This window comes from Rhizobium sp. PL01, from assembly GCF_033447125.1.
GTDB lineage: Bacteria > Pseudomonadota > Alphaproteobacteria > Rhizobiales > Rhizobiaceae > Pararhizobium.
The window spans coordinates 55796-112464 of record NZ_JAWQUM010000002.1 but is presented as its reverse complement, the minus strand read 5'-3'; the positions used below and the strand labels follow the sequence as shown (position 1 = coordinate 112464).

Below are 56669 nucleotides of genomic sequence, written 5' to 3'. Positions count from 1 at the left end.
CTCAAATGCCCGCTTCAGCACGACGACGCCCGGTCCTGTCGCGAAGGCATCGCAGATTTCGGCAAGCACCGCCCGGCGCCCTTCGCTGCTTTCGGCAGCCGTCAGCACGCTGGCGCTATCATAGATCAAAACGTTCTTCTCGATGGCCGCCGCATGAGGATAGTCCGCAAGCACTGTCGTGCGCTCCACCTCAGCGCGAAACTCCTCAAGATCGCAGGCGGCCTCAGTGAGCCAGACCCGGTCCGCGCGCTGCTTTAGACTATTGTCGGTTTTCATCCCATGTCCTCCTGCCGGATGTCCTTCGATGACCGCACTATACGCCGAGGAAAAAGCTGATATAGAGCAGAAACCCATCAAAAAACCATCAGAATGGAGCCGCGATGGCGCACGAGTTTCTGGTCAAGGACATCGCATTTCAGGCCGGGTTGAGCATCGCCACGGTCGATCGTGTCCTCAACGAACGACCGGGGGTGCGCAAACAAACCGAAAAGCGCGTCCGCGCCGCGATCGGCGAGTTGGAAAAGCAACAGGCGGGCGTCGAGATTCAAGGCAGGAAATTCGGCATCGACATCATCATGGAAGCGCCCGACCGCTTTACCCACACGGTACGCGATGCCTTCGAAAGCGAAAGCCTGACATTTCTGCCGACAGTCTTCCGGTCCCGCTTCCATTTCGCCGAATCCATGCGGCCGCAGGAGATCGTGCAACGGCTCGACCGGGTGCGCCTTCGCGGCACCGATGGCGTTGTCCTGAAGGCGCCTGATGTCCCGGAGATCAGCGCCGCCGTCACACGCCTCGAACAATCCGGCATTGCCGTTGTGACGCTGGTCACCGACCTGCCGAACGCACCGCGCACCGCCTATGCCGGCGCGGACAACAGGGCCGCCGGTGAAACCGCAGCCTACCTGATCGGTGAGCGTTTTGCCGGCCAGCCGGCGACGGTGCTGGCAACATTGTCGAGCAGCCGGTTCCGAGGGGAGGAAGAGCGCGAAATAGGCTTTCGCCGCACATTGCGCGACCGGTATCCGTCTATCGGCATCGTTGAAATCAGCGAAGGCCTTGGCCGCGATGATGCAACGGGTGTTCTGGCTGCGGCCGCCCTTGCAAACAATCCGGACATCAACGCCGTCTATTCAATTGGTGGGGGAAACCGGGCGGTGCTGGCCGCTTTTTCTACAGCCGGACGCGCCTGTGCCATCTTCGTCGCACATGATCTCGACGCCGGAAACCTGGAGTTCCTGCGCAATGGGCAGATCCATTTCATCCTGCATCATGACCTAAAGGCCGACGTCCGGACCGCCTTTCGGGCCATTATGGGCCGAAGAAGCGCTCTGACCGGCCACGGTGTTGCACGCCTGTCGGTGGTAGAGGTCATCACGCCCTACAATATCCCACCATCCGATCACTGATCAGGCAGCCTGCACGGTATGTGGGAACTGCTTCGAGAGGACCAGATCATCCGCCGTCTGGACGCGGTTGCGGCCGCGATTCTTGGCCAGATACAGCGCCTGATCGGCGAGCGGTACGATTTCACGGGCGATCTTCCCATGGTCCGGTGCAAAAGCCACACCGATGCTACTGCCGACCCGCAGCAACTGCCCCTCGAACGGCACTGGAACCTGCGCCTCGACGATCAGTGCATCGGCAAGTGCCATCACGTCGGTGCGCGAAACGGTGTGGTTTACAATGATGATGAACTCATCACCACCGAGCCGCGCAACCACGCCACGATCGGCAACACGGTCGGAAAAGCGAGTAGCAAGCGCTTTCAGCACCGCATCGCCGGCCGGATGACCATAAGTATCGTTGACGGCCTTGAACCTGTCGAGATCGAGGCAAAGCAGCGAGAAAGGCCGCTCGTTGACCTTTGCAAGTGATGCATTCAGGACATCGTCAAAACCGCTGCGGTTCAAAAGGCCGGTCAGTCGGTCGTGCTTGGCCAGGTGACGATTTTCCGCCTCGCTGGTCTGGAGCGCGGAAAACACCGCGCCGAACCGGGCTGCGATGAAGGCCATGATCAAGGCGCCGAGCATCGCAATGACGATCACGCTCGGCAGCGTCTCCGAGCGGACAAAGCTGCCAGGAGTGCGCGGCGTCCAAGCCGAAACCATGCAGCCCGGCTGAGAGCAATCGCCGACCGCGACCTGAATGGAGCCCTTTGGCACCTCGCGCAACGGGGCAAATCCAAGGTTTGAAATACCGAGCCTGTCTTCCATGTCGCGGATCATGCGTTCGCTGAAAGGCTTGACGGTGATCATGAATACCGGCTTACGGCGGCCAGCCGGAATGTCCATTGTCTTTGGAACGACGGCCTGCACCACGACGATGCTCATCTTGCCATCGATCATCCGCAGGTCAGCGGCGTGGATGTTCGGCAACGGCGCTGCCAAGGAATCGGCGTCCTTCTCCGTCGATAGAAGCGCCCAGTCGCCCCCCTTGGCGACGAGGGCCACCTCATACAGATCGTTCGCCTTCTCAATGAGATCCTCGACCCATTTCAGGGTGCGCCCACCTATGTCAGCGTCGACCTTGCGGCCATTCTCCACAGCCAGCAACGTCCGGTCGGAAGCCTCGGCGAAGATCATCCAGGAAAAGCCGAAATCCTGCCAGAGCCAGTCGGTCAGCTCTTGCTTGACAAAAGCATCGGTGAAGGTGCGGTCCGCAAGCTGTGCGAAGCTCTTGTCCCAATAGGACAATCCTGCCTGGTACTGCACGACCGCATCGACCTGATGCCGCATCTCGCTTTCGACCAGTTTTCGCTCGGCGGTCAGGCCGAACCGGTCTGCCTCCGTGACGGAGCGGTTGAGCACAAAGGCAAGACTGGCGACGATCAGGAATGCGACCAGCGTGCAAGCAGCATGGATACCCAGCACCGCCCTGCTCGAATTTCGCTTTTTCGCCCCTGATGCCATGCCGCCTCACCGGTCCTTTTCACCAAACCTGCCCCCAGGTTTCATGCGTGATTGAGACGGAGCTTATCAAGGAAAGCGGAAGTTTCATTTAAACAAGCTGGTTGGAAATCCGTAAATTGCCAGGGACCGGTTGATAGCGCACGAAGGCAAATTCCTGGCCATCGGGAGACCAGTTGGGAACGTTGATCGTGCCCTGCCCGCCGAACAGCTCGAACAGGGTGCGGGCATTGCTGCCATCCGGATCCATCAACCGCAATCGGACATCGAGATCACGCGGATGATCGAAGATGTCGCCGTCATAGGAGATCACCAGCAGGTGTTTGCCGTCGGGCGATGGATGCGGAAACCAGTCGCCGTACGCGCTGTCGGTAATGCGCGTGACATCCGAACCATCGGGCCGGATACGCCAGATCTGCATCCGGCCTGTGCGGCTGGAGTTGAAATAGATCCATTCACCATCCGGGCTGTAGTCGGGGCCGTCATTGCGCCCCTCGCCGAAGGTCAGCCGGGTCTCTTCGCCGCCTTCGACCGGGATGGTATAGATATCGAAGACCTGATCGCGAATGCCGCAATAGGCAAGTGTCTTTCCATCCGGCGACCAGCCATGCCAGTAGGACGGACGGTTCTGCGTCACCTGACTCGGCAGCCCACCTGTAGCGGGTAATGTGTAGATCGTCGATGCGCCATGCTCGGTCTTGTCGCTGATGACGATGGTTTTGCCATCCGGTGAAATGCCGTGGTCGTTGTTGCAGGTCCGCGCAAAGCCGGTATCGATCAGCGCCGGTTTGCCCTCTGAAAGCGGCAAGCGATAGAGAAAGCCGTCGCCATTGATGACGAGCGACTGGCCGTCCGGCGACCAGTTCGGTGCCTCGACCAGCTGCTTCGTCTGCCAGACGACCCGGGTTTCTCCAGTTGCGATCGTGTAGATTTCGACGGAGCTGCGCATGATGTCTCCAGAACTAGCGGTCGCGGAACCGGTTGGTGATCGGATAGCGCCGGTCGCGGCCAAAGTTCTTCTTGGTGATCTTTACGCCCGGCGCCGACTGGCGGCGCTTGTATTCGGCGATATAGAGCAGATGCTCGATCCGGTGCACCGTCGCCTCGTCATGGCCACGCGCCACAATCTCCTCGGTGCCCATTTCCTTTTCGACCAGGCATTCGAGGATATCATCAAGCACCGGATAGGGCGGTAGCGAATCCTGGTCCGTCTGGTTCGGGCGCAACTCGGCAGACGGTGCCTTGTCGATGATATTCTTCGGGATCACCTCACCGGACGGTCCAAGCGCACCCGGCGGCACCGTGGTATTGCGCCAGCGCGACAGGCCATAGACCTGCATCTTGTAAAGGTCCTTGATCGGATTGAAGCCGCCGTTCATGTCACCGTAGAGCGTCGCGTAACCAACCGACATTTCCGACTTGTTGCCGGTGGTGACCACCATCGAACCGAACTTGTTCGACAGCGCCATCAGGATCGTGCCGCGCGTGCGGCTCTGCAGGTTTTCCTCGGTGATGCCGGATTCCGTCCCCTCGAACATGTCCGAGAGGGCGCTGAGGAACCCCTGCACCGGTTCCTCGATCGGCACGACATCGTAGCGGCAACCGAGCGCCTTGGCGCAGTCTTCGGCATCCTTGAACGAATCCTCTGACGTGTAGCGATAGGGCAGCATCACGGTGCGGACCCGCTCTTCGCCCAGCGCATCGACAGCGAGTGCTGCGCAAATCGCCGAATCGATGCCGCCGGAAAGGCCAAGCACGACATTTTTGAAGCCGTTCTTGTTGACGTAATCACGAAAGCCCAGCATGCAGGCCCGGTAGTCCGCTTCCTCATTCTCCGGCAGGCGCGACATCATTCCGCGCTGGCAGACCCAGCCACTGTCCTCTCTCCTCCACTCCGAGATCGACACGGCCTCCTCGAACTGGCTCATCTGGAAAGCCAGCTGCTTGTCCGTATTGACGGCAAAGCTGGCGCCATCAAACACCAGCTCGTCCTGGCCGCCGAGCTGGTTGGCATAGAGCAGTGGCAAACCGGTCTCGATCACCTGTTTGATGGCGACCTGATGACGAATGTCCATCTTGGCCCGATAGTAGGGCGATCCGTTCGGCACCAGCAGGATCTCGGCGCCGCTTTCGGCGAGCGTCTCGCAGACACCCAGTTCACCCCAGATATCCTCGCAGATCGGTATGCCGAGCCGTACGCCACGAAAGTTGACCGGTCCGGGCATGGGGCCTTGGTCGAATACCCGTTTCTCGTCAAACTCGCCGTAGTTCGGCAGGTCCACTTTATCGCGCACAGCGATGATCTGCCCGCCATCGATGACGGCGACGGCGTTGTAGCGTCCTGTCTCATCCTGGCGGGGGAAGCCGACGATGATGCCCGGCCCGCCATCGGCGGTGTCAGCTGCCAGTGCATCGACGGCCTTTTGGCACGCCTTGAGGAAGGCGGGTTTCACCACCAGATCCTCCGGCGGATAGCCGGAAATGAACAATTCGGTCAGCAGCAGCAGATCGGCGCCGTTGCGGGCCGCATCGGCGCGGGCTTCGCGTGCCTTGGCAAGATTGCCGCCGATATCGCCAACTGTGGGATTGAGCTGGGCTACAGCGATACGGAACGTCGTGGAAATGGTTTTTTGCGCGGTCATGAACAGGCCTGTACTTGATCTTGCTATCGGGGATGTGAGGCATCCGAGGAGCTGTTTATCGCATTCCGCACCAAAATACCCCGTGCTTGCGATCAAGCCAGAAAAAAATCCGCTCTACCCCTGAGATAGCTTTTCCCCTGCCGCTCACAACCCCGCCGTTCAGGCCATGTCCGATCGGCAACAAGCGCCGAAAAAGTCAGTGGAGAACACCACTTGAATTATTCATCCTCCGTTCAAGATGACGTCTGTATGACATTAGAACGACAGTTTTATGAAATTGGAGACGGCCTTGGCCAGTTTTGAATCGGCAGCAATCGCTGCCACCGCTTCTAGGGCCTATGGCCCGCAAATCGGTTTCGGCGCTCGCCATGCCAAGACGCTTTCGATTGCAAGACATCTCTCGCTGTCGTTGCTTCTGTCTATCGCATTGATTTTTTGCGTTGAATGGATTGCGCGCAATTCTGCAACGGAAGCAGCGCTGTTCTTCCTCGACCCGGCCCGCCCGGCATGGACGACCGCCGGCGTATTCTTTCTGCTCTTCCTGGCGTTCGACGCAATCTTCGCACGCGAAAATTTTGGCGTCATCCTGCTCGCGCCGCTGGCGCTCGTCCCGGCGCTCGTCAGCCGGCAGAAGCAGATTTTCCTGTCCGATCCGCTTTACCCGACAGATTTCCTGTTCGGCCGCCAGATCATGGAGCTGATGCCGGTTCTGGTCCGCGACCGTCCGTGGACGGCTGTCGGCATTGTCGTTGGCCTGATAGTCGCGATTGTTGCCCTTGCCTGGTTTGTCCGTTTCGCATGGCGCCGTTTTCCTGCGCTCGCCCGGCGTCAGCGTTTGGCGCGGTTCGTTGTCGCCCTGCCGTTGCTTGGCGCTTTCTACCATGTGATGGACTACAACACGTTCTCTTGGGTGCGCGACCGCCTGCAGGTCATCCCGATCATGTGGGACCAGACCGAAAACTACCGTCACAACGGTTTCACCATGGCATTTGCGCTCAACCTGCCTATGGCGAACGTCACAGCGCCTGCGGGCTACATGTCTGATGCGATCGACAAGATTCCGACCAAGCCGGTGCCGGCTGGCACGTCCCATCGTGGCAAGCCCGACGTCATCGTTCTGATGAGCGAATCCTTCTGGGATCCGACCCGCCTGCCCAACGTCAAGCTGTCGCCTGACCCGATGCCGACAATCCGCGAAATGCAGTCCGGCAACGTCTTCTCGCCTGAGTTCGGCGGTATGACCGCCAATGTCGAGTTCGAGGCCCTGACCGGCTTTTCGAATGCCTTCCTGCCCTATGGCAGCATTCCGTACCAGCAGTATATCCGCAACCCGATCCCATCGCTGGCCACCTTCTTCCGTGGCGAAGGCTATGTGTCGCGCGCCGTGCATCCGTTCCAAAAGTGGTTCTGGAACCGCAGCGCCGTCTACAAGGCGTTCGGCTTCGAGCAGTTCAAGTCGGAAGAGAACATGCCGGTCATGCAGAAGCGCGGTATCTTCGCCTCGGACGAATCGCTGACCAAGGAAATCATCCGCCAGGCTGACCAGCTGCGTGACCCGTTCTTCTTCTTCACGGTCACCTTGCAGGGACATGGGCCCTATGAGGCCAACCGCTATGCCAAGAACACCATCAAGGTCGAAGGCAATCTCCCCGCTGCCGACAAGCAGGTTCTTGAAACCTATGCACAGGGCATCAAGGAGGCCGACGACAGCTTGAAGATGCTGATGGACTGGGCCAAGGAGCGTGACCGCGAAACCATCATCGTGCTGTTCGGCGATCATCTGCCGCCGCTCAACACGGTCTATCCGAGCACCGGCTTCATGAACGATGTCACCGCATCGCGCAAAGGTTCGCTCGAACAGATGAAGGCGCAGCACGAAACGCCGCTGGTCGTCTGGTCGAACAAGACCGGTCCGGTGAAGGATATCGGCACGATCAGCCCGGCCTTCCTGTCCTACCAGATCCTCAAGCAGGGCGGCTTCGAGCACCCCTACTACACGGAGTTCCTCGGTAATATCTTCAACAAATACCGCATTATCGACCGCTACATGCTCGTTGATGCGGCCGGCAAGGAAACAGCCTCCTGGGGCCGCCAGAAGACGATCGCGCCGCTGATCCGCGACTATCGTTTCCTGCAGCATGACATGATGTTCGGCCAGCGCTTCGGAACCGACCGATTCTTCCAGTCGCACGCCGATCTGTTCGCGAACGCGATGTAAAAAGAAGCGGGGATGCCGGAGTTCGGCATTTCCGCAAATCACCGGCGTGGGCTAGAACAGGGCAACGTTTTCTGACGGAGCCAGCCCATGTCGCACCTTGACGAAATCTCCCATATCCTTTTCGGCAAACCCAGCAGCGAACTCGGCGCTGTCGAGCGCCGAGTCCTTCATCGCGCCAAAGAGCGCAAGATCGTCTCTGAGGACACCAACGCCGCCTTCGTTGCGGGACAGGGCGTCGGCGACCGGATGGCCGATAGCATTGCCCGTATCGGCGGCTCCTGGGGTTTCATCATCGCGTTCCTGGTCTTCCTTGTCGTATGGGCAATTGCCAATACGGTCCTGTTGACGCGCGACGCCTTCGACCCCTACCCCTTCATCTTCCTCAACCTTCTTCTGTCGATGATTGCCGCCATCCAGGCGCCGATCATCATGATGTCCCAAAACCGCCAGGCGACGAAAGACCGTTTCGACGCTTCGAAGGACTACGAGGTCAACCTGAAGTCAGAGGTGGAGCTGATCTCACTGCACAACAAGATCGACACGGTGCTGCTGCGCGAAATCGCTGAACTTCGTGCCGATGTCGGACGGTTGCAGGGACAACTCGCGCAATACACGGATGCCGGTAGCTCGCAATCCTGAATTTAGCTGTACCATTCCGGTGCGGTCGGCATAACCTTGAACGCAACCGACCAAGAATGACACAACTTAAAATAGGAAAAATGCGACATTTAGGAGTGAAAGCCTAAAAGACGATTTATTAGCGTAGAGGAAAATTAAGAAATGAAGCACACGATATAGGTGTAACAGGACCAATATATCGGCCAGATAAAAACCTGGGAGTGTGTTAGATGTCTCTCATATCGCGGATGCGCGGCGATACCGACGGTGCGGCCGCATTGGAATTTGCGATTATTGCACCCCTGTTCTTCCTGACGATTTTCACCATGATCGGCTATGGCATCTATCTCAGTGCCACACACGCAATCCAGCAGATCGCCGCCGATGCCGCGCGAACTGCCGTGGCCGGACTGTCCGAGACCGAACGAAAAAGTCTTGCCCAGTCATTCATCCAGACATCGACCCTGAATTACGCCTTCATCAACAGGGCAAAACTCACCGTCGACGTCGCGGATGACGTCAAGAACCTCAATCAATTCACCGTCACCATCGTCTACGATTCGAGCGAGTTGCCGATCTGGAAGCTGTTTTCCTTCGCACTACCCGACGAAGAAATCAAACGTTACGCAACCATCAGGCTGGGAGGTATTTGATATGATCCGCGAAGCGCTGAAACGCCGTAATATTCTAAAAAACACCTCCGGCAATATTGGCCTCTCCGCAGCCCTTGTTCTGCCTCTCGTCGTCCTGTCGGTCGGGCTGGGTGTCGACTACGGCTATCTCACACTGCAGAAGCAGGAGTTGCAAGGAGTCGCCGACCTGACCGCCATCGTCGCTGCCGCCGACCTCGCCAATGTCGAAAATGCGGCGCGCGATCATTTCAAGACAAATGGCCTTTCTATGGCAATCGCAACCAAGGATGGATTGATCAACCCTGACGGAAAGGTCATTCCGAAAGATATCGTCGCGATCAAGAACGGCATCGTCACCATCGTCAAGGGACGTTATGTCCCCGACCCGGCCCTCGCAACCGGTCAGCGTTTTATCCCCAATGCTACACCGGCGGACGCAGCCCAGGTCTCGATCGAGAAGGAGGGCGAACTTCATCTCGCGGCCATGTTCAGCGCACCGCCGACGATGAGCGCGGTCGGTATCGCAGCCAGCACCAAGCTGGCATCCTTCTCCGTAGGCTCACGGCTCGCAAGCCTCAATGGCGGGATTCTTAATCAGCTGCTGGGCCAGATGCTTGGTACGACGATCTCCCTGAAGGTGATGGACTATCAGGCGCTGGTGGATGCGGATATCAACGTCCAACCCTTTCTCAAGAGCGTTTCCACGCGCCTCAGCCTGACAGCAGCGAGCTATGAGGATGTGCTGAAGGCCAACCTGACCATGCCGCAGCTGCTTGCCTCCATGCAGGCAGTTCAAGGGATTTCCGCCACGGCGAATTCCGCTCTCAAGGCACTCGAAACGGCCACCAAACTTAACAAGAAGACCTTCACCTTGTCGCAGATCCTCAACATCGATCCTAAAAAGGGATTAAAAGTCGATGCAGGGTCAAACTGGGCAATGAAAATCAGTGCACTCGATATCGTCTCGGCAGCGGCGGCACTGGCCAATGGCACCAACCAGATATCGCTCGCTGCTGTGGCAGGCCTGCCCGGCATTGCCTCGGCCAGCGTCAAGCTCGCCATCGGTGAACCACCTGTTACAACACCGGCACACCGTTTGGGTGCTCCGGGTTCGGCAGTACGCACGGCGCAAACGCGGCTTGCCATCGAGGTCAATATCGATGGACTGGCGCTGCTTGCCGGCCTGCGGATCAAGCTGCCAATCTATGTCGAAGTTGCCTACGCCGAAGCCAAGCTCGCCGATATTCGCTGCTATGGTGGGTCGAACACCAATGCCAGCGTCATGATCGATGCAGTTCCGGGGGTCGCAGAGATTGCGATCGGCACGGTGAACCCTGCTGTTCTCTCAGATTTCAGCGATGACGCAAGGGTCGAAAAGGCAAGGATCCTCGACTCGCTTCTGGTCAGAATCGATGGCATTGCCCATGTCGAAGCCAAAAACCTGCAGCCGCAGAGGCTGACATTCAGCCCGTCCGAGGTCGCTGCAAATTCTATCAAAACTGTCTCGACCAAGGACATCCTGACTTCGGCAACGCAGACGCTGCTCAATAACTTGGATGTCGATATTCAGGTTCTGTTCCTGACACTCGGCAGCCCCAAGCTCGTTCAGGCAGCACTCGCCCAGACGCTGGGAGCGGTTACACCGGCGATCGACACCCTGATCTACAATCTGCTTCTGGCGGTCGGCGTCCGGGTCGGTGAAGCCGATATTCGCGTCACCGGTGTCAACTGCCTGCAGCCAGTCCTGGTTCAATAAATCTCACAACCAGCGGTCCCCTCACCGGACCGGACGGCACCCTTGCCGCCCGGTCTTTTTTTTCGAATAGATCGCAGGCCAGAACCGTCCTTTTATTTGCACCCTTTGGTGAAACAATTGATGGACTTATACCGTTTTGCAACAGACATGCCTTAACAATAGATCCTCAGCCGATTCCCGGCTCGATATCATACCCGTTTGGACTCTCGCCAAAAACATGACCGGCACACAGTCATCAGCGATAGACGTAACCGAAGCCGGCCTCTCGTCCGAGGTCGATCTGTTTGCGGCAAACCCTGCCCTGTTCCCTGTCCTGCAGCAGGGAGCCCGGCATATGATCGAGCTTTACGATCATTTTCCCCGGATCGCCCGCCTGGTCGCCGCCCAGCAGAAATGGCTGCTCACCCAAGCCGCCTACGCACTGCATCTGCAACGCGACCCCACTGATCCGCTCTCCGGCATAACTGCCGCAAGATTTCTCGACGTCATAGCCCAAGCCAACCTTGCAAGCCGCAACACCGCCACAGCATTTCTGGCCGAATTGCGTGCCTACAAGCTCGTCCGCGACGTCACGGGATCACCGAGCAAACGCAGCCGCCCGATGGAGCCGACAGAGACCAGCCACGAGGCGATGACCTTGTGGTTCCGTGGCCAGATGCGCAGCCTCGACCTCATCGACAAAGGGGACCGGGTTGCACGGCTGCAGGCGAATGCGGATATCTTTTTTCATGCCCAGCCGCTTGCTGCCAAATGGCTGATCGCAGAACAGGCATGGCGCGAACCGCCCGTCAGCATCTCCTGCTTCGTCTGGACCGAATATGGCGGGTTGATCCTGGATGATTTCATCTCACGGATTGCCAATGTCGAACCGGTGGATGGCCGTCACTGGGTAGAGGACCTGCGCTTTTCCGAACTCTCAAGCCACTACTCCCTCTCGCGCACCCATGTCCGCCGTCTTTTCGCCCGCGCCGAAGCGCAGGGCTCATTGGGCTGGCAGGATCGCAACGGCAGCAGGAACAGGATCTGGGCCACGGCGTCATTCGTTGAAGACTACAAGCGCTGGCAGTCCATCAAGTTTTGCGCGCTTGAGCGGGCCTACAACGCGGCAGTACAGTTGATCGGCACAAGCGCCTTTTGAGAAAAACAGGCGGTCAGCCGCCGTCATCAAGCGTTTGACTGCGCAAACTGCGGCAGATCATCATTGATCTCGTAGAAATCGCTTTTATCGGCACAGAAGATGTGGACGCCGAATGCCAGGCCGGTCGGCGTGTCGAAAGCTCCGGCCATGATCGACGTGTAATCGAGACTATCCATTTTCCAGAACAGTGCCGAACCGCAAATCTTGCAGAACCCGCGGCGGGCCTGCGGGCTGGAACGATACCAGGTGATATTCTCGCCGCCCTCAAGATCCAGATCGCCATCGAGAACGTTGGTCGCCGCATAATAAAGCCCGGTCTGTTTTCGGCATTGGGAACAATGGCAGGCAATCACCTCGCGCAATTCACCATGGGTGTGAAAACGGACTGCACCGCAATTGCACGATCCGGCGTTTTCTTTTGCCATTCTTTATTCCCCTGAACTGAAACCCCGGCGCGTCACCCGGGCAGTAAAAAACCGGGCCAGCTTCATCAGCTGGCCCGGTTCTGTCAATTTCAATTCGCTCAGACTGAGGATCAGCGGCGCTGATCAGCCGTTGACGACCATCCGCTTTTCATCGCGGCCGCCCTTCATGCGCTCGGCAAGAAGGAAAGCAAGTTCGAGCGCCTGGTCGGCGTTGAGACGCGGATCGCAATGGGTGTGGTAACGATCGCCAAGGTCAGCGCCGGACAGCGCGCGGGCACCACCGGTGCATTCCGTAACATCGTTGCCGGTCATCTCGATATGGATGCCGCCCGGATGCGTTCCTTCGGCGCGGTGGATCTGGAAGAAGCTTTCGACTTCCGACAGGATCCGCTCGAACGGACGTGTCTTGTAGTTGTTGAGCGTGATCGTGTTGCCGTGCATCGGATCGCAGGACCAAACGACCTTGCGGCCTTCCTTTTCGACGGCACGGATCAAGCGCGGCAGATTCTCGGCAACCTTGTCATGGCCGAAACGGCAGATCAGCGTCAGGCGGCCGGCCTCGTTCTGCGGGTTGAGCAGGTCGATCAGTTCGATCAGGCCATCGGCCGTCAGGGACGGGCCACACTTGAGACCGAGCGGGTTCTTGATGCCGCGGCAGTATTCGATATGCGCGTGGTCGGCCTGGCGTGTACGGTCGCCGATCCAGATCATGTGGCCAGACGTGGCATACCAGTCGCCCGAGGTCGAATCGACGCGGGTCAGCGCCTGCTCGTAACCGAGCAGCAGCGCCTCATGGCTGGTGAAGAAATCGGTCTCGCGCAGGTTCGGATTTGTCTCCGGCGTGATGCCGATCGCCTTCATGAAATCCATGGTTTCGGAAATCCGGTCGGCGAGCTTGCGGTAGCGCTCGGCCTGCGGGCTCTCCTTGACGAAACCGAGCATCCACTGGTGCACGTTGTCGAGATTGGCATAGCCGCCCATCGCGAAGGCGCGCAGCAGGTTCAGCGTTGCCGCCGACTGCCGGTAAGCCATGATCTGGCGCTCCGGATCCGGGATACGGGACTTTTCGTTGAATTCGATGCCGTTGATGATGTCACCGCGATAGCTGGGCAGCTCGATATCGCCCTGCTTCTCGATGTTGGAGGAGCGTGGCTTGGCGAACTGGCCGGCAATACGGCCGACCTTGACGACAGGCTGCTGGGCGCCGAACGTCAGGACGACGGCCATCTGCAGGAACGCGCGGAAGAAGTCGCGGATCGTGTCCGCGCCATGCTCGGCAAAGCTCTCGGCGCAATCGCCGCCCTGCAGGAGGAAACCCTTGCCCGCAGCGACATTCGCAAGCTGGCTCTTCAGACGGCGCGCTTCGCCGGCAAAAACCAGCGGCGGATAGGTCGAGAGCTGCGCTTCGGCGGCGGCGAGTGCTGCCATATCCGGAAAATCCGGCACCTGCTGGATGGGCTTCTGCCGCCAGCTGTTCGGGGTCCAATTCTGTACCATGTCGATCACCTGTTCTCTTGCGCAAGGTCCGCCGCAGCAGCAGTCGCATCGCCGGATCACGCCCGGGCAATGCCGCCTGAAACCGGTTTTGAACCGCGTATCAACGGCACAATTCCTGAACCGCAGCTTCCCTTGAGAGAAAACGGCGATTTTGCGGATGCGGGCTTATAAACGTTAACATGGGGATTGCAAAGCCATTGTGCCAGCAAAGTGCGCGCAGCCCCGGCGCGCCCTACCCTATGATGTCAAATGTTTGGTGCAACAGCCTATCGGCTCAACCCATTCGCTCGCCGTTCTTGATCCGGTAGCTCGGATTGTACATCGTCACCAGTTCTTCAGATGCCGTCGGATGTACCGCCATGGTACGGTCGAAATCATCCTTGGTGCAACCGGCTTTCAGCGTAATTCCAAGCAATTGCGCCATTTCGCCGGCCTCGTGACCGAGAATGTGGGCACCCAGAACCTTGCGATCGGCGGCATTGACGACCAGCTTCATGATGGTCTTTTCGCTGCGTCCGGACAGTGTCGCCTTCATCGGGCGGAACTCGGCCCGGTAGATTTCCAGGTCTTCGAATTTCTTGGCGGCATCGTCTTCCGACAGCCCGACTGTGCCGATTTCCGGCTGAGAGAAAACAGCGGTGGCAATCAGATCATGATCCGGGGATGTCGGGTTGCCCTTGTACTCCGTCTCGATGAAGCACATCGCCTCATGGATCGCCACCGGCGTCAGCTGGACGCGGTCGGTCACGTCACCCAGAGCATAGATGCCGGGCGCGCTGGTGCGCGAAAACGCGTCGATGGTGATGGCGCCACGCTCATTGACGGCAACACCAGCGGCCTCTAGGCCAAGCCCCCTGGTGTTCGGCACGCGCCCGAGCGCCAGCATGACCTGGTCGACGGTCAGCGCGCCATGTTTCTTCGTCTCCACCACCAGCCTGCCATCGGCATTTTTGGCGACGGATTGGATCAGGTCCTCGCAGAGGATACGGATACCCTTCTGTTCCATCGCCGCATGCAGCCCGCGCCGCATGTCCTGGTCGAAGCGCGACAGAATTTCCTTGCCGCGATAGATCAGCGTCGTTTCGACACCGAGACCATGGAAGACATTGGCGAATTCGACCGCGATGTACCCACCACCGGCGATCACGATCGCTTTCGGCAGTTCCGGCAGATCGAAGGCTTCGTTCGAGCTGATGCAGAACTCGTGGCCCGGCAGTGCATCGTGGGAGCTGGGGTGACCGCCAACGGCAATGACGATCCGCTCGGCCGTCACTGTCTTGCCGCTATCGAGTAGCTTGATCGTGTTCGGCCCGGTCAGCTCTGCTCTTGTGTGCAGGATTTCCGCCCCGGCATTGGCCAGCCCCTTCTGATAGAGCCCCTCCAGCCGGGTGATTTCCTTTTCCTTGGCCGCAACCAACTTTTTCCAGTCAAACGTGCTTTCGCCGACGGTCCATCCAAAACCTTCCGCATCCTCGAAATGCTCGGCAAACTGCGACGCATAGACGTAGAGCTTCTTTGGAACGCAACCGCGGATCACGCACGTGCCGCCATAGCGGAACTCTTCGGCAATCGCCACCTTCTTGCCCATCGCAGCTGCCAGCCGGCCGCTGCGCACGCCGCCGGAACCGCCACCAATAACGAAGAGGTCATAATCGAAAGAAGCCATGATGAAATACTCCCGGCCGGGTCATATGCGAAGGGAGGCGGGGCGCGGGGCAAGGCTGCGATCAAGAAGAGGATACAGCGTCTCACCGGCGATTCCGCCGTGTGCTGGTGATATAGGGTGGCAGGATACAAAATGAAAAGCCCGGAATGACCCGGGCTTAAGCAAATCCGCGTGAAGCTTGCTGCCTTGAACCGGCAGTGGCTCCCTATTGGGCGGGCGTTACAGGCGCCGCACCATCAATCGGCTGCTGACCGGCGGTCAGGGTGGCGCTGAGTTCCTTGGTCGCTGCCGCATTCAGGTCGCGGGAAATGCCGGAGGCCCAGATATCGGCTGCCTTGACCATTTCGCGCGAAGCGATAGGGCCGTCGTTCAAAAGCTTTTTGCCGGCGTCGGACGTGTAGAATGTCGCAATCGCATTCAGCTGTTCGACGGTGAAGGTCTTGGCGTAAATCGTTGCCGCTTCGCGCTCCAGGTCAGCGCGGCGGGCAGCCAGTTCCAGCGCCTTGCTGTCAACCGTCTTGGAAATCAGGTCTTCATAGTTCGGCGAAGACTGGATGAGTGTCGTCTTCAGGCGCTCGGCCAGGTTCGGCAGGATGTTGTCGAAGCCGTTGGTGGCGTTGATCGCGGCAATTGCAGCACGCGCAGCCTTGATTTGTTCGTCCGTGACTTCCTGTGCCCGCAGGGTCGGAACCATGACGGCGGAAAGGATGATAGCTGTTGCAGCCATTGTACGGCCGAGACCTGCGAATTTAATCATGTCTGTAACGCTCCTGTCAGTTGATGCCGGGTTGCGCGCGCGCCTTGCATCTGCGAACCCCTGCATAATCCAATTTCAAAGCTGTCGCCACAGCTTCGGGCAAACCCGACCGGCGGCAACGCTATAACAATCCGGCGCGACCATCTCGGCCGCAGCCGGTCAAGCCGTCATCACCCTCGCCCCCGCCGGACCGGCGATAATGGCAAGCGATGCAATGCCGATGAATAGTCCATGTTCGACCACGCCAGGAATGGCGTTCAGTTCGCGTGCAAGCGCATCTGCATCAGGAATACGGCCAAAAGATGCATCCAGAATCAGATGTCCACCATCGGTCATGAACGGTCCGTCGCCTGAAGCGCGCACCGCGATTTCGCCGGAAAGTCCGTGCCGCGCGGCAAGCTTTTCAATGGCAATACGCGTCGCGCCCAGCCCGAACGAATTGACTTCGATCGGCAGCTTGAAAGCGCCGAGTGTCTCGACGACTTTGGTTTCGTCGGCAATCACGATCATCCGCGCCGACGCGCAGGCGACGATCTTTTCCCGCAGCAGTGCGCCGCCTCCGCCCTTGATCAGGCGCAGCATTGGATCCACTTCGTCTGCACCATCAATGGTCAGATCGAGTTCGGGGAGTTCTTCGAGCGACTTCAACGGTACACCGAGTTCCAGGCAAAGCCGTGCGGTACGCTCGGATGTCGGCACGCCCTCGACCCGGAATCCGGACGCCACTTTCTCAGCCAGCAGACGGACGAACTCTTCCGCCGTCGAGCCTGTGCCGATACCAAGCCGCATGCCATCTTCGACATAGTCCAGTGCTGCAGCCGCAGCCTTGATCTTCATTTGACGGGCGTCCATGCGCCACAATCTCCTCAAAACTCACCATTTGACCGCCGAAAAGTACGGCGCCTATCATTCCGATGAGACGTTTACACGGCTGCAACGGCAAACAAAAGCCCCAATAGCGGCCTGAATGCAAAAGCAAACTGGCGCTGTCGCGTAAAGTTGCGATTGCTTTTCTTTGCTGCTTCCCCTACCCGGATGGCAACATTCCCTACAGACTTCATGAGGTTTCCATGTCCGCATCCGTTGTCGTGTTTGATCTTGATGGAACCCTCGTCGATACAGCACCCGATCTGGTCGCAAGCCTCAACCATGCGGTGACGCAGGCGGGCCTTACGCCGGTGACCTATGATGACCTGACACACCTGGTCGGGCATGGTGCCAAGGCCATGATCGAGCGTACGTTCACGCTGCGCGGTAAGACACTCTCCAGCACGGACCTCGATTGGCAGATGAAGGAATTCATCGACTTCTATCACGGCTCGATGCCGGGCGATTCCTTCCCTTATCCTGGCGTCATCACCGCGATGGACCGCCTGTCTGCCGCCGGCTACACCCTTGCCGTCTGCACCAACAAGCTGGAAATGCTGGCGAAGAGCCTGCTCGAGGGGCTTGGATTGACGTCCCGCTTTGCAGCCATCACCGGCGGCGATACGTTTCCCGTGCGCAAGCCTGATGCCGAGCATCTGCTGTCGACCATTCGTCTTGCCGGCGGTTCACCTGAAAAATCGGTGATGGTCGGCGACAGCCTCAACGACATCCTCGTTGCACGAAACGCTTCTGTGCGCTCGATCGGTGTACCGTTCGGCTATTCCGATGTCCCGGTCGAAAGCCTCAAGCCGGATATCATCGTCAACCACTTCGACGAACTGACCCCAGACCTGATCGAACGTTTAATCGCCCGGGCATAAAAAAGGCGGCTTGAAGCCGCCTTTTTTAATGGATTGATCCGGCGAACCGGTCTCAACCTTCGGCCCGGCGCGCAAGGCGCGTAGCTTCCAGCGCGCGGTCCATGTACATGTCGCGATCATAGACATCGTGGAAGTACTCGACCGTGCCGTCCTTGTTCGGCCATGCCGTGAAATAGGCGACATAGACCGGGATCTTCTGCGGCACGGACACGCCCTTGTTGCGGCCGCCGGCAATCTGCTTGCCGACATCCTCAACCGTCGTGCCGAGTACGGCAGCCGCCATCTTGCGCGGATCTGCCAGGCGCACGCAACCGTGGCTGAGCGCCCGGTCATCCTTCTTGAAGAAACTCTTCGACGGCGTGTCGTGCATGTAAATGGCATGCGCGTTCGGAAACAGAATTTTCAGTTCGCCCAGCGCATTGTCGCTGCTTGGCGGCTGGCGCACAGCGACACCGGCGGTGGAACCGTTCCAGTTGACATCATAGGACGACACCGGCCGTCCCTTCAGTTCGACCTGATAGCCGAGACGATCGAGATAGCCCGGATCGGCGCGCAGCTTGGGCAGCATTTCGTTGATGATGATCGACTGCGGCACGCCCCAATAGGGGTTGAACTCGACGGTCTGGATCTCGTCTTCGAAGAAGAATGTCTGGTGGGCCTTTGAACCGACAACCACCCGCATCGAAAACTGCTCGGCGCCCTGGTTGTGATAATAGACCATGAAGGCAGGCTGATTGATGAACACATAGCGGCTGCCAAGATCGGCGGGCAGCCAGCGCGCCTGCTCCATGGCGATCCGCACCTTTGCAGCCTTGCTTTCAGTCGTGTCCCCGCCTGTCAGGATGCGGATCGACGCCTTGCCGACGACGCCGTCCGGCGTCAGGCCGTGTTCCTTCTGGAAGCCTTCGACCAGCGCCACCAGTTCCGGGGTATAGTCCGGCGTGCCCTGGTAGGCGGACAGGGTCAGCGCATGCTCGACCTTCAGCGCATCCGATCCCTTAACGCGGATGGCCGCGACCACATTGGCCAGTTCCGGATTGCTGATGCCCGGCTTCAGAAGCGTGCCCGGCGCGATCGTGATCCGCGGTGCATCGCCGGTCTTTGCCTGGAGTGTTTCAAGCTCACGCTTCAGCGCCAGGAATTCGGTGCCGGTCGGCGTCTGCGAGTTGAGATAGGCGGCGACATCATGGCTTCTGGCGATATTGTCCAGTTTGCCGGTCAGGTTCACAGCCTTGCGTTTGAAATCGTGATAGCCGGAAATCTTGTTCGGATCGATGCGGCCACGCACCGTGTCGGTGATATAGGTCAGCGTTGCGGCGGACAGCTGGATCTCAAACTCGACCAGCGATTTTTCACGCGCAGCCATGTCGTTGCGGTCGAACGTGTCGGACGGCACGGCGACGGCATAGTCCTGCGGGTCGAGACCAACGTTGGCCGCCTCCCCCAACACGGTCAGAGCAGCCTTGGCAGCAGCGTTCGGCGCGTCGCCATCGATCCAGACAAATCCGTCACGGCCGGTATAAAATGTCTCGATTGCCTTGGCCACATCAGCCGGCGCATACGCCGTGACCTCGGGCAGGAACTGGCGGGCGTCGGAAAGTGCAGGGCGCGGCATTGCCGGCAGAGGCTCATTGTTGACGGAACCGGTCACCACCGGATCAACGAGCTTCGCCGTGGCGATCCGGCGCAGCGGTTCAGCCTTGTAAGTATAATATTGCGGCGAGGTCACCTTTGGCAGCGGACGAGCGGCCTGCTTCTGCACGGGCTGCATCTGTTCAACGCCAGGCAGCGGCTGAACCTCTTCAACAACCGGCTTTTTCTTGCGGAAAAGATCCAGCAGGTTCAGCGCTTCGGCGCGCTGGACACCGAGAGAGGCGAACGCGCACCCGGCCATCAGTGTCATGATTGCAGCAGTCTTCATCAACTTCATTTGGTTCACTCGTCCCCGTATCGCATTGCCGCCGTCAGCGGTTCGCGCCCGATACCCATCATGTCACCAGGCTTTCGTACTTATAAGAAAGGATGGTGAATGAAAAGGAAACGACCACCCCTGCGGACCTCCGCCGACCGTCACAAATGCGTGAAAAGCCCAGCATGAAGAAGACGGGTGGCGGCCCGCAAAAATTTGAATTTCCTGCATTATTTCTTCATGGCCCAAAAAAATCGTCGGATGGGGCGGAAATTGCCGCAAACACCACCAAAACTATCCGTCCGCTTGTGTCTGAAAAGGCACAGCATCATGGCCACCGGCAGGTTTGAACGATCACTGCCGCAGGCAATCACAGGAAACCAAGATCAGGATGGATTTTAAACGATTGTAGCGTGGCGCACGCCGCTGCAACCTCTTTACAAGCACCAGCCACCTGGGCCAGAGAGAACCGCATCACAGCTTCAGACCGTTGCGCTGCAACGGCCTCATCCACCCTCCGGCAACGACACCGCCCGGTCTCATTGCCGAATGACGAAAGCAGGGATTACCATGACATCAACGCGCACCGAAACAGATACGTTTGGCCCGATCGAAGTCGCAAGCGACCGCTATTGGGGCGCACAGGCGCAACGCTCGCTCGGCAACTTCAAGATCGGCTGGGAAAAACAGCCGCTTTCGATCGTGCGCGCGCTAGGCATCGTCAAGCAGGCCGCCGTCCGCGCCAACATGGAACTGCAGGGCCTCGACCCCGTCGTCGGCAACGCGATCATCGCGGCCGCCCAGGAGGTCATCGACGGCAAACTCAACGATCATTTCCCGCTCGTGGTGTGGCAGACCGGCTCCGGCACCCAGTCGAACATGAACGCCAACGAAGTCATCTCCAACCGGGCGATCGAAATGCTCGGCGGCATCATGGGCTCGAAGAAGCCGGTGCACCCGAACGATCACGTCAACATGAGCCAGTCGTCAAACGATACCTATCCGACGGCCATGCACATCGCCTGCGCCGAACGCGTCGTCCATGACCTGCTGCCAGCCTTGAAGCACCTGCATGTTGCCCTCGTCGCCAAAGTGAAGGCGTTCGACCACATCATCAAGATCGGCCGCACACACACGCAGGACGCAACCCCGCTGACGCTCGGCCAGGAATTTTCCGGTTATGCGGCACAGGTCGCCTCCTCGATCAAGCGCATCGAAATGACCCTGCCCGGCCTGTGCGAACTCGCCCAGGGCGGAACGGCGGTCGGAACCGGCCTCAATGCGCCGATCGGCTTTGCCGAAAAGGTCGCCGATGAGATTGCCAAGATTACCGGTATCGCCTTCGTCACCGCACCCAACAAGTTCGAGGCGCTGGCCGCCCATGATTCGATGGTCTTCAGCCACGGCGCGATCAACTCGGCCGCTGCAGCTCTGTTCAAGATCGCCAACGACATCCGCTTTCTCGGCTCCGGCCCGCGGTCCGGCCTTGGCGAATTGTCGCTGCCGGAAAACGAACCGGGCTCGTCGATCATGCCGGGCAAGGTCAACCCGACCCAGTGCGAAGCGCTGACGCAGGTCTGCGTGCAGGTGTTCGGCAACAACGCGGCGCTGACCTTTGCCGGCAGCCAGGGCCATTTCGAGCTCAACGTCTACAATCCGCTGATGGCTTACAACTTCCTGCAGTCGGTACAGCTCCTGTCCGACGCCGTGGTCTCCTTCACCGACAATTGCGTTGTCGGCATCGAGGCGCGCGAAGACAATATCAAGGCGGCACTCGACCGCTCGCTGATGCTGGTCACGGCACTGGCTCCGAAGATCGGCTATGACAATGCCGCCAAGATCGCCAAGACCGCGCATAAGAACGGCACGACCCTGCGCGAAGAAGCTGTCGGCGGCGGTTACGTCACCGACGCCGAATTCGACGCGGCAGTTCGCCCTGAAACGATGATTAGCCCTTCCTGATACACTATCGACGCAATCTCCGGTAGATCATTCGGGCAACCATCACGGTTGCCCGTTTTCGTTTGGCAGGACGGGAGGCTTTATCTTCATGCAATCTAATTGATCGGATTTGCCAAACGTTAAGCCTTCCAAAATCTTTAACCCCTAAAACTAGCGGCTGGAGACAACAAAACAGGAGCTTGCCATGCAAGCGGCTTCGACCAAGGCACAAATACCGGATATCGCAGCGCAGGTGACCTACGCGATGCGGATCATGGGTATCTCGCCGCTACCGCGCAACTATGAGCTTTATTACGAAGCCTATATAGGCTCCAATCCGAAATTGACCAAGGAGCTGGCGGCGCTTGGCAGCCGTGCGACCCAGGAAGAACTGGACGAGATCGGCGCCCGCTATTTCAGCCATTTCCACCATGCCGCCGGCATCGATCGAGCCCACAGCCATCTGACAAGCGAACTCGGCGATCTTCTCAAGCTGTTGAAGGATGAGCAGTTCGCGCTCGAGAACTACAACAAGCTGCTGGACGAGACCTATCAGAACATTACCGGCAAAAGCAGCTCCAGCGCCGAAATCCTGCGCCAATGCGTCAGCCTGCTGACAGAGGCAACGGCGGACACGATGAGCCAGGGCAAGGAGCGCGCCGAAAACGTTTCGCTCAAATCCTTCGAGATGGAGGTCATCCGCCAGGAGCTCGATGAATACAAGCGGATCGCCAACACCGATTCTCTGACCCGCCTTGCCAACCGCCGGGCGTTCGACGAAAAACTGGCCGCGATCTACAATGTCGAACAGCAGCGCGGGTTTACCGGCCTGCTGATCGCCGACATCGACCATTTCAAGAAGGTCAATGACAGCTACGGCCATCCGGTCGGCGACAAGATTCTGGCCACCGTCGGCACGGTCATCCGCGCCAACCTGCGCCGTGACGCGTTCGTCGCCCGCACCGGCGGCGAGGAATTCGCCGTCATTCTCGGGGACAGCAGCCTGGAGGAAAGCCTTCAGGTCGCCGAACGCATCCGCAATGCGCTGGCGACCACACCGTTCAAGAATTCCAAGACCGGCGTCAACTATGGCCCGATTACCTTGTCCGTCGGTGTCTGCCAGGCATCGCATGCCGACGACCCGACCGATCTCTACAACAAGGCTGACATCGCGCTCTATTGTGCCAAGAACGCCGGCCGCAACAGGACGATCCTGTTTGAAGACGGCATGAAAAAAGATACCGGCAAGAACTGGCTGATCTATCGCAAATAGACGGAAATCCCGTTGTCAGACCAGGGCGCCCATCTGGCGCCCTTTTTTTTGTTTTCGGCCATCCGGCAAGCGGCAACGCTAATGGCAGGCCGAAGCACCCGCTGCTTTGCCAATGGCAATGAGCTCGGGACGGTATTCGAAATGCATGGTGTCATAGTGGTACCAGCGCCCGCCCCAGATAAAACCGTGCCGCTCGAAGGCATCGACGATCTTCATCGGGTATTTGTTGCGGTACTGTGTCACCCTGCCCGGCTTACCGCCTGACCAGACCCAGTAATCCGCATATTGGGTGTTGATATCGATCGCAGCGCCAAAACTGTGGACCGACATGTTCGGCGCGCCTGAAACCTTGCGCCAGTTGAAAGTGCCGGCCGATGGCGCCAGAAACGCTTTCATCTCCGGCATCGCCTTCAGCTCATCACGCACCTTTTCAAGCGCTGCGGCGACGCCCTGCCGCTTGGTAAGACGCAAGGTTTTGCCGAACCAGTCGACAGGGACCAGCGATGCCTCGACTTCCTTTGCCGTTTTGCCATAGAGCCGCATCATCAGCGCATCGCTGCGGATGCGGCCGGGATCGACATTGACATCGGGCTTGGTCTCGCACGGGCCAGCCGGGTAAACCTGAGACAGGCTGTCCTCAACATCGCCCGCCGCGAGTTTCTCCGCATGCCCCTTGGTCTTACCATCATCGACCGGTAGCAGACTGCCATCGCGAAAACGAATCGCTCCATCTTCCGGCTTCGCAAGCGACCAGGGATAGGCCGAGACCAGTAACTCCAGTTTCCGGGCGAGCGTCAGATCGGCAGCACCGACGGGAAACGCGGTAGCCAGCGCGGTTGCAAACGCCACGCCGGCCAGCATACGGTCAATCGACCGTGACATTGATATAGTCGCCTTCAGCGCCACGGAAAATCTGCACGTTGATGACGGAACCGCCACGCAACAGCGCGCGGGCAGCGCCGGTTTCGATCGTGCCATATTCGATCATGCGTTCGGCCTTTTCGCGGTTCTTGGCGGAGGCGAAGAAACTGTCACCTTCATCGCCGGGCTGGGTGACGCCATAGCGATGATAGTTCGCCCTGTCCTGGCGGATGACCTGCCATGGCTCGGTCAGCGCCTCGCCATTGGAGTTATAGAGGTCTTCCTCGCCGATATAGGCGTTGTATTCCTCGACCAGCCGGTCGGCTCGGGCAACGCCCGCCGAAAGGCCAAACGCCATGACGGTTGTCAGAAAAATGGTCCGGTATGTCATGTATATCCCCCAACAGACGGATTCTGCGCGCCGCATCCATTTAACGAAACGGGGTGCCCGCTGCTGAAAAAACGTTTCGCCGCCACATTTTATTCGACCGGTCTTGCTCGGCTACCACATGGTTTTTGCAGCGCGCTCCGGCCATTCGCGATCGTAGGTCTCCTTGTCGAAATCCGCTTTGGCTGCTTTCAGCAATGTCCCCGGCGTCGGCAGGGTTTGCGGATCGACGAAGCGCTCCGGATTCCAGATCTGCGATCGGATCAGTGCCCGAGCGCACTGGAAATAGACTTCGCCGATGGTGACGACGATAACGCTGCGCGGATGTTTGCCATCAATTTCGAACGAGCCGGTCAGCTCTGGATCGACGCTGACCACGGCAGTGCCGTTGATCCGCATTGTCGTGTTGGAGCCAGGCACCAGAAACATCAGGGCCACGCGCGGATCGCGCACGATGTTGGCAAGCGAATCGACTCGGTTATTGCCGCGCCAATCGGGCATCAGCACAGTCTTGTCGTCGGCGATCCTGACGACGCAGGCGTCATCGCCGCGCGGCGAACAGTCGAGCCCCTCCGGTCCAACCGTGGCAAGGGCTGCAAACGGAGCCGCCTCGATCATGCAGGCATAATCCGGCGTCAGCCGGCTGGTCACCTTGACCATCGATGCCTCGCTGGTGCTGCCGTAAAGTGCGGTCAGTTCCTCGACCGTGCGAATGATTGTCATGCTGCCCTCCATCGAACCCGCCTTGATCGGCCCCTCTCCAAAGAGCCGTGGCGATCCTTTCGACCGATAGCATGACGCATTTATGACAGCATCGTCGAAAATCGCTCAGGCAGCCTTTCGGCGATCCACCGTTTCCGCAAGAATGAAGGCATTGATCCGCGCGATCACCGGTGCGGCGGAAACGATCCGGCGATGACCGAGGCCGTTTGCCCATTCAAGCTGGACATTGTCGCCTGCCACCGCATAACGGCGCGCATGATCGGCCGAAACCTCCTTGTCATCCTGCGCGTGGATCACGAGAACCGGCGTGATGAGCATGCCGAGAATGCGGGCGGCATCGAACTCTTCGAGCCTACGGCCAGATAGGCGAACGACCATGTTTTCAAGCGCCGCCTGCGCCTTCGCAGACAATCGAAGGTATTTTCCAAAGCCCTTGAAAAGCCAGGTCATCTCGCTGGGCGCCCCTATCAGCACCATTTTCCTGGCAACATGGGACGGCACGTCATCCACGACACCACCGGCGGCACAGGCCAGACTGGCGCCGCCAAACGAATGCCCGACGGCCACATCAAAACCGCCGAACTGCCGCCATGCCGCATCGACCGCACGCACAGCGGCCGGCATGGTCAAGGTCCGTCCCGGTGAAGCGCCGTGTCCCGGCCAGTCAAGCGCCACCACCTCGGCACCACCCGCCGTTAGGCCGTCGATCATCGCTGCCAAATAGTTGCTGCACGATCCCCAGCCATGAACCAGAAGGATACGTTTTGTCGGACCACCGGCGGATCGCGCTTCAAAATGCTTCGCCGTCACCCAACCGCCGGCAAAAGACAGCGTCACCAGCCGCGCTCTCGCCATCACGGGTTCTGCCGCCGCAAGCGCTGCTTTTTCCTTGCCGCTCTTTGGTTTGCGTGATGGCGTGATACTGAACAGGCGAAACGCGAGCTGCCCCGCTGTCTCCGGTGAGAACGCCGCAACGGTTTTAAGCGCAAGGCGGGTGACCTTGATCGCAAACGATGCCATAGTGGGATTCCCTTTAAATGTTCAATGATGAACATTATTGTACAACGATGAACAAAAAGCAAGAGACGATCGAACAGCATCATTTTCCCTGGGATCATCCGCGTTTCCGCAGCTGGATCGCCGTGGCCCGCGCCTGCCAGCTGGCGCAGCAGGCGCTGACCCGCAAGCTCGCCGTGCTCGACATAAAGCCGCCGCATCTGGATATCCTGATCAACCTCTATCGCTTCGACGGCATCTCGCAACAGGAACTGGCGCGAAAGCTGCTGGTCGGCCGCTCCAACATGAGCATGCTCCTGCCGCAGCTCGAGAAGCGTGGCCTGATCGAGCGGCGCGGCGATGAAAAGGACAAGCGGGTGCTGCGGCTGTCGCTGACGGCAAGCGGCCGCCTCCTGTCCGAGCAGGCGATGGAGATCCAGACCACGCTGATCGACAAGTCGCTGGCCGATGAGCCGATTGAGGAATGCCTGATGGTCGCCCAATCGATGGAGCGGCTGATCCAGCGGTTGTTGAAAGAGGAAATCGATCTGGATTAGACGGCGAATACGCGCTGTCAGCGCGGTTTTTCAGCCTTGTCTCGCGTCATGCCCTTCTCGGCCAGATCCCGTTCATAAGCCGAAAACAGCGTCTCGCCGGTAGCACCAAGCTCACGCAGGTAATTCCAGGTGAAAATCCCGGTATCATGACCGTCGTCAAAGCCGATGCGCACGGCGTAATTGCCCGTCGGCGTCATCGAAATAATCGAGACATTGCGCTTGCCGGGCACGGTCAGGCCCTGCCCCGGTCCATGGCCCTGCACTTCAGCCGAAGGCGAGAGGACCCGCAGCATCTCCGCCGAAAGATCAAAGGACGTGCCGTCGTTGAAGGCAACCGTCAGCCGGTGACGGTCCTTTGACACGCGCAGTTCGGTCGGCCAGATATCGCTCATGCCATGCAGTCTCCATTGGTGCACAGCAGCACTAGCGCAGTTTCCAGCGGGATGGAATTGTTTGCGCGCGTGCCGCACTTCTCTTGTTCAAATGAAAGTGTTTCGCGTCTGTTTTCTCATGCTTTTGACCGCTTTCACCTTGACGCGGCCGGTTTTGGTCACGACATTGAAGCAATAGGGAGAATTGTGTTGAATACCGTCACCATCGACAGGATCGGCGCCCACAAGCTGGTCGATGCCAAAGCACCGATGATCGACCCGTTCGGGCGGGCCGTTACCTACCTCAGGGTTTCGGTGACGGATCGCTGCGACTTCCGCTGCACCTATTGCATGGCGGAAAACATGACCTTCCTGCCAAAAAAAGACCTTCTGACGCTTGAGGAGCTGAATCGGCTCTGTTCCGCCTTCATCGCCAAGGGCGTGCGTAAGCTGAGGCTGACCGGCGGCGAGCCTTTGGTGCGCAAGAACGTCATGTTCCTGGTGCGCGAACTCGGCAAGCATGTCCACGCAGGCACACTCGACGAACTGACGCTGACCACCAATGGCTCGCAGCTGTCGAAATATGCAGCCGAGCTTGCCGATTGCGGTGTCCGCCGCATCAACGTCTCGCTCGATACGCTCGACCCCGAAAAATTCAAGCAGATCACCCGCTGGGGCGAATTGTCGAAAGTCATGGAAGGCATCGACGCAGCGCAGGCAGCCGGTATCCACGTGAAGATCAACGCCGTCGCGCTAAAAGGCTTCAATGACGCGGAAATCCCCGGCATGATGCGCTGGGCGCACGGACGCGGCATGGACCTGACCTTGATCGAAACCATGCCGATGGGCGAGATCGACGAGGACCGCACCGACCACTACATGCCGCTGTCCGAGATGCGCGACCGGCTCTCCGAACAGTTCAGTTTCTCCGACATTGCCTATAAGACCGGCGGCCCGGCCCGCTATCTGCAAGTCGCGGAAACCGGCGGCCGTCTCGGCCTGATCACGCCGATGACCCATAATTTCTGCGAGAGCTGCAACCGCGTCCGCCTCACCTGCACCGGCACGCTCTATATGTGCCTCGGCCAGAACGACGCCGCCGACCTGCGCACCGCATTGCGCGCCTCGGATGACGACGCCTATCTCTCGGCCGTCATCGATGAGGCGATCACCCGCAAGCCAAAGGGCCACGACTTCATCATCGACCGCACAAGCAACAAACCCGCCGTCGCCCGCCATATGAGCGTGACCGGCGGGTGATCGACAGCGTGTTGCTGATACGCTCAGGATATCGATGCCGGTAGCAAAGATGCATGACGACGAGCTTGATATCGGCAAGCCGCTTGTGAGCCGCCTGATCGCGGAACAGTTTCCCGGATGGGCCGGCCTTCCCCTGGAACCCGTGGCATCGGCAGGAACAGACAACGCACTTTATCGGTTGGGAAACGATAGGGTGGTGCGTCTGCCACGTCATGCCAGCGCCGCCCAGCAGGTGGAGAAGGAAAGCCGTTGGCTACCGCGCCTCGCCCCACAGTTGCCGCTTGCAGTTCCCGTTCCGCTGGCGCTCGGCATGCCCGCTTCCGGCTATCCTTTCCATTGGTCGGTCTGCGATTGGCTGCCAGGCGACGACGCTGTTGAAAGCCCCATCGCCGATCCGGAGGCCGCCGCCGTCACTCTTTCGTGGTTCATCTCTTCCCTGCAGAAAATAGACATCACCGGCGGCCCACCACCCGGCACACATAATTTTTTCCGGGGTGCCTCACTGGCAAGCCGGGACGCTCAAACCCGCGCGGCAATCGAAAGCCTGAACGGTCTTGTTGAAACGGCCCCTTTGACGCAAGCCTGGAATACAGCCCTGCATATCGAGCCATGGGACAAGCCGCCCGTCTGGCTCCATGGAGATATTCACGCAGGTAACCTGCTGACCAACCAAGGCCGCCTCACCGCCGTGATCGACTTTGGCGGTCTCGGCGTCGGTGATCCCGCATGCGATCTGATGGTGGGCTGGAACCTATTGACGGCCGAGACCCGCGCCACGTTCCGCTCAGGGCTCACCGTTGATGACGCGACGTGGGCCAGAGCCAGAGGTTGGGCCCTGTCCGTCGCAGTTGTCGCCCTGCCATACTACCTCGATACCAACCCGGTCCTTGTCGCCATATCGCGTCACACCATCGAACAGGTCCTTGCCGATCAAGCGGAAGAGTTGAAGGACTGACGCATTACAACAAGAAAAGCCGCCCGGTTTAAGCCGGGCAGCCTTGAAGCCTGTCAGTGTCTCACGATCACGCAGCGTAGCTTCTGCCGTACTGCTGAACCCGGCCGCCCGAGACGGAACGGCTGGTGCCGGTCTTGAAGCGTTCGATCTTCTCGTTGAGAATATCGACCTGATGGCGAAGGCCGTGGATTTCGGCGGTGTTTTCCTCGACCATCGCGGCGTTCTGCTGGGTGATCAGCTCGACCTCGCGCACGGCCTGGTTGACCTCATTGAGACCGCGATACTGGTCTGCGGCGGCCGATTCGATGTTGCTCACCAGCTGGTGGATGGTCGAGATATGGTCGTTGATGACGGTCAGCGCATTGCCGGTTTCCTGAACCAGTTCCACACCACCGCGCACCTGCACGGAGCTTTCCGAAATCAGCCCCTTGATCTCGCGGGCAGCACCCGCACAGCGCTGGGCCAGCTCGCGCACTTCCTGGGCAACGACGGCGAAGCCACGGCCGGCATCACCGGCACGGGCTGCCTCGACGCCGGCATTCAGCGCCAGAAGATTGGTCTGGAAGGCGATCTCGTCGATGACGCCGATGATCGTCGAAATCTTCTCCGAAGACTTGTTGATCGCCGCCATCGCGTCAATGGCCTTGGCAACGACTTCGCCGGAATGCTTGGCATAGCTGTGGGTCTGATCGACCGAAACGGTTGTCTTGCGGGCACTTTCAGCAGTCGACCGAACAATCTCCGTCAGCTGGCCGAGGGCACGCGAGCTTTCCTCCAGCGCCGCGGCCTGCTGTTCGGTACGGCGCGCAAGGTCGTCGGCCGAGGATGCAAGATTGCCGGTGCCGCTGGTGATTTCGTCGGTCACGGAGCGGACATCGATCAGTGTCGCGCGTAGCGCTTCGACGGCGTTGTTATAGGTACGGGCCATGACGATATAGTCTTCGGAAAGATCCTCCGCCATGCCCTCTTCCAGATTGCCATCGGCAAGCTTGGCGAGCACATCGGATAGTGCAGTCAGCGCTTCCATCTGCTCGGCCTCAATGCGGGCACGCTCCTGGCGGCGGCGGGCCTCCTCCTCAGCCGACAGCGTGCGGGCAGCCTCTGCCTCTTGCCCCAAACGGACGTTCTCGACTGCATTGTCACGGAAGACGGCAACCGAGCGCACCATGTCGCCGATTTCGTCGCCACGATTGCGGCCTTCGATGGCAACTTCGAGATCGCCATTGGCAAGCCGGGTCATCGTCTCGGTCACGCGCTTGAGCGGGCCGCGCAGGGTTTCGATCAGCATCAGGCCACCGACGATGGCCAAAAGCGTGCCAGCAACCATGGCGATGATCGACACATCTGCAGAGCGCTGGCTGTCCTTCTTGCCGGCTTCCTGGGCGCTGCTGACGAAATTCTCGAGCGTCTGGCTGGCATCGGCCACCAGAGCGGAGGCTTCGGTCTTGGCGGCCTGCCAGCGTGCGCCGACATCGATCAGTTGCGCAGTCCCGGTATCGATCTGCTCGAGAGACGGGGAAAGCTTGCCTGCGAGATCGCGCAGCGCCGCATTCTTGGCGCCCAGTTCGGACAGTTTCGTCACGCTTTCGCGAACCGCGGCGATATCGGCGATGACATTGTCGCGGCTCGCCGTATCCAGTTTGCGATGTAGCTCGCTGATATGCAGACGTGTGTCGTCAAGGCCCTTGAAGGTCTCATTCATCAGGCCAATCAGCGTCTTCAGGGTCGAAATCTCGCTGTCCATGCCAACAAAGCGTTTGGCAGCCGTGTCGGAATTGGTGACGGCTTCCTTGGCAAAATCGGATTCGTATTTGGAAAACTTGATCAGCGCCGAGCTCAGCTGTGTCTTCTTGAGGTCATTCGGATCGCTGCTGGCGAGGATATCCTGGATAACCTTGGTATCGGCCTTCACCTCGGCGATCTTCGTCAAAACCTTGTCCGAGGCGATCTTTTCAGCTTCGGCAATCTGTTTCAGCAGATGCGGCAACAACGTCGTGGCCTGCTGAACCTTGGAATCCGGCGCAATCGCCATGGTGACCGGCAGGCGGAATTTCTTGATCCGTTCGGCAAGGCCCTGATAGGCGGCGGCATCGAACAGCAACGCCTTGGCAAAGGATTCCTTTTCGCCCGATTCCTTGCGCAGGATGTCGATCTGCTTGAAGGCCGTATTGCCCTGCGCCGTCATATCCGCAAGTGCTGCGTCGAGCGATGCCGTGACACTGTCGCGCTCGGTTTTGATCGACCAGAGCTTGTCCTGCTGCCCGCGCATCGCGTCGCCGAGCGAAACGACCGAGTGGACCTTGGCCTTGTCTTCTCCGGCCGTCAGCAGACCATCCAGCGTCCGGATACCCTTTTCCTGTTCGTCGATGCGGCTTGCAAGCGTCGCGCGCGCCTCTTCGGTGGGATTGTCGACGAACATCTGCAGTCCGCTGCGCAGCGACTGGAAATCGGAGAGGTTGTTGATCGTTTCGCGCGTCACAGTCATGTGCCCGTTCAGCGTGCTTGCGGTGAAGTAACCGACAAGACCGATCCCGGCAATCAATGCCACCAAAGGCACGACGAACAGCAAAACCTTGGTGACAATGCGCAGACGCTGCAAAGAACGATCGATCAGGGACATTCCGAACTCCAGATGTTGAGCAAATCGGACATTTCCGCCAGATTGCTCTCTGGTTGAGAACGAACGAACCGGGGCGCATCCATGGCGCTTGTCGGAATGTCATCCGGTTGATCTCAACGGAAATACTTGCCGTTACGTCAACCTTATTCGCATCATGCGAAGGGCAGCGGAATTCCGGCACGATAGGCAGCGAAACTTAATAATTCGCCAAAAGATCCGGGGTTTATTCTTGCGATTAAAAAACCGGCAAGGCCATATTTCGCGGTTCTACAACGCGGATAGAAATGGCTATTCTTGCATTTCTGCCGTCAATTCGAACAGACGAACGATCGCAGTTGCATAAAAGAAATGCCGATGCTTTAGAGTTAGGCAAGACCAGCAGCGCAGACTTTCAGCCCGCCGCATCGCTGATTTGTAAAAACCGGGCAGCGATGAGAACGGACCTGTAAAAATAATGCAACCTACCGCCAATTTCCGCGGCGCCATTTTCATGTGTTTGGCCATGGCGGGCTTCACCTGCAACGACGCATTGATCAAATCCGTCACCGGCGTCATGAATGCCGGCCAGATCATGCTGGTGCGCGGCTTCTTCACGTCGGTTCTGGTGCTGCTGCTTGCCCGCCATTTCGGCGCCATGCGCTCGTTCCGCCTGGTGCGCTCGCCGGTTGTCGCCCTGCGGATATCAGCCGAGGTTGGGGCCTCGATCTCCTATATCTATGCGCTCGGCCAGATCCCGCTCGCCAACGCCTCGGCAATTCTGCAGGCGCTGCCGCTGGCGGTTACACTGGGTGCGGCACTGTTTCTCGGCGAGCCCGTTGGCTGGCGGCGGTGGCTGGCAATTCTCGTCGGCTTTGCCGGCGTGCTGATCGTTCTGAGGCCCGGACCTGACGGTTTCACCGGCGCAGCCCTTAGCGTCGTTGCGTCCGTCGTCTTCGCAGCGATCCGCGATCTCTGTACCCGTCGCATTGACCCAGCCGTACCGTCGCTGTTCATCTCCGTAATCACGGCAACGGTCATTACGCTAACCGGCGCCGTTCTGATCGTGCCGCTCGGCGGTTGGCAGCCGATGTCGATGACCTCGATCGGTATTCTGGCCGGTGCCAGCCTGCTGCTTCTTGTCGGCTACCAGTGTATAGTACTGGCCATGCGCAACGGCGAAATCGCCATCGTCGCGCCGTTCCGCTATACCAGCTTGCTCTGGTCGATCAGCATCGGCATCCTGTTCTTTTCCGAGGAGCCGGACACCTGGATGGTCACAGGTGTGGCGATCATCATCGCGTCCGGGCTTTATACATTCGCCCGCGAAAACAAGCGGCGGGCGGCACTGGCACGGCATTCGGACCCGGGATCGCCGAAATGACGGGATTGAAAGGCAGGACAAATCGATGAGTGCCTCGGCAAGCCAGTCGGCAAATCTCCCGCGCGGCGTCGTTCTTGCCGGAGGCCTGTCTTCGCGCATGGGTCAGGACAAGGCGGTGGTGATGCTTGGTGGCAAACCACTTGTCCATCATGTCATCGAACGCCTCGCCCCGCAGACGGCAGGCCTCAGCGTCAACAGTAACACAGACACCGGCCTGGACCTTGCTCCCGCTATCAGCGTTTTTGGCGATACCGTTCCAGGTTATGTCGGACCGATGGCAGGCGTGCTTTCGGGCATGCGCCATGCGGCAAGGCATTTTCCCGTGGCAAGTCACGTGGTCACCGTGCCGATCGACACGCCGTTCTTTCCAGCCGACCTTGTGGCGCGCTTTCAAGCGGCAATCACAGGGCCAGGCCAAATTGCCGTCGCCTATTCGGCCGGCATCATGCACCCCGTCTTCGCCCTCTGGCCGGTCGCCCTTGCCGATGAACTCGAACACTGGCTGGTGACCGACGACAAGCGCCGGGTGCGTGGCTTTATCGAACGTCATCCCATGGCAAAGGTCGAATTTCCCATGATCGAAACTGCGGATGGTCCGATCGATCCTTTTTTCAACATCAATACGCCGGACGACCTCGAAACCGCCGAACGCTGGCTGCAGCTTATCGAGGGGATGGAACAATGACAGAACCAACGCCGGGGCCAAAAGTCTTCGGGATTGCCGGCTGGAAGAATTCGGGAAAGACCGGCCTTGCGGTCCGGCTCGTCACTGAATTGACCCGCCGCGGCTACCGCGTCTCGACGGTCAAACACGCCCACCATGATTTCGACATCGACAAGGTCGGTGCGGACAGCTTTCGCCATCGCGAGGCGGGCGCCCATGAGGTGACCATCGTCTCGGGCACGCGCTACGCCATCATGCACGAATTGCGCGGAGCACCGGAACCGACTTTCCCGGAAATCCTTGCACGCCTTGCGCCGTGCGATCTGGTGCTGATCGAAGGTTACAAGCGCGAGCCGATCCCGAAGATCGAGGCGCGCCGGCTGGAATCAAAAAATCGCGAGCCCCTCGCCCCGACCGATCCGCACATCGTCGCGATTGCCGCAGATCACCCGGTCGAGGATCGTGACCTCATCCTGTTCGATCTCGACGACACACTGGCCATCGCCGATTTCATCGAGCACACAACTGGATTGGCAAAGCAGCCAGCATGATCTGTGCAATCAGTTGGTGGTTTCGTCGCTGCCATCTTCGGTCGCATCATTGAGGCGAACGAACGTATAGCCCTTGGCCTTCAGGTCCAGTATACCCTTGACGACACCAGCACCGGCGGCATGGGTCGGCTGGTTGATATGGGCGATGATCACGTCACCGTCTTTGGCGGATGCAAACCGTTTTTCCGCAGCTCCCGCACCCAGCAGCGAACCGCCATCGCCGTTGACCGAATAGCCGGCAATGCGAAATCCCATCTGCCGGATCTGACCGATCGATGACAGGCTGTATTTCGCCGTTGCGCCGCGAAACCAGTGCGGCTGTAGTCCCTGCCCCACGATCGCTGCAGCACCGCCCGCCACTTCCGTTTCGAGAGACTGCGGGCTACCGGCGGCCGCGATGCCATAGATCGACACCGGGTGATCGACGGCCGGCACATGCATCGCCCCGTGATTCTCGATCTCGAACAGATCCGGATACGCCTTGAAGACGGCCATCGTGGCGGCGTTGCGCTTCAACCAGCGCGCCGTCACGAAAATGGTCGCAGGGATACGGTTGTCGATCAACGTCGACAGGATGCGCTCGTCCGTCTTACCGCTGCACGCATCGAATGTCAGGGCGACCCGCGGCGCTGCTCCCTTACTCTGGCTTTCGAGCCGCAGTTGTGGCTCTACCAGCCGCGTTGCGGCAAGCGCGACATGGCCAGCCGAAACGCTGATCAGAAATGCGGAGAGAAGGGTTTTCATCGGAAACTCACAATGCGATCCGGCAGCAATACCAGAGGATACGTAAACGCCATGCAAAACGGCCCGGCGCTTCCGCACCGGACCGTGTTCAGCGGCATCTCTATCTGAGAGACCCGACTATGGCTATTTCTGGGCCACCGGACGCACCAGTGGCGTCACGCGACGGATTGTCACGCGACGGTTCTGCTGTTCGGCAACCTGCGTCTTCACCTTCAGAAACCGCTCGCCATAACCCTGCGTCACCAGGTTTTCCGGCGGGATTCCGTAGACGTCGGTCAGGAGTTCGGCCACCGATTCGGCGCGCTGGTCGGACAGCACCAGATTGGGCTGATCCTTGCCGACGGCATCGGTGTGGCCCTCGATCAGGAAGGTCTCGCCCTGGTCCTTTTTCAGCACCTCGCTGATGGCGTTCGCCACCTTGCGCAGTGTCTTTGCCTGGGCAAGCGGCACTTCCGCGCTGCCCGTGGCAAAGGTGATCGTGTCCAGATCGATACGGCGAACCTTGTCGCGCAGACGGGCCGAATATTTGACCTCATCGATCGAATAGACGCGCTCCACCTGTTCGACCGGTGGTTCCGCCAGGAAGTCGTAATAGTCACGGTCCGGTTCGCTCGATGTATCGATGATATAGTCGCGAACCGGAATGCGCAGGCGCATCGGCGGCAGCTCGTAGCCGATGTCGCGGATGCGCGGCGGACGGTCAGCCTCCGGTTCCGGCGCATAGACCATCAGATATTCCTCGCCGTCGCGATCGATGCGCGAGCGCTGGATGATATCGCCATAGCGGTCATAGACCGTCACCAGCCTTGAACCATTCGGGCGGACGATCGTTTCGCGAACACGGCCGCGCGAAAGCTCTTCATAATAGCTCTCCTCCGAATCGCGGCGCAGGCGCGGACGGTCATCATTGCGGATGATGATCTGGTTATCGACATTCAGAATCGTCCGGTTGTCGATCTGCTGCTGCACCACCACATTGGTAATGTTGTTGTTGATGACCGTATTGTTGACTGTATTGTTGGTCACGTTGTTGATGATCGTATTGTTCTCGATATTGGTCACACCCGGCGTCACGAACACCGGAACGGCGTCGAGCTTTTGACCTTCTTCAGTAATCCCGGCCTGAATGGTGGCCGGTTCGACGATGGCGATCGCCGCCTGGGAATCGGCATCGGTGGTTGGCGCTGCGACTGATTCTTGCTCGGCGCGCTGGGCTTCACGCAGTTTTTTGCGCTCGTCGCGGGCTGTCTGGCCACCGGAATTGTCGGCGTCCTTGTCACTGTCGAGCACGGCGGCGCCATCCTCGATCGGCAGCACGATCGTTTCGTCCGTCTTTGCCGGGTCAGCGGCGATCTCCTGCTTCTGTTCCGGCGTCGCGGTATCGACGATCTCCGGCACCACTGCGGGCACAACCGGCGTTTCGGTCGTCTGCTGCGGCTGTTCTACGGCTGGATTGGTGGCTGGATCGGTCTGTGGCTCGACAGCCGTTGCCGGCTGCTCTCCGGTTACAGGCGGCTCGCCTTCCACTGCCGGCTGCACGGCAGTGGCTGGGTCTGTGGCTGGCTGTTCCTGAGCTGGCTGCTGCTCCTGTGCCTTTTGCGCATCCTCGGCAGCCTTCTGTTCCGCAGCCTTTTGTTCGCCCAGCAGGCGCTGTTGTTCTGCAGCAGCAGCATCATCCGTTGCCTTCTGGCCAGCGGCTGCAGCATCATCAGCGGCCTGCTTTTCTGCAGCAGACGCATCATCGGCGGCCTTCTGCTCTGCGGCCTTCTGTTCGGCCGAGGCAGCGGCGCCAGCTTCGTCAGCAGCCTTCTGCTCGGCGGCCTGTTTCTCGGCAGCAGCTGCTGCTGCGGCCTCATCGGCAGCTTTCTGTTCAGTCGCCTGCTGTTCGGCGGCGGCCGCCGCAGCGGCTTCATCCGCAGCCTTCTGCTCGGCGGCTTGCTGTTCGGCAGCCGCACCAGCGGCAGCATCGTCAGCAGCTTTCTGCTCGGCGGCCTGCTGCTCGGCTGCAGCGGCAGCAGCGGCTTCATCAGCGGCCTTCTGTTCAGCAGCCTGCTGTTCGGCGGCCGCCGCAGCAGCGGCCTCATCGGCGGCTCTCTGCTCAGCGGCCTGCTGTTCCTGCACCTGACGCTGCTGCTCTGCTTCCTGCGCAGCCTGCTGTTGAGCGGCCGCTTCGTCGGCAGCCTGCTGTTCTGCGGCCCGCTGTTCAGCTGCCTGTTGCTCTGCTGCCTGCTGTTCTGCGGCTTGCTGTTCGGCTGCTCGTGCGGCTTCTTCGGCCTGCTGCTGCTGCTGTTGACGCAGCAATTCCTCTTCGTTTGACTGTGCCTGGCCCTGCGAGGGGTCCTCAGCCTGAGCCACCTCAAACGAGGACGCGAGATTCGCTGCCAGCGCCGGATGGAAAACCATCGAAGCCGACAACACGGGCATGGCAACTGTCGCGAAAAGTTTGGATCGAATACTCATATATTTCCTCCTTCAGAGGTCCCGTTTCGTCGTTTTCTACCGGGATGGCGTCTCCGCCTTCCACATTTGCCCCTTTGGACAGACCGAAGCGGTCAAAAAAAGGCGCAGCGGTTCAAATCAGCCAGAGACGATTATCGAAACCTGCATTAACTCAGCATGAATGTTCTGTTCATCCGCCGCAGACATAGGCTTCTCCCTTCGTCAGGCCAGTGCCGCGACATGATTATGTGCGGACATTTCATCAACAGACGCTGCTTTCCTGTTGATTTTTCCATTTAAAGCGTAGGAGTATCCCGCCAGCCCGATCGCAACGACGGTCGGCGTACCGGCGGCCGCGAAAAACAAGAAACCGGCTGTCCGCCAACAGAGAGGATCACAATGCGTATTTCCAGACGTCTCGCCATGGCCGCTTCGGCCGCCGTTTTCGCGCTGATGGCAGGCTCGGCCATGGCCGATGGCGAAAAAATCGTCATCGGTACGGAAGGCGCCTACCCGCCCTTCAACAAACTTGAAGCCGATGGCACGCTGACCGGTTTCGACGTCGATATTGCCAAGGCGCTTTGCGTCGAGATGAAGGCCGAATGCACCTTCGTCGCCCAGGATTGGGACGGCATGATTCCAGCCCTGGTCGCCAAGAAATTCGATGCCATCATCGCATCGATGTCGATCACGCCGGAGCGGCTTGAAAAGGTCGATTTCACCAACAAATATTACAACACCGGTCCGGCTATCGTCGTTCCGAAGGACTCGCCGATCACCGAAGCGACCGAAGCTGGCCTCGCCGGCAAGTCGCTCGGCGCGCAATCGTCGACCACCCACTCCAACTATGCCGAAGCCTTCTTCAAAGAATCGGAACTGAAGCTCTATCCGACCCCGGACGAGTACAAGCTTGATGTTGCCAATGGCCGCGTCGACGCCGTCATCGACGACGTCGTCGTTCTCACATCCTGGCTGAAAACCGCAGACGGCGCTTGCTGCAAGCTTCTGAAGGCCCTCAAGCCCGATCCGGAAATCAACGGCATCGGCGCTGGCATTGCTATCCGCAAGGGCGAAACAGCACTGAAGGATAAGTTCAACACTGCCATCGCGGCGATCCGCGCCAATGGGAAGTACAAAGAAATCAACGACAAGTATTTTGAGTTCGACGTTTACGGCGATTAATCTTACCTGTTGCTGAAATATGATGGCGGAGGGCTTGCCCTTCCGCCATTCTTGTTTGACAACGCACAATAACAATAAGCGCGCCGTAACGCCGTACAGGGGAAATCAGACTTATGCAGGCTGCTTTTGCTGCCCTCTCTTCCATTGTGTCTTGGTTTGCCAGCATGATCGATCCGATGTGCGGCCCGATCGGTGTCTTCCGGCTTTTCGCAGAAGGTACGCTTTTAGCCTGTGGCGACACCGGCTGGGGCGACGAGATTGCGTATGGCTTCATGATCACGGCCAGCCTGGCGATCTGCACCTTGCCGATCGGATTGTTCTTCGGATTCTTCATTGCCCTGGCAAAACAGTCCGAGGAAAAATCGCTGCGGCTTGCGACCAATATCTATACGACCATCTTCCGCGGTCTTCCGGAGCTTCTGACGCTGTTCATCGTCTATTACGGCCTGCAGATCGTTGCCCAGCAGGTGATGACGGCCGTCGGCTACGAAGGCCCGGTCGAGATCAATGCCTTCATTGCCGGCATGATCGCGCTGGGCGTTGTCTTCTCCGCCTATTGTTCTGAAGTTCTGCTGTCGGCATTCAAGGCCATTCCACGCGGCCAGTATGAAGCCGGCGACGCGCTGGGCTTTCACCGTGGCAAGACCATGCGCTTGATCATCCTGCCGCAATTGGTGCGCATCGCGCTGCCCGGCCTCGGCAATCTCTGGATGGCACTGTTGAAGGACACGGCGCTTGTCTCGGTCATCGGCCTGCCGGACATCCTGCGCCAGACCGGCGTTGCCGCACGCGTCACGAAGAATGCGTTCGAGTTTTTCTCGATCGCCTGCCTGCTGTTCCTCATCCTGGCAATGCTCTCCTCGCTTGTATTCTCTGCCCTTGAGCGCTGGACCAAACGTTCGGAGACCGTCCGATGAGCCATGCTGAAACCATGCTGCCTGCGCTGCCGCCACCGCCCGAAGCGCTGAAACGCTATACGCTGTCCCGCTTGATCGGCCACATCTTGCTCGGTGTCTGGCTGGCTGCGTCCGTCGGCATCTTCCTGTTTGCCGTCGAGTCCTGGAGCCCCGAAAAATTCACCAAATACGGCCCGAGCTTTCTGTCCGGCCTGCGCGTGACCCTGACACTCGTCGCCATCTCCATCGTGCTCGGCGGTATTCTTTCCCTGCCGATCGCCTATGGCCGAATGACCAAGAACAAGGTGCTCTCCTGGATCGCCTATGGGTACGTCTACTTTTTCCGCGGCACGCCGCTGATCACGCAGCTCTTCCTCGTGTATTACGGCCTCGGCAGCTTCCGTCCCTATCTCGAGGCAGTCGGGCTGTGGTCACTGTTCAAGGATGCTTGGTTCTGCGCGCTCTTTACCTTCACGCTCAACACAGCAGCATACCAGGCCGAGATCCTGCGCGGCGCAATCGAAAGCGTACCGCGCGGCCAGCACGAGGGGGCGGCTGCCCTCGGTCTGCCAAAGAGTGTCGCCTTCTTCAAGATCATCCTGCCGCAGGCGATGATCGTCGCGCTGCGTCCCTATGGCAACGAAATCATCCTGATGATCAAAGGCTCTGCCATCGTGGCGATTGTCACCGTGTTCGACCTGATGGGCGAAACACGCCGCGCCTTTTCACGCACTTATGATTTCCAGATGTATCTGTGGGCAGCCGTCCTCTATCTGATCATGGTCGAGGTGCTGCGCAATCTCTGGGCCTGGATCGAAACGCGTCTCACCCGCCATCTGAAGCGTTGATGTGCGAAAGAGTTTGGCAGCACTCGACATGTCATGCTGCCAAACGATTGTTTCTGAACGGTATTTTGTTTTTCCGTGAAGCATTGTTAATAGCAGATTAACCAATCCCGTGCTTCAATCGTAGGGACCATCATTGAACAAGATGAGGTCCGACATGACAAACGAAATGGAACTGCAGCTCAAAGGATACGGCCTGACCACCGCCCAGATCCTCTACCGGATGCCCGATCATCCGGCTTTCCTGCAGACCTATATCTGGCAGCACTACGATCTGGCGCCGGAATTTCCGGAAATGAAGAGTTTTCTCAAATTCTGGCAGGAAAAGCTCGAAGGCCCGCTGCATTCGGTGCGCTACGTCCACCGCAAGCTGATCTCGGCAACGGACTGGCGGGCGCTCAAGGGCGAGTTCATCATCAACTGATGCCTCGCCCCTAAACCTTGAAATTTACACCGACCGGGTAATGCCGCCGTCGATGCGGATGTTCTGGCCTGTGATGTAACCGCCGCGGTCGGTCGCCAGCAGCGCCACCAGTTCGGCCACTTCTTCCGACGTGCCGTAGCGGCCCATCGGGATGCGCAGGCGCCGCTCCTCGGTCTCCGGCAGGCTGTCGATGAAGCCCGGAAGCACGTTGTTCATGCGGATGTTATCGGCAGCGTATTTGTCGGAAAATAGCTTGGTGAAGGCGGCAAGACCCGCGCGAAAAACGCCTGATGTCGGAAACAGCGGATCGGGCTCAAAGGTGGCGTAGGTGGAGATATTGACGATGCTGCCGGATTTTTGCTCCAGCATGATCGGCGTAACCAGCCGTGTCGGGCGAACGACGTTGAGGAAATAGACGTCCATGCCTTTGTGCCAGTCGTCGTCGCTCAAATCGAGAACCGCCGCGCGCGGCCCGTGACCGGCCGAATTGACCAGTGCATCCACCCTGCCCCATTTTCCATAGGCCGCATCCACAAGGCGCTTCAGGTCATCGTTCGACTGGTTGGAACCAGTGACGCCGATGCCGCCGAGTTCCTGCGCCAGCGCCTCGCCCTTGCCCGAGGACGACAAGATGGCGACGTGATAGCCCTCCGCCGACAGCCTGCGCGCCGAAACAGCCCCCATGCCGGACCCGCCCGCCGTTATGATTGCAACCTTCTGATCAGTCATCGTCGTCTCCCTCATCTCAATGAAGGCGCGATAAAATCAGCCCCCGCGACAGATCACAATCAAGAAATCCTGCATCTGCTATCAGTGCCTCTGTCTTGCAGGGTCACACATGCACTTCCCCATGCGCCAGCTCCCCTTCGCCGGGCTCCTTGTGAAGCGCCGCATAGACCATCAGGGCGTAGAACACGCAGACAACGCCGATCACCAGCCAGCCTGGAACGGGCCCGAGTGCCGCATTGGCCGCCGCTTCAGCAAGCGAATCCACCTTGCGCGCCGGACCACCTTCGGCCTGCAGCACCGGCGATGAGATTTTCAGCGCCCAGGCGAGAAGCAGGATCAGGTACATCCAGCAGTAATTGCGCCGCAACCGCCGGCAGACAGCCTCCCGGTAGCTCATCAGGAAAGCGGGACGGCGCAGACTGTCGGCAATTGGCGATGCCCAGTTGGCTGAAAACGATGCCTGTGGCGACAGCATCTGGGCGAAATAGCAGCGCTCGATCTGGCGGACCCGGGCCCTGTAGACATCGAAGAACCGGTAGCGCCGCGCCTCGATGAACAACAGCAGCGTGACCAGAAGCATGGCAAACAGAAGCACGCCGTGATGCGAAGCGGGTGTCGACAGCGACACGGATAAAAGCGCTGCCACCACGGTGATCGCCCAGTTGGACGTCCGGTCGATGCGGTCACGCCATCCGGCCATACGCCCCATTTCACCGCGATAATAGTGAATGAGCGCGGTGATCGTCTCCCCCGGCGTGGCCGGCAAAGGCGGGCTTTTCGGATCGGCATTGTCCTTGAGAAGCCCGATCGGGCTGAATTCCGCAGCCATGGTCATTTCCTCCGGATTTTTTGTTGTTTTGCCCATCATGCGCCCAATCTCAATGGCGACCAACGGTTTTCCGGGCGCAAACGCCTGCGAATGCTGGTTTTCGCATTGCCAAACGCCTGCTCGCGCCGTAAAGACGCCGCCATGCAGAAGATCGATGAAGAAGCCCTCGCCGAAGCCTATAACCGCGCGCTTGCCCTGGAGAAATCCGGCGACGTCGAGGCGGCTGTCAAAGCCTATGAAGAAGTTCTCGTGATCGATCCCGACGATCACGGCGGCGCAGCCGTCCGCATCGCGTCGATGGGTCGCGGCGAAACGCCCGACAAGGCGCCCGACGCCTATGTCGCTACCCTGTTCGATCAGCATGCCGACGTATTCGAAGACGTGCTTGTCGAACAGCTTGAGTATCACGTGCCGATGCTGGTGCGTCAGCGCCTGCAAACCTTGAAGCTCGGCCCGTTCGTCCGAGTGCTCGATCTCGGTTGCGGCACGGGCCTGACCGGCGGCGCGCTGCGCGACATGGCCGATGACATCACCGGCATCGACCTGTCGGAAAACATGGTCGAAATCGCCCACGAGAAGGACGTCTACGAGACGCTCTACGTCGCCGAAGTCGTCGATTTTCTTGAAGACAATGACGACGAGCCCTTCGATCTCATCACCGCGACCGACGTCCTGCCCTATCTCGGTGCGCTCGAAGCCCTGTTCTTCGGCGTCGCCGAAAACATCAATGCTGGCGGCCTGTTCATCTTCTCAAGCGAAACCCTGCCCGCAGACACCTTCGCAGGACGCTCCTTCATGGTCGGCCCGAACCAGCGTTTCGCCCATGCCGAAAGCTATGTCCGCGAACGCCTCAATGCGATCGGCTTCGATGTCGTCGAATTGACGGACATCACCGTGCGCAAGGAAGAAGGCGAACCGATCGCCGGTCATTTGGTGATTGCCAAGTTCCGCGCCTGACACCGCTGTCAGGCGTCGTGAACTTCCGGCAGTTCGTACCAGTCGCCTTTGAACTCCTTCAGGATGTTCTTGACGATCCGCTTGCCGGTGTCGCCATCGATGACACCGGCGGAGACCATCAACAGATCGGTGCCGATATTGTCCTTGAAGAGCCGGCTGCCGCAGGTCGAGCAGAACCCGCGCCGGGCCTTGTCCGAATAGCCATACCATTGCAACGTGCCATCAGCCTCGAACCGCACGTCGCCGCGTGGTGCGCCGATCACCGCCATGTAGTTGCCGTGCGCCTTGCGGCAATCGCCGCAATGACAGCAGAATACACCCGCGGACTCCACCGGAATTGAAAATTTGACGCCGCCGCAGCGGCACGAAGCATTCAGTCGATCGGCCATGGATTACTGTCCTTCCTCAGGTAGGCAGCCGCAACGCGGCCGCCAGGAGGGACATACGGCGCAAAGCCCGGGCTTCAAGCCTTGCTCTCAAGCAATCATCGCCTCCCCAGCAACAGGCACGGCTAATTTATTCTCGAAAAATACAATCACAGATTGATAGTACAATCTATTGATGCAGGCGGTTTATGGACACCAGCCAACTGTCAACCTTACGTTACAACCACAACTTAAGGGGGAATATTCATGGAGATTTTTTTAACCTGGCTCACCAGCGCGGGCGGCATTTTCGGCCTTTTGATCACCGGGATTAAAAATGTTCTCGGTCTTGAGCCACTCGCTTTGCTGGTTGCACTCCTGACCCCGAGCCTGTTGCTTTACAGCCGGCACGAAGTCCGGCTTCGCCGCCTGCGCTCGATCAAGGATTTTCTGATCTCGTTTGGCACCGACAACGAACGAAGCCTCAACGCCGCCAATGCTGCCCCGCTTCCGGCCGACGCCGCCACCCCCGGGGCAAACGTTCGATTGACCAACAATCCCTCCTTCGAATTCGTGAAATCCAAGTACATTTCGGACCTGCAGGTCCAGGATCCCCCCGAGGGCAAGCCGTTTAACGCGATGAACGACATCGATCAGATTGACTGGATCATCAAAAGCATTGGCAATTTTGGCTCGCGCGGCGACTGGAGGATCTTTCTATCTGCGATCGGCTTCATCCTTTTGTGCTATTTCGGCTTTTCCGCCCTGTTCAACACCCTCTCGTGCGGTCTGGGCGCAGCCGTATGTTGTGCGCCCAGCGCTGCTGCCTGTGTCGAATCGGCAGACAGTTACGGCAATTGGCACCAACTGCGCGTGATCGGTTCGCTGGCCTTTGCCGGTGCCTTTATCGCAGCGGTCCGCAACTTCGTCCGTTCGGTCGCCGTCTTCGACCTGTCACCCTACACATTCCTGCGGCACACGGCCGAAATCGTCGCGTCGGTGATTTTCACCATCGTGCTGTTTGCTGTCTTTCGCGACCCGATCAGCGGGATCACCAACTTGGTCGCCGGCATTCTGCCATCCGCCTCTGCCCCCACAACGCAAACGGCGGCGCCGTCAGCCGTGACGGCAACCGGTAATCACATCCAGCCCATATGGTTCGGCCTTGCGCCGCTGCTTGGGCTTTTGCCGCAAAGTGCGACGAAATTCCTGCTGATGAAGTTCCAGAACCTGATCAGCTGGATCAAGACAACCGATGACCGGTTCATCAATGTCACAAAAATCGTCTCGCTCGATATTATCGATGGTATCGATTACGAGACCCGCTTCCGTCTGGAGGGATGCGGTATCTTCGACGTTCAGAATCTCGCCACCTACAATCCCATCATGCTGCACATCGAATCGCCATACGGCATCTATCAGGTGATCGACTGGGTCGCGCAGGCGCAGCTCTGCCATATTCTCGGCCCGGAAAAATTCCTTATCTTCCGCGAGCTGAACATCCGCACCATCTTCGATCTGGAAAGGGCGATCGGCAGCAAGCAGTCGGTCAAAGCCTTCGATGAGATTTGCGCCGGGGTCCTGCTGGCCTCGACCAGCAGCCTGCGTGAAACGGTGAAGATCAGTGCGACAAAACCGATCACGATGGATCCGGACAAATCCCAAGCCGTCGACGCCGATGCCTATTGCATCTGGGCACGCCAGAAAATGCAGCGAGACGACGATTCCAAGGCGACCGAGCATGTCCTCAGGTGGATTGCCGACGATCTGCATGTCCGCCGCCTCCGCCGCCTCTGGCTTGATATCTCCGCAAGCCTTGGCCCGGAGGCCGAATACCTGCCGGATAGTGTCGACGCAAAGAATGCGACTAGCGCCGGCGCGGCCGAGGGCACCCCGCTTTTACCCGTAATACCAGTACCGGCTCAATAAAATATGGTTGAAAACGGCGCCTCAAAGCGCCGTTTTCATTGCTGACAATAGGATTCAGCTCGCCCGCCCTTTCCAGACGATATCGCTGACCGTCAATTGCTTCGGGATGATCTGCAGCTGGTAGAACTCGTCGGCCAGCGCCTGCTGATAGGCAACTGCGTCCGGCCCGAGCGTGGAAACATTCGCCAAGCTGAAATCCTTGCGCGTCAGGACAATACGCTGGATGTCTTCCGGCACACCGGTGATCTTCGACAGCGCCGCCACGGTGCCATCGAGATCGTTTTGCGCTGCGGCCCCAACCTTGGCCAATTCGTCAAAAATTTCACCCAAAACATCGCCATGCGCCGCGGTAAAATCGCCATTGCTGAGGAAATAGCTCCAGGAATCGACGATCCCTTCGGCCGTGGTCAAAACCCGTGTACCCTCATCCTTTTCGGCGACGGCAAAATACGGATCCCAGATCGACCATGCGTCGATCTGCTTGCTGGCGAAAGCCGCCGCTGCATCCGACGGCGAGAGATCGGCAGCCTCGATGTCGGCGATACCGAGACCGGCCTTGCGCAGGGCCTTGACGGTGAAATTATGCGCGCTCGATCCGCGTTTGAAGGCGACGCGCTTGCCCTTGAGGTCGGCCACCGTCTGAAATGGGGAATCCTTGTGCACCAGAATAGCCGTGCCTGCCGACGAGCCCCTGTAGGTGCCGGCATAGAGCAGGTTGCCGCCTGCGGCCTGGGCAAACAGCGGGGGTACGTCACCGGTCGGGCCGAAGTCGATGGCACCGGCGCCAAGCGCCTCAAGCAGCGGCGGGCCGGAGGAAAACTCTGCCCAGGCAATCGCGATGCCGCGATCGGCAAAGCGCTTTTCCAGCGCGCCCGTTCCTTTGGCCAGCGCCAGAACGCCATTCTTCTGCCAGCCGAGGCGCAATTCCTTGAGCGGTGATGCCGAAGCGCTGCGTGCCGTAGGCAGGACCGCTACTGCTGCCGCTGCGCCCAAAAGCGACAGTGTCTGTCTGCGGGTAAACATGGACTTCACCTCTCCTGTTGTGCCTGCCCGGCTGTCCGGCAGGGCCTTCGGCAACAAGAATGAAGAAAACTATATTTTCTATCGACATTATATTTATCTTAAATGAGGACGTTGCGGCAAAATTTGCGACGCCTGACCCGGTTCTGCCGGAAAACGGTTTCGAAACCGGTTTTGGCAGGATGCAATCATCACAGGCCTTCCCCGCCCCATCCGCATCAGCTAAGTCTCGATCAAAAGGAATTTCAGGAGCTTTTTTTAATGGCAAAAGTCGCGTTCATTGGTCTTGGCATCATGGGGTATCCGATGGCCGGTCACCTCAAGGTCAAGGGTGGCCACGACCTGACGGTCTATAACCGCACCGCCGCGAAAGCTGGAAAATGGGCAGAGCAGTTTGGCGGACGCGCGCTAGCGACGCCTGCGGAAGCGGCCGATGGCGCCGATTTCGTTTTTTGCTGCGTCGGGAATGACGATGACCTGCGCTCGGTGACAACAGGCAAGGACGGTGCCTTCGAAACGCTGAAGGCCGGCGCCATTTTCATCGACAACACCACCGCCTCGGCCGAGGTTGCCCGCGAACTCGATGCGGCAGCGACAGCCCGTGGCGCCCATTTTATCGACGCCCCGGTCTCGGGTGGCCAGGCTGGCGCTGAAAACGGCGTGCTGACGGTGATGTGCGGCGGCGACCCGGATATATTCGAGCGCGCCAGACCGGTCATCGACGCCTATGCCCGCATGGTTGGCTTGATGGGACCGGCGGGTTCCGGCCAGTTGACCAAGATGGTCAACCAGATCTGCATCGCAGGCCTCGTCCAGGGCCTTGCCGAGGGCATCCACTTCGGCAAACAGGCCGGCCTCGATATCGAGAAGGTCATCGAGGTGATTTCCAAGGGTGCTGCTGGTTCCTGGCAGATGGAAAACCGCCACAAGACCATGAATACAGGCAAATACGATTTCGGCTTCGCCGTCGACTGGATGCGCAAGGATCTCGACATCGTGCTGACCGAAGCGCGCAACAATGGCGCCAGACTACCGGTGACGGCCCTTGTCGACCAGTTCTATGCCGACGTGCAGGCTGAGGGCGGCAATCGCTGGGATACATCGTCGCTTTTGGCGCGGTTAGAAAAATAATGCTCACGCCATCTTCGCCCGCAGACGCAGTCATTGCGCATCTGAAAACACAGGGCGGGGAGAAAAACCTTGCAGAAATGGCGTGGTTCGGCATCAAGACGGCAAACTGCGCTCGGGATATCGACCCCGGCGCTCAGGCAGATTGCCCGGGTGATCAATCGTGATCACCCACGCGCCCTCACCCTATGGGACAGCGATATCCGCGAAGCCAGGCTGCTGGCCGCCCTGACTGCGGAGCCACGAAAGCTGACGCTCGAGACTGCCAAGCAATGGGCCGGTGATTTCAATTCCTGGGAAATCGTCGACAGCGTTGCCGACCTGTTTGTCAACGCCCTGCTGGAAGCACGCCTGATCCCGGAATTTGCCGCCGATGAACGGGAATTTGTCCGTAGGACGGCTTTCAGCATGATCGCCGTTGCCGCCGTTCACATGAAAAGGGAACCGGACGAGACAATTCTCGCCTGGCTGCCGCTGATAGAAGCCCACGCGGATGATGAACGGAACTTCGTGAAAAAAGGCTGTAAACTGGGCGCTTCGTGAGACGGGAAAACGCAGCACTGGCTGCCATGGTCCCGCACTGTCAGTGGCGCAGACATTGGCCGCACGGCCGGACCGCGCAGCCCGGTGGATCGGCAAGGACGCTGTCCGTGAACTCACGAGCAGCGCCGTCTTGCAGAGGCTGGGCCTCCAGCCGTTGCCAAGCTGACTCAGTCCTCGCTGGACTTCGCCTGGTCGATCATCATGTAGTCGAGCGGCAGCTGCGTCGTATATTTGATCTGCTCCATAGCAAAGACCGACGACACGTCACGGATTTCGATCTTGGTGATCAGCCGCTTGTAGAAAGCGTCATAGGCGGCGATATCGGGCACGACCACGCGCAGCAGATAATCGACATCGCCGCTCATGCGGTAGAATTCGACCACTTCCGGAAACTCGCCGACCACCTCGGAAAAGCGCTTCAGCCATTCGATCGAATGGGTGTTGGTGCGGATCGATACGAACACCGTCACCTTGGTGTTGACCTTGACCGGATCCAGCAGCGCAACCCGGCCCCGGATAACGCCATCCTCTTCCATCTTTTGGATGCGCCGCCAGCAAGGCGTGGTGGACAGACCGACTTTTTTAGCCAGATCAGCAACGGCGAGCGTGGAATCCTCCTGCAACAGGCGCAGGATTTTGCGGTCAAGACGATCCATGAAGAGCCTCCTTCGAATATTATTCTCTCTATAGCGCTAAATTCATCAAAAGAAAGAAAATTGTTTCAAATCACCAATTTTGACACGCGTTCGCGCAGCACAGGCAGGACATCGGCCGCAAACCACGGGTTTTTCTTCAGCCAACCGGTATTGCGCCAGCTCGGATGCGGTAGGGCCAGCACCGGCGGCCCCGTGTTGGAGCCCAGATGCGCGCGCCAGTTGCGCACCGTTTCGGTCATCGTGGCAGCCCGGCGTTCGCCCAGATGCCAGCCTTGAGCATATTGGCCTATGGCGAGCACAAGCTCGATCTGCGGCATTGCGTCCATTACCTGCTGGCGCCAGCGTGGTGCACATTCCCGGCGCGGCGGCAGGTCGCTGCCATGGGCGTCATACCCCGGAAAACAGAAGCCCATCGGCACAATGGCAAAGAGAGTGGGATCGTAGAACTGCTCGCGCGTCACGCCGAGCCACTGGCGAAGCCGGTCGCCCGACGCATCGTTGAACGGCAGGCCGCTTTCATGGACACGCAACCCGGGCGCCTGACCGGAAATCAGGATCCGCGCCGCCGATGAAATCACCGCGACCGGGCGAGGCTCGTGCGGCAACCGGTCGTCTGGACCGCGCGCCGGCGCGTCACGACAGATCCGGCAGGCCGCAATCGCCGCCCGCAAATCTTCCAGCTCATCCACCTGCCCGTCCGTTATTCCGTCCATAGCATCGATACCGCATTCCCAACCCAGTCACTGATCCGCGAAATTGCCGTACCCAGCCAGCCCTCCGGTATATGGGGCATTTCGTCCATTCCGCCATGGGTCTGGCGCCAGGTGCGCGGCGCATCGAACGTACCGGCCCACAAACCAAGCCGTTTGTGCCTGGCAACAGCCTCCTCGACCTCATAATCTCCGAATGCGATGGCATAGCCACCATCCACCATCGCCGCGTTCAGGTCGCGGTTTGAAACCCTACAGACAGCGAGAAGCCGCCCGTATTTATCGCTGCCATCCGCGTCGCATGTGGTTTGGGCGTCGCCAATCAAGGCTGCCAGATGGAGTTTGGCCTCGATACCGCAGGGCCAGTCCCCTTGTTCGCGCTGGCAAACCTGCCGCAACTCAGGGGCATCGATGCCAACAAGCCGAACACGCTTGCCGTCAAGCACCAGCGTATCGCCATCAACGACCCGCGCGCGTCCGGACATTGCCTCCTGCGGCCCCTCAAGCCGCACCACCACGAGACCCAGAAACAGCAGGATCAGCGCGGTCAGCAGGAGGTCACGAGTGATCCGAAGCATGTTTTTCATGGCTGCCCTTGCGACGTCTTCCCGTTGGTTTACGCTACGGGATGGGAGCGGAAAAACAGGAAATCGCAGCAACTTCTTAAGGATTCCCCCTTAAAGTTCAACGGATTCCGTTAACGCGTATGAGATCATGAGCAAGGGCGTCAGCACCTCGACCGACAAGAATATCGTCGACAAATCGCGCAGCCATCGCAACACGGCTGTGTCGAAAGCCGTGCGTACGACCCGCGAGCGCCTGCAGGCCGGTCCCTCGAATGCGTCCGGCTTCGACAAGGAGATGCTCGGGCTTCACGTCGACACAATGCTGCAGGGCGCCATCGCCATGCCGCTGTTCATCATTTTGGTCACCGCTATCGGGGTATACCTGTCGCAAAAGCTGGATCTTGTCGCTTGGTGCGTGGCGGCTCTGTGCGTCAATGCCATCGGCATTCTTCTGGCCCGCCGGGCAAAAGCGATCGACATCACTGCGGACAAAGTGTCCTCCTGGCGCAACCGCTTCCTTATCGTTCAGCTCGTCTTCGGCCTTTGCTGGGCAGCCTTCATCCTTCAAGATTGCGATACCTGCCGCGAAATTGACTTCGGCTTCTACAAGGCCGCAGTGTTGCTGATTGCGCTTGCCGTCACGGCGATGGGCACGTTCCTGCTGCGCAATGCACTGCTCTTCACATTCGCCCCGGTGGTTGTTGCGCTGGGCGTCCTGACAATGAGCACCGGTAATGCCGGCTACCTCGCCTTGACCTCAGTTCTCTCCGCAGCGCTGGTCTTCCTCGTCTTCGTGACCAACCGCATGCACCGTGGCAACGTGCACATCCTCTCGGTTCAAGCGGAGAAGGACGATCTGATCGCCGAACTCGAAGTGGCCAAATCGATGTCCGATGAGGCGCGCCGCCGCGCCGAGGAAGCCAATATGGCAAAATCGCGTTTCCTCGCCTCTATGTCACACGAGTTGCGGACGCCGCTGAACGCCATCCTTGGCTTCTCCGAAGTTATGTCGACGGAAGTGCTCGGCCCGCTCAACAATCCGATCTACAAGGAATATACCGGCGACATCCACCGCTCAGGACAGCATCTGCTCGATCTGATCAACGAAATCCTCGATCTTTCGCGCATTGAAGCCGGCAAGTACGACCTGAATGAAGAAGCCATCCATCTGTTGGAGATCACCGAGGATTGCATCGGCATGGTGCAACTGCGCGCCCGGACCAAGAATATCAGCATCACCGAACAGTTCGAATACGGCATGCCTTCGGTGTGGGTGGACGAAAAGGCGATGCGGCAGGTGATCTTGAACCTGTTGTCGAATGCCGTGAAATTCACGCCGTCCGGCGGCGAGATTTCCGTCAAGGTCGGCTGGACCGCCGGGGGTGGTCAATATCTGTCTATCAAGGACAATGGCCCGGGTATTCCCGAGGAAGAAATTCCGGTGGTTCTGTCCGCTTTCGGTCAGGGCTCGATCGCCATCAAGAGCGCCGAACAGGGAACAGGGCTCGGCCTGCCGATCGTTCAGGCGATCCTGGCCAAGCACAATGGCTACTTCATCCTGCGCTCGAAACTGCGCGAAGGCACCGAAGCCATCGCCATTCTGCCGTCAAAGCGCGTACTGCAAAGCGTTCCCGCCGTCGAGGATGCCCCAGCCGTCGAGCGCCGCAGGAAGAGCTTTGCCTAACTGACGCTCACTCGGGCAAAACATGCGCCGTGCCGTGAACGCTGATCCCGACCAGATCGCCAGGCTCGGGAATATCCGCGCCGACGCATTTGATCGACAGGAAATCCGGCATCGCCCGGTCGCTGCGATCGATTCTGACAAGAACCATGCAGTTGCCGCCGCCGAACTCCACATCATCGACGCGCCCGAACGGCCCCTCGATTTTGCTGCCTGCCGCCGCCGTCGTCAGCCGGATCTGTTCAGGACGCAGCATGACGGTCGCCTGCCCTGTTCTGAGACCAGCTTCGACGACCAGAGATCCCAGAGCACACTGCGCCCGCCCCGACGCAATACTGGCGTCAAGCAGGATGGCTTCGCCCAGAAAGGTCGCTGTCTCACGATCCTTCGGTTTGCCGTAAAGCGCGCGCGGCGAGCCAAACTGGACCAGCCGGCCTTGCCGCAGAACCGCGACCTGATCGGCAAACGATAGTGCCTCAGCCTGATCATGCGTGACCAGGATCGCAGTAGTGCCGGAGGCTTTCAGAACACGGGCCACAGCACGCCGCAGCGTATCGCGCAAGCCGGTATCCAGCGCCGAAAACGGCTCGTCGAGCAGCATAAGCCTTGGTTTGAGCGCCAGAGCGCGAGCCAGCGCCACGCGCTGCTGCTGGCCGCCGGAAAGCTGGTGCGGACGTCGCGTGGCCATGACTTCGTCAAGCTCGACCATCTCCATCAGATCGGCGATCCGCTTGCTGCGATCAGGCGCTTTTTTAGATAAGCCGAAGCCGATATTATCAGCAACAGTGAGATGCGGAAACAACGCGCCATCCTGCGAGACGATGCCGATGCCGCGCCGGTGGGCCGGAACAAGCAGCCCGTCACCCGCAAGCTTCTTTCCGTCTAGCACCAGCGACCCACTGTCCGGGGTTTCGAAACCGGCAATGATACGCAACAGCGTCGTCTTGCCGGACCCGGAAGGCCCGACAATCGCCGTGCGCCCGCCCGCCGCGATGCTCATGTCGATGGCGTCGAGCGCCACCGTCGGGCCGTAGGATTTGCTGATGGCATCAAGTGTCAGAAACGTCATTGTCCGGCTGCCCGTCTGGATTGCACGTAAAGAAGGAAAGTCAGCGGCAGCGACAACATCACCATCATCACCGCATAGGGAGCGGCGGCGACATAGTCGATCTCGCTGGTCAGCGACCAGAATTTCGTCGCCAACGTCTCGACGCCGGTCGGCGACAGCATCAGGGTCGCGGTCAGCTCGTTGGTAATGCCGAGCGCCACTAGCGCCGTGCTGGCCGCGATGCCGGGCGCCGCCAGCCGCATCGTCGTCTGGCGAACCGCCTGAAATGGCGTCCGGCCAAGCGCCATAGCGGCGCGCTCAAGCTCGACCGGGGCCTGCGCTATACTGGTGCGCAGCCCAACCATCGCGCGCGGTAGAAACAGCATGATATAGGCGAGGAACAATGTCGCGAATGTCTGGTAGAGGGGCAGCACCAGCCGCACGGTGATGGTCACCAGAGCCAGCGCCACCACGACGCCGGGCAGCGAACCGACATAATAGTGGCAGGCCTCGAGAATCCGCTGCAGCCTCCCGGGCGCCCGCACCGACAGCCAAGCCATCGGTGCCGCAGCAATCGTCGCCAGCATGCCGCCGGCAATGGCGAGAACGACCGTCTGGCCAAAAGCCCCGCCGACAAGATCGATCCGCCAGATTTCAGTGCCGCCAATATAGAGCCAGCGCGTCAGGGTGACGAACGGTACACCGATCGCCAGCGCCGCTGTGACAACATTGAGCACTAATGCGGGAATCACCATCCGGCCGAGCCGGCGCCGGTCGGCAGGCCGGGCTGCACCTGACCCCACCCGCGCATAGCGCTCGCCACCGCGCGCGAACGCCTCGATCACCAGCAGCAACAGGCAGCACGACACCAGAACCCCGGCCAGCATGTTCGCCGCCGGGCCGTTGAAGGCGGACTGAAACTGATCGACGATCGCCGTGGAAAACGTGTCGAACCGGATCATCACGTAGAGCCCGTATTCGGCGAGAAGATGCAGGCCCACCAGCAGCGAGCCACCGCAGATCGCCAGCCGCAACTGAGGGAGAACGGCGCGAAAAAACACCTGCCAGGGATTGAGGCCAAGCGATGCGGCCGCATCCTCGATCGCCGGGTCGAGACGGCGCAGCTGCGCCGCAACCGGCAGATAGAGAAATGGGAAATAGGCCAGCACCGAGACCAGCACACCGCCGGTCAGGCCATGCAGCCCGGGAACGAGGCTGATCCAGGCATAACTGTGCACGAAGGCCGGAACGGCAAGCGGCGCCACGGCCAGCAGCGACCACAGGCGCGCGCCGGGCAGATCGGTGCGCTCCGTCAGCCAGGCAAGCGCGACCGATAGAGCAATTGTCAGCGGCAATGTGCAGAGTTCAAGCAATGCCGTATTGATCAGCAGTTCGCCAACGCGGCCGCGAAAAATAAGCTTCGACGCGGTTTCCCAGCCGGTCTGCACCGAAATCCAGGCGATAAAGCCGAGCGGCATCAGGCTGACGAGCGACACGAAAGCGGCAACGATCGTGACCCAGAGATAAGGAACCCGGGAGCGCCCTTTGGCGGCGATGATCAGCCGGCGCAGGGCGGAGGCGGGCTCGGCAGGAAACGCGGTGGCGCTCAAAGTCTCTGCTTTCAAACCAAAACGACATTCGCAGCCACCTTTTCAAGCGGCTGCGAATGTCACCGGTAGTCCGGAATGACGATACCTAACCGGAGCGTTCCGTTCAGGTTTAGGTTCTGCCTATCACAGCAGACCGGCGTCCGTCATCAGGTCTGTGACTTTTGCGCTGTTGAGTGTGGCTGGATCGACCTTCGGGTATTGCAGATCCGAAAGCGCCGGCAATGCCGTGTTCGAGGCTTCGCCGTTGCCGACAGCATATTCGAACGAGGTGCCGTCACGCAGGATGCCCTGCCCGCCCTTGCCCGTGATCCAGGCGAGGAATTTCTGGGCATTTTCCTTGTGCTGGCTGGAGGCAAGCACGCCGCCGCCGGAAATGCTGACGAAGGCGCCCGGATCGTCGTTCTTGAAGAAGTGCAGAGCAACGTTCTTGCTGTTCTCGCCAGTCTTTGCCTGATCGCCGAAGTAATAATAGTGATAGATCACCGCACCTTCGACTTCACCGGCATTGACGGCCTTCATCGCGGTCGAGTTGCCCTTGTAGGCGGTGAAGTTCTCTTTCATCGCCTTCAGCCAGGATGCGGTCGCCTCTTCACCCTTGAGCGACAGAAGCGCGCTGACGATCGCCTGGAAATCGGCGCCCGACGGGGACGCTGCCCAGCGGCCCTTCCAGCTCGGATCGGCCAGATCAAGCATCGACTTCGGCAGCTTGTCTTCGGTCAGCTTGGTCTTGTCATAGGCAAACACGGTCGAGCGGGCAGCAACGCCGATCCAGTGGCCATTAGACGGCCGGAAGTTTTCCGGCACCTGCGCCAGCGTCTCAGCGGCCACAGGCTCGAACAGTCCGGCACCATCGACCAGCGACATGGCTGGGGAATTTTCTGTCAGGAACACGTCGGCCGGCGAAGCGGCCCCTTCTTGGACGATCTGGTTGGCGAACTCCATGTCGCCGCCCTTGCGCAGCGTCACCTTGATGCCGGTTTCCTTGGTAAAGGCTTCGGCCCAGGCGACGCCCAGGCTTTCGTGCTGAGCGTTATAGACGACGATACCGATGTCTTCCTGCGCCAGGGCAACGGTTGCACCCGTGCTGGCGAAAAGGGCTGCGAACGCGAGTGCGCCTGCTGAGCCTGAGAAGGAAATTGTCATGGAAACCTCTCCGAGTTTTCTGCGGACCAACATGTCCAGCGGCCCCGGTATATAATCATGATTTTTCGCGTCAACTTTGAATTAGCTGTCAGACAAAAAGAAACCGCTCAATTAAATTTGACTATTGAAGAGGGAATAAAATCACGACCTGTCGATTCACGCCTCAAACAGTGAAGAAATGCCTGAAAACCACGACATAGGCGACGTAACCGCCATTGGCGAGAATTATGCACAGGCAGGCGAGCGAGCCCAGATCCTTGGCATTCTTGCCCATATCGGAAATTTCCGGCGAGACCCGATCGACGATTTCCTCGATGGCCGTGTTCAGCGCCTCGAACGCAATCATCAGCAAGAACAAAACGAAGGCCGCGACATATTGGAAGAAGGTCGCGCCGGTGACGGCAAACGCTATCATCGCCACCGCGAAGGCCCCAAGTTCATGGCGGAAAGCGGCTTCGCCGAGCAAGCGCTTGGCGCCGCCAAAGGAATAGGTCGCGGCCGCAAAGAAATGCCGGATTCCCGTCAGTTTTTTTACCGGCTTCTCATTGGCCATTCGACGATAGTCCTCGTTCAGATACATGCTCGCTCCATACTCTGCAAAATGCCGCAAGGAACACGCGATACTGACATCAGCCTGAATGCCCCGTGAATACGGGCATAAACCGCAACCATCAAATGAATCGCCGCTCTCGAATAGGTGAGAAGCCGTAGGCTATCAAGCCCCGGCATGGCGGTCGGGGCCTGGCAGGGACCGCAATTTACAGTATCAGCCGGACAGCGCCTCACGCAC

The 56669-nt window shown here is 59.3% G+C and carries 55 protein-coding genes and 1 pseudogene (1 of these 56 cut by a window edge); 26 read left to right on the top strand and 30 right to left on the bottom strand.

Annotated elements, in window-relative coordinates; all coding sequences use genetic code 11:
- On the bottom strand, positions 1 to 276 hold the 5' portion of the coding sequence (locus tag R6X40_RS04920) for a phytanoyl-CoA dioxygenase family protein (RefSeq protein ID WP_318411518.1). The gene continues 918 nt to the left of window position 1, outside the view; the window shows 276 of its 1194 coding nt (coding positions 1–276); the start codon lies at positions 274 to 276; its stop codon lies beyond the left edge, outside the window.
- A 104-nt stretch (positions 277 to 380) separates the two neighbouring features.
- On the opposite strand from R6X40_RS04920, the gene R6X40_RS04915 reads away from it, so the two are divergent.
- The gene (locus R6X40_RS04915; protein ID WP_318411517.1) at positions 381 to 1409 is read left to right on the top strand and encodes a LacI family DNA-binding transcriptional regulator; all 1029 of its coding nucleotides are present in this window, start codon (positions 381 to 383) and stop codon (positions 1407 to 1409) included.
- Here the strand turns inward: R6X40_RS04915 and R6X40_RS04910 are convergent, their stop codons facing one another.
- From R6X40_RS04910 to R6X40_RS04900, 3 genes are all read right to left on the bottom strand, one after another.
- Positions 1410 to 2912, bottom strand: coding sequence for a diguanylate cyclase domain-containing protein (locus R6X40_RS04910; RefSeq protein WP_318411515.1), 1503 nt, complete (start codon positions 2910 to 2912; stop codon positions 1410 to 1412).
- A gap of 88 nt (positions 2913 to 3000) precedes the next feature.
- The gene (locus tag R6X40_RS04905; RefSeq protein ID WP_318411514.1) at positions 3001 to 3858 is read right to left on the bottom strand and encodes a TolB family protein; all 858 of its coding nucleotides are present in this window, start codon (positions 3856 to 3858) and stop codon (positions 3001 to 3003) included.
- A 13-nt stretch (positions 3859 to 3871) separates the two neighbouring features.
- Positions 3872 to 5551: an NAD+ synthase gene (locus R6X40_RS04900; RefSeq protein ID WP_318411512.1), complete on the bottom strand. Its 1680-nt coding sequence runs from the start codon at positions 5549 to 5551 to the stop codon at positions 3872 to 3874.
- Between the two features lie 271 nt (positions 5552 to 5822).
- On the opposite strand from R6X40_RS04900, the gene R6X40_RS04895 reads away from it, so the two are divergent.
- From R6X40_RS04895 to R6X40_RS04875, 5 genes are all read left to right on the top strand, one after another.
- A complete protein-coding gene (locus R6X40_RS04895) occupies positions 5823 to 7769 on the top strand; it encodes an LTA synthase family protein (protein ID WP_318411511.1) in 1947 nt (648 codons plus the stop codon).
- A gap of 87 nt (positions 7770 to 7856) precedes the next feature.
- Positions 7857 to 8408 carry a DUF1003 domain-containing protein gene (locus R6X40_RS04890; protein ID WP_318411510.1) on the top strand — a complete coding sequence of 184 codons (552 nt, stop codon included), beginning with the start codon at positions 7857 to 7859 and terminating at the stop codon, positions 8406 to 8408.
- Between the two features lie 209 nt (positions 8409 to 8617).
- Positions 8618 to 9040, top strand: coding sequence for a TadE/TadG family type IV pilus assembly protein (locus tag R6X40_RS04885; protein ID WP_318411508.1), 423 nt, complete (start codon positions 8618 to 8620; stop codon positions 9038 to 9040).
- A 1-nt stretch (position 9041) separates the two neighbouring features.
- Positions 9042 to 10775 (top strand): pilus assembly protein TadG-related protein, encoded by a 1734-nt coding sequence (locus tag R6X40_RS04880; protein ID WP_318411506.1) that lies wholly within the window; start codon positions 9042 to 9044, stop codon positions 10773 to 10775.
- Between the two features lie 217 nt (positions 10776 to 10992).
- The gene (locus R6X40_RS04875; RefSeq protein ID WP_318411504.1) at positions 10993 to 11913 is read left to right on the top strand and encodes a hypothetical protein; all 921 of its coding nucleotides are present in this window, start codon (positions 10993 to 10995) and stop codon (positions 11911 to 11913) included.
- Positions 11914 to 11939: 26 nt separating this feature from the next.
- On the opposite strand, the gene R6X40_RS04870 is transcribed toward R6X40_RS04875, so the two are convergent.
- From R6X40_RS04870 to rpiA, 5 genes are all read right to left on the bottom strand, one after another.
- Entirely contained in the window at positions 11940 to 12338 is a 399-nt protein-coding gene (locus R6X40_RS04870) for a GFA family protein (RefSeq protein WP_318411502.1), read from the bottom strand.
- Between the two features lie 123 nt (positions 12339 to 12461).
- Complete coding sequence (locus R6X40_RS04865; RefSeq protein ID WP_318411500.1) at positions 12462 to 13835, bottom strand: class II 3-deoxy-7-phosphoheptulonate synthase; 1374 nt, start codon at positions 13833 to 13835, stop codon at positions 12462 to 12464.
- 274 nt (positions 13836 to 14109) lie between these two features.
- Positions 14110 to 15501: a glutathione-disulfide reductase gene (gene gor / locus R6X40_RS04860; protein WP_318411499.1), complete on the bottom strand. Its 1392-nt coding sequence runs from the start codon at positions 15499 to 15501 to the stop codon at positions 14110 to 14112.
- Between the two features lie 205 nt (positions 15502 to 15706).
- Positions 15707 to 16258, bottom strand: a complete 552-nt coding sequence (locus R6X40_RS04855; RefSeq protein WP_318411497.1) for a DUF2059 domain-containing protein — start codon at positions 16256 to 16258, stop codon at positions 15707 to 15709.
- 159 nt (positions 16259 to 16417) lie between these two features.
- Positions 16418 to 17110 (bottom strand): ribose-5-phosphate isomerase RpiA, encoded by a 693-nt coding sequence (rpiA, locus tag R6X40_RS04850; RefSeq protein WP_318411495.1) that lies wholly within the window; start codon positions 17108 to 17110, stop codon positions 16418 to 16420.
- Positions 17111 to 17328: 218 nt separating this feature from the next.
- Between rpiA and R6X40_RS04845 the strand changes: the two genes are divergently transcribed.
- Complete coding sequence (locus R6X40_RS04845; RefSeq protein ID WP_318411493.1) at positions 17329 to 18006, top strand: HAD family hydrolase; 678 nt, start codon at positions 17329 to 17331, stop codon at positions 18004 to 18006.
- Between the two features lie 52 nt (positions 18007 to 18058).
- Here R6X40_RS04845 and R6X40_RS04840 read toward each other — a convergent pair whose 3' ends face one another.
- On the bottom strand, positions 18059 to 19936 hold the full coding sequence (locus tag R6X40_RS04840) for a murein L,D-transpeptidase (protein WP_318411492.1): 1878 nt from the start codon (positions 19934 to 19936) through the stop codon (positions 18059 to 18061).
- Between the two features lie 92 nt (positions 19937 to 20028).
- Between R6X40_RS04840 and R6X40_RS04835 the strand changes: the two genes are divergently transcribed.
- From R6X40_RS04835 to R6X40_RS04825, 3 genes are all read left to right on the top strand, one after another.
- On the top strand, positions 20029 to 20265 hold the full coding sequence (locus tag R6X40_RS04835; protein WP_318411490.1) for a hypothetical protein: 237 nt from the start codon (positions 20029 to 20031) through the stop codon (positions 20263 to 20265).
- Between the two features lie 199 nt (positions 20266 to 20464).
- Positions 20465 to 21877 (top strand): class II fumarate hydratase, encoded by a 1413-nt coding sequence (gene fumC, locus R6X40_RS04830; RefSeq protein WP_318411488.1) that lies wholly within the window; start codon positions 20465 to 20467, stop codon positions 21875 to 21877.
- A 184-nt stretch (positions 21878 to 22061) separates the two neighbouring features.
- Positions 22062 to 23129, top strand: coding sequence for a GGDEF domain-containing protein (locus tag R6X40_RS04825; protein WP_318411487.1), 1068 nt, complete (start codon positions 22062 to 22064; stop codon positions 23127 to 23129).
- Between the two features lie 78 nt (positions 23130 to 23207).
- Here the strand turns inward: R6X40_RS04825 and R6X40_RS04820 are convergent, their stop codons facing one another.
- From R6X40_RS04820 to R6X40_RS04805, 4 genes are all read right to left on the bottom strand, one after another.
- Complete coding sequence (locus R6X40_RS04820; protein ID WP_318411486.1) at positions 23208 to 24011, bottom strand: M15 family metallopeptidase; 804 nt, start codon at positions 24009 to 24011, stop codon at positions 23208 to 23210.
- Positions 23995 to 24381, bottom strand: coding sequence for a hypothetical protein (locus tag R6X40_RS04815; RefSeq protein ID WP_318411484.1), 387 nt, complete (start codon positions 24379 to 24381; stop codon positions 23995 to 23997). The genes R6X40_RS04820 and R6X40_RS04815 overlap by 17 nt, the downstream gene beginning before the upstream one ends.
- A 111-nt stretch (positions 24382 to 24492) precedes the next feature.
- Entirely contained in the window at positions 24493 to 25101 is a 609-nt protein-coding gene (locus tag R6X40_RS04810) for a pyridoxamine 5'-phosphate oxidase family protein (RefSeq protein ID WP_318411483.1), read from the bottom strand.
- Positions 25102 to 25206: 105 nt separating this feature from the next.
- Complete coding sequence (locus tag R6X40_RS04805) at positions 25207 to 26121, bottom strand: alpha/beta hydrolase (protein ID WP_318411481.1); 915 nt, start codon at positions 26119 to 26121, stop codon at positions 25207 to 25209.
- A 47-nt stretch (positions 26122 to 26168) separates the two neighbouring features.
- Between R6X40_RS04805 and R6X40_RS04800 the strand changes: the two genes are divergently transcribed.
- Complete coding sequence (locus R6X40_RS04800; protein ID WP_318411479.1) at positions 26169 to 26654, top strand: MarR family transcriptional regulator; 486 nt, start codon at positions 26169 to 26171, stop codon at positions 26652 to 26654.
- A 17-nt stretch (positions 26655 to 26671) separates the two neighbouring features.
- Here the strand turns inward: R6X40_RS04800 and R6X40_RS04795 are convergent, their stop codons facing one another.
- Entirely contained in the window at positions 26672 to 27046 is a 375-nt protein-coding gene (locus R6X40_RS04795) for a DUF971 domain-containing protein (RefSeq protein WP_318411477.1), read from the bottom strand.
- Positions 27047 to 27295: 249 nt separating this feature from the next.
- Here R6X40_RS04795 and moaA point away from each other — a divergent pair, with 249 nt between their 5' ends.
- Both moaA and R6X40_RS04785 read left to right on the top strand, forming a co-directional pair.
- Positions 27296 to 28285: a GTP 3',8-cyclase MoaA gene (moaA, locus tag R6X40_RS04790; RefSeq protein ID WP_318412350.1), complete on the top strand. Its 990-nt coding sequence runs from the start codon at positions 27296 to 27298 to the stop codon at positions 28283 to 28285.
- Positions 28286 to 28319: 34 nt separating this feature from the next.
- Complete coding sequence (locus R6X40_RS04785; protein ID WP_318411475.1) at positions 28320 to 29240, top strand: aminoglycoside phosphotransferase family protein; 921 nt, start codon at positions 28320 to 28322, stop codon at positions 29238 to 29240.
- Between the two features lie 67 nt (positions 29241 to 29307).
- On the opposite strand, the gene R6X40_RS04780 is transcribed toward R6X40_RS04785, so the two are convergent.
- Positions 29308 to 31860 carry a HAMP domain-containing methyl-accepting chemotaxis protein gene (locus R6X40_RS04780; protein ID WP_318411473.1) on the bottom strand — a complete coding sequence of 851 codons (2553 nt, stop codon included), beginning with the start codon at positions 31858 to 31860 and terminating at the stop codon, positions 29308 to 29310.
- 288 nt (positions 31861 to 32148) lie between these two features.
- The gene (locus tag R6X40_RS04775; RefSeq protein ID WP_318412395.1) at positions 32149 to 32364 is read right to left on the bottom strand and encodes a hypothetical protein; all 216 of its coding nucleotides are present in this window, start codon (positions 32362 to 32364) and stop codon (positions 32149 to 32151) included.
- On the opposite strand from R6X40_RS04775, the gene R6X40_RS04770 reads away from it, so the two are divergent.
- Genes R6X40_RS04770 through mobB form a run of 3 tightly spaced genes read left to right on the top strand, consistent with a single transcriptional unit; the run spans position 32315 to position 34435 of the window.
- Complete coding sequence (locus R6X40_RS04770) at positions 32315 to 33220, top strand: DMT family transporter (protein WP_318411471.1); 906 nt, start codon at positions 32315 to 32317, stop codon at positions 33218 to 33220. The genes R6X40_RS04775 and R6X40_RS04770 overlap by 50 nt on opposite strands.
- A gap of 25 nt (positions 33221 to 33245) precedes the next feature.
- Positions 33246 to 33905 carry a molybdenum cofactor guanylyltransferase MobA gene (gene mobA, locus R6X40_RS04765; protein WP_318411469.1) on the top strand — a complete coding sequence of 220 codons (660 nt, stop codon included), beginning with the start codon at positions 33246 to 33248 and terminating at the stop codon, positions 33903 to 33905.
- A complete protein-coding gene (gene mobB / locus R6X40_RS04760; protein ID WP_318411467.1) occupies positions 33902 to 34435 on the top strand; it encodes a molybdopterin-guanine dinucleotide biosynthesis protein B in 534 nt (177 codons plus the stop codon). The genes mobA and mobB overlap by 4 nt, the downstream gene beginning before the upstream one ends.
- A 9-nt stretch (positions 34436 to 34444) precedes the next feature.
- On the opposite strand, the gene R6X40_RS04755 is transcribed toward mobB, so the two are convergent.
- The gene (locus tag R6X40_RS04755; RefSeq protein WP_318411465.1) at positions 34445 to 35179 is read right to left on the bottom strand and encodes a polysaccharide deacetylase family protein; all 735 of its coding nucleotides are present in this window, start codon (positions 35177 to 35179) and stop codon (positions 34445 to 34447) included.
- 123 nt (positions 35180 to 35302) lie between these two features.
- The gene (locus R6X40_RS04750; protein WP_318411463.1) at positions 35303 to 36469 is read right to left on the bottom strand and encodes an OmpA family protein; all 1167 of its coding nucleotides are present in this window, start codon (positions 36467 to 36469) and stop codon (positions 35303 to 35305) included.
- Between R6X40_RS04750 and R6X40_RS04745 the strand changes: the two genes are divergently transcribed.
- The 5 genes from R6X40_RS04745 to R6X40_RS04725 all read left to right on the top strand — a co-directional run bounded on the left by R6X40_RS04745 (position 36377) and on the right by R6X40_RS04725 (position 40965).
- The gene (locus tag R6X40_RS04745; RefSeq protein WP_318411462.1) at positions 36377 to 37495 is read left to right on the top strand and encodes a hypothetical protein; all 1119 of its coding nucleotides are present in this window, start codon (positions 36377 to 36379) and stop codon (positions 37493 to 37495) included. The two genes, R6X40_RS04750 and R6X40_RS04745, sit on opposite strands and share 93 nt — an antisense overlap.
- Before the next feature lie 522 nt (positions 37496 to 38017).
- Positions 38018 to 38800 (top strand): transporter substrate-binding domain-containing protein, encoded by a 783-nt coding sequence (locus tag R6X40_RS04740; RefSeq protein ID WP_318411460.1) that lies wholly within the window; start codon positions 38018 to 38020, stop codon positions 38798 to 38800.
- Between the two features lie 113 nt (positions 38801 to 38913).
- Complete coding sequence (locus R6X40_RS04735; RefSeq protein ID WP_318411459.1) at positions 38914 to 39717, top strand: ABC transporter permease; 804 nt, start codon at positions 38914 to 38916, stop codon at positions 39715 to 39717.
- On the top strand, positions 39714 to 40544 hold the full coding sequence (locus R6X40_RS04730; protein ID WP_318411458.1) for an ABC transporter permease: 831 nt from the start codon (positions 39714 to 39716) through the stop codon (positions 40542 to 40544). Before R6X40_RS04735 ends, R6X40_RS04730 begins: the two co-directional genes overlap by 4 nt.
- Before the next feature lie 154 nt (positions 40545 to 40698).
- A complete protein-coding gene (locus tag R6X40_RS04725) occupies positions 40699 to 40965 on the top strand; it encodes an usg protein (protein ID WP_318411456.1) in 267 nt (88 codons plus the stop codon).
- 24 nt (positions 40966 to 40989) lie between these two features.
- Here R6X40_RS04725 and R6X40_RS04720 read toward each other — a convergent pair whose 3' ends face one another.
- Together R6X40_RS04720 and R6X40_RS04715 are read right to left on the bottom strand one after the other, a co-directional pair.
- Positions 40990 to 41694: an SDR family oxidoreductase gene (locus R6X40_RS04720; protein WP_318411454.1), complete on the bottom strand. Its 705-nt coding sequence runs from the start codon at positions 41692 to 41694 to the stop codon at positions 40990 to 40992.
- 103 nt (positions 41695 to 41797) lie between these two features.
- A complete protein-coding gene (locus R6X40_RS04715) occupies positions 41798 to 42523 on the bottom strand; it encodes a DUF2270 domain-containing protein (protein ID WP_318411452.1) in 726 nt (241 codons plus the stop codon).
- Positions 42524 to 42664: 141 nt separating this feature from the next.
- Between R6X40_RS04715 and R6X40_RS04710 the strand changes: the two genes are divergently transcribed.
- Positions 42665 to 43480, top strand: coding sequence for a class I SAM-dependent methyltransferase (locus tag R6X40_RS04710; protein WP_318411450.1), 816 nt, complete (start codon positions 42665 to 42667; stop codon positions 43478 to 43480).
- A gap of 8 nt (positions 43481 to 43488) precedes the next feature.
- On the opposite strand, the gene R6X40_RS04705 is transcribed toward R6X40_RS04710, so the two are convergent.
- On the bottom strand, positions 43489 to 43869 hold the full coding sequence (locus tag R6X40_RS04705) for a GFA family protein (protein ID WP_318411448.1): 381 nt from the start codon (positions 43867 to 43869) through the stop codon (positions 43489 to 43491).
- 243 nt (positions 43870 to 44112) lie between these two features.
- Between R6X40_RS04705 and R6X40_RS04700 the strand changes: the two genes are divergently transcribed.
- Positions 44113 to 45774, top strand: a complete 1662-nt coding sequence (locus tag R6X40_RS04700; protein WP_318411446.1) for a hypothetical protein — start codon at positions 44113 to 44115, stop codon at positions 45772 to 45774.
- 54 nt (positions 45775 to 45828) lie between these two features.
- Here the strand turns inward: R6X40_RS04700 and R6X40_RS04695 are convergent, their stop codons facing one another.
- Positions 45829 to 46797 carry an aliphatic sulfonate ABC transporter substrate-binding protein gene (locus R6X40_RS04695; protein WP_318411444.1) on the bottom strand — a complete coding sequence of 323 codons (969 nt, stop codon included), beginning with the start codon at positions 46795 to 46797 and terminating at the stop codon, positions 45829 to 45831.
- A gap of 102 nt (positions 46798 to 46899) precedes the next feature.
- Between R6X40_RS04695 and R6X40_RS04690 the strand changes: the two genes are divergently transcribed.
- Complete coding sequence (locus R6X40_RS04690) at positions 46900 to 47925, top strand: NAD(P)-dependent oxidoreductase (protein WP_318411442.1); 1026 nt, start codon at positions 46900 to 46902, stop codon at positions 47923 to 47925.
- Positions 47925 to 48631: pseudogene (locus R6X40_RS04685) on the top strand (DNA alkylation repair protein). Before R6X40_RS04690 ends, R6X40_RS04685 begins: the two are co-directional and overlap by 1 nt.
- A gap of 1 nt (position 48632) precedes the next feature.
- Here R6X40_RS04685 and R6X40_RS04680 read toward each other — a convergent pair.
- From R6X40_RS04680 to R6X40_RS04670, 3 genes are all read right to left on the bottom strand, one after another.
- The gene (locus R6X40_RS04680) at positions 48633 to 49121 is read right to left on the bottom strand and encodes an Lrp/AsnC family transcriptional regulator (protein WP_318411440.1); all 489 of its coding nucleotides are present in this window, start codon (positions 49119 to 49121) and stop codon (positions 48633 to 48635) included.
- Positions 49122 to 49186: 65 nt separating this feature from the next.
- Entirely contained in the window at positions 49187 to 49834 is a 648-nt protein-coding gene (locus R6X40_RS04675; RefSeq protein WP_318411438.1) for a uracil-DNA glycosylase family protein, read from the bottom strand.
- Entirely contained in the window at positions 49822 to 50418 is a 597-nt protein-coding gene (locus tag R6X40_RS04670) for a thermonuclease family protein (protein ID WP_318411436.1), read from the bottom strand. The genes R6X40_RS04675 and R6X40_RS04670 overlap by 13 nt, the downstream gene beginning before the upstream one ends.
- Positions 50419 to 50545: 127 nt before the next feature.
- Here R6X40_RS04670 and R6X40_RS04665 point away from each other — a divergent pair, with 127 nt between their 5' ends.
- A complete protein-coding gene (locus R6X40_RS04665; protein WP_318411435.1) occupies positions 50546 to 52081 on the top strand; it encodes a HAMP domain-containing sensor histidine kinase in 1536 nt (511 codons plus the stop codon).
- 7 nt (positions 52082 to 52088) lie between these two features.
- On the opposite strand, the gene R6X40_RS04660 is transcribed toward R6X40_RS04665, so the two are convergent.
- The 4 genes from R6X40_RS04660 to R6X40_RS04645 all read right to left on the bottom strand — a co-directional run bounded on the left by R6X40_RS04660 (position 52089) and on the right by R6X40_RS04645 (position 56459).
- Positions 52089 to 53147: an ABC transporter ATP-binding protein gene (locus R6X40_RS04660; RefSeq protein WP_318411433.1), complete on the bottom strand. Its 1059-nt coding sequence runs from the start codon at positions 53145 to 53147 to the stop codon at positions 52089 to 52091.
- Positions 53144 to 54685: an ABC transporter permease gene (locus tag R6X40_RS04655; RefSeq protein ID WP_412178342.1), complete on the bottom strand. Its 1542-nt coding sequence runs from the start codon at positions 54683 to 54685 to the stop codon at positions 53144 to 53146. Before R6X40_RS04655 ends, R6X40_RS04660 begins: the two co-directional genes overlap by 4 nt.
- A 174-nt stretch (positions 54686 to 54859) precedes the next feature.
- Positions 54860 to 55879 (bottom strand): iron ABC transporter substrate-binding protein, encoded by a 1020-nt coding sequence (locus R6X40_RS04650; RefSeq protein WP_318411431.1) that lies wholly within the window; start codon positions 55877 to 55879, stop codon positions 54860 to 54862.
- Positions 55880 to 56042: 163 nt separating this feature from the next.
- Positions 56043 to 56459 (bottom strand): diacylglycerol kinase, encoded by a 417-nt coding sequence (locus tag R6X40_RS04645; RefSeq protein WP_318411429.1) that lies wholly within the window; start codon positions 56457 to 56459, stop codon positions 56043 to 56045.
- Positions 56460 to 56669 lie beyond the last annotated feature (210 nt).

Coding starts and splice junctions, on each gene's coding strand:
- R6X40_RS04715 (WP_318411452.1), bottom strand. CDS start 42,523: ATGGCTGCGGAATTCAGCCCGATCGGGCTTCTCAAGGACAATGCCGAT.
- R6X40_RS04895 (WP_318411511.1), top strand. CDS start 5,823: ATGAAATTGGAGACGGCCTTGGCCAGTTTTGAATCGGCAGCAATCGCT.
- R6X40_RS04675 (WP_318411438.1), bottom strand. CDS start 49,834: ATGGACGGAATAACGGACGGGCAGGTGGATGAGCTGGAAGATTTGCGG.
- R6X40_RS04705 (WP_318411448.1), bottom strand. CDS start 43,869: ATGGCCGATCGACTGAATGCTTCGTGCCGCTGCGGCGGCGTCAAATTT.
- R6X40_RS04755 (WP_318411465.1), bottom strand. CDS start 35,179: ATGAAAACCCTTCTCTCCGCATTTCTGATCAGCGTTTCGGCTGGCCAT.
- R6X40_RS04660 (WP_318411433.1), bottom strand. CDS start 53,147: ATGACGTTTCTGACACTTGATGCCATCAGCAAATCCTACGGCCCGACG.
- R6X40_RS04820 (WP_318411486.1), bottom strand. CDS start 24,011: ATGTCACGGTCGATTGACCGTATGCTGGCCGGCGTGGCGTTTGCAACC.
- R6X40_RS04905 (WP_318411514.1), bottom strand. CDS start 3,858: ATGCGCAGCTCCGTCGAAATCTACACGATCGCAACTGGAGAAACCCGG.
- R6X40_RS04805 (WP_318411481.1), bottom strand. CDS start 26,121: ATGGCATCGTTTGCGATCAAGGTCACCCGCCTTGCGCTTAAAACCGTT.
- R6X40_RS04880 (WP_318411506.1), top strand. CDS start 9,042: ATGATCCGCGAAGCGCTGAAACGCCGTAATATTCTAAAAAACACCTCC.
- R6X40_RS04775 (WP_318412395.1), bottom strand. CDS start 32,364: ATGGCCAAACACATGAAAATGGCGCCGCGGAAATTGGCGGTAGGTTGC.
- R6X40_RS04740 (WP_318411460.1), top strand. CDS start 38,018: ATGCGTATTTCCAGACGTCTCGCCATGGCCGCTTCGGCCGCCGTTTTC.
- R6X40_RS04785 (WP_318411475.1), top strand. CDS start 28,320: ATGCCGGTAGCAAAGATGCATGACGACGAGCTTGATATCGGCAAGCCG.
- moaA (WP_318412350.1), top strand. CDS start 27,296: ATGATCGACCCGTTCGGGCGGGCCGTTACCTACCTCAGGGTTTCGGTG.
- R6X40_RS04645 (WP_318411429.1), bottom strand. CDS start 56,459: ATGTATCTGAACGAGGACTATCGTCGAATGGCCAATGAGAAGCCGGTA.
- R6X40_RS04885 (WP_318411508.1), top strand. CDS start 8,618: ATGTCTCTCATATCGCGGATGCGCGGCGATACCGACGGTGCGGCCGCA.
- R6X40_RS04695 (WP_318411444.1), bottom strand. CDS start 46,797: ATGTTTACCCGCAGACAGACACTGTCGCTTTTGGGCGCAGCGGCAGCA.
- R6X40_RS04735 (WP_318411459.1), top strand. CDS start 38,914: ATGCAGGCTGCTTTTGCTGCCCTCTCTTCCATTGTGTCTTGGTTTGCC.
- R6X40_RS04890 (WP_318411510.1), top strand. CDS start 7,857: ATGTCGCACCTTGACGAAATCTCCCATATCCTTTTCGGCAAACCCAGC.
- R6X40_RS04840 (WP_318411492.1), bottom strand. CDS start 19,936: ATGAAGTTGATGAAGACTGCTGCAATCATGACACTGATGGCCGGGTGC.
- R6X40_RS04810 (WP_318411483.1), bottom strand. CDS start 25,101: ATGACAATCATTCGCACGGTCGAGGAACTGACCGCACTTTACGGCAGC.
- R6X40_RS04795 (WP_318411477.1), bottom strand. CDS start 27,046: ATGAGCGATATCTGGCCGACCGAACTGCGCGTGTCAAAGGACCGTCAC.
- R6X40_RS04770 (WP_318411471.1), top strand. CDS start 32,315: ATGCAACCTACCGCCAATTTCCGCGGCGCCATTTTCATGTGTTTGGCC.
- R6X40_RS04910 (WP_318411515.1), bottom strand. CDS start 2,912: ATGGCATCAGGGGCGAAAAAGCGAAATTCGAGCAGGGCGGTGCTGGGT.
- R6X40_RS04650 (WP_318411431.1), bottom strand. CDS start 55,879: ATGACAATTTCCTTCTCAGGCTCAGCAGGCGCACTCGCGTTCGCAGCC.
- rpiA (WP_318411495.1), bottom strand. CDS start 17,110: ATGGACGCCCGTCAAATGAAGATCAAGGCTGCGGCTGCAGCACTGGAC.
- R6X40_RS04825 (WP_318411487.1), top strand. CDS start 22,062: ATGCAAGCGGCTTCGACCAAGGCACAAATACCGGATATCGCAGCGCAG.
- R6X40_RS04915 (WP_318411517.1), top strand. CDS start 381: ATGGCGCACGAGTTTCTGGTCAAGGACATCGCATTTCAGGCCGGGTTG.
- mobA (WP_318411469.1), top strand. CDS start 33,246: ATGAGTGCCTCGGCAAGCCAGTCGGCAAATCTCCCGCGCGGCGTCGTT.
- R6X40_RS04870 (WP_318411502.1), bottom strand. CDS start 12,338: ATGGCAAAAGAAAACGCCGGATCGTGCAATTGCGGTGCAGTCCGTTTT.
- R6X40_RS04690 (WP_318411442.1), top strand. CDS start 46,900: ATGAGGACGTTGCGGCAAAATTTGCGACGCCTGACCCGGTTCTGCCGG.
- R6X40_RS04665 (WP_318411435.1), top strand. CDS start 50,546: ATGAGCAAGGGCGTCAGCACCTCGACCGACAAGAATATCGTCGACAAA.
- R6X40_RS04875 (WP_318411504.1), top strand. CDS start 10,993: ATGACCGGCACACAGTCATCAGCGATAGACGTAACCGAAGCCGGCCTC.
- R6X40_RS04710 (WP_318411450.1), top strand. CDS start 42,665: ATGCAGAAGATCGATGAAGAAGCCCTCGCCGAAGCCTATAACCGCGCG.
- R6X40_RS04845 (WP_318411493.1), top strand. CDS start 17,329: ATGTCCGCATCCGTTGTCGTGTTTGATCTTGATGGAACCCTCGTCGAT.
- R6X40_RS04720 (WP_318411454.1), bottom strand. CDS start 41,694: ATGACTGATCAGAAGGTTGCAATCATAACGGCGGGCGGGTCCGGCATG.
- R6X40_RS04815 (WP_318411484.1), bottom strand. CDS start 24,381: ATGACATACCGGACCATTTTTCTGACAACCGTCATGGCGTTTGGCCTT.
- R6X40_RS04800 (WP_318411479.1), top strand. CDS start 26,169: ATGAACAAAAAGCAAGAGACGATCGAACAGCATCATTTTCCCTGGGAT.
- mobB (WP_318411467.1), top strand. CDS start 33,902: ATGACAGAACCAACGCCGGGGCCAAAAGTCTTCGGGATTGCCGGCTGG.
- R6X40_RS04855 (WP_318411497.1), bottom strand. CDS start 16,258: ATGATTAAATTCGCAGGTCTCGGCCGTACAATGGCTGCAACAGCTATC.
- R6X40_RS04780 (WP_318411473.1), bottom strand. CDS start 31,860: ATGTCCCTGATCGATCGTTCTTTGCAGCGTCTGCGCATTGTCACCAAG.
- gor (WP_318411499.1), bottom strand. CDS start 15,501: ATGGCTTCTTTCGATTATGACCTCTTCGTTATTGGTGGCGGTTCCGGC.
- R6X40_RS04725 (WP_318411456.1), top strand. CDS start 40,699: ATGACAAACGAAATGGAACTGCAGCTCAAAGGATACGGCCTGACCACC.
- R6X40_RS04670 (WP_318411436.1), bottom strand. CDS start 50,418: ATGAAAAACATGCTTCGGATCACTCGTGACCTCCTGCTGACCGCGCTG.
- R6X40_RS04680 (WP_318411440.1), bottom strand. CDS start 49,121: ATGGATCGTCTTGACCGCAAAATCCTGCGCCTGTTGCAGGAGGATTCC.
- fumC (WP_318411488.1), top strand. CDS start 20,465: ATGACGAAAGCAGGGATTACCATGACATCAACGCGCACCGAAACAGAT.
- R6X40_RS04865 (WP_318411500.1), bottom strand. CDS start 13,835: ATGGTACAGAATTGGACCCCGAACAGCTGGCGGCAGAAGCCCATCCAG.
- R6X40_RS04835 (WP_318411490.1), top strand. CDS start 20,029: ATGGTGAATGAAAAGGAAACGACCACCCCTGCGGACCTCCGCCGACCG.
- R6X40_RS04730 (WP_318411458.1), top strand. CDS start 39,714: ATGAGCCATGCTGAAACCATGCTGCCTGCGCTGCCGCCACCGCCCGAA.
- R6X40_RS04700 (WP_318411446.1), top strand. CDS start 44,113: ATGGAGATTTTTTTAACCTGGCTCACCAGCGCGGGCGGCATTTTCGGC.
- R6X40_RS04900 (WP_318411512.1), bottom strand. CDS start 5,551: ATGACCGCGCAAAAAACCATTTCCACGACGTTCCGTATCGCTGTAGCC.